Here is a 55701-nt window from a genome sequence, read left to right as displayed (position 1 = left end):
CTGGCGAAGGTCGAGATGTGCCCGCCGACGCCGATCTCCGGGCGCTGTGCCCGGTGCACCAGCATGGCGGCGTTCCACCGGACGTACGCCCGGATCCGCCTCTCGACGTGCTCGTCACCCGGGAACCACGGTTCGCGTTCGGACGGGATGGTGTTGATGTAGTCGGTGGTGGTCAGGGGCGGAACCCCGACCTGGCGCTCACGGGCCCGCTCCAGCAGGCGCAGCATGACGTAGCGGGCACGTTTGGCGCCGCGCTCGTCGATGACACCGTCAAGCGACTCGACCCATTCGCTTGTCTCTTCAGGGTCGATGTCCGGAAGCTGGCTCGGTAGGCCGTCGCTGATCACCGGGCGCTTGCGTTCCGTAGCCACAGGCGTTCCCTCGGTTGTGTGTGGGATAGGTCTCTAGCGCCATCCTGCCCCCTGGTGGCACCTGTCGTCACGCCTAGGTGCCCCCGACGCGACGCTGAACACAGGTACTCATCGGTAACTTAGCGCTACGGCCACCCAAACCGCCCGCTTGCCCGGGCTCGCTACCGTGCCGCACATGAACGGGTGGCGGGTGGCAACCGGCGTCGTGATCCTCTCGGGTGGCGTGCTCGGAGCGCTTCTCTCCGCGCCGGTGCTCCTGGCCGGCGACGTCGCCGTGTTACCGATCACGATCCTCGGCGTCGGAGCGATGGCGTTCGGCGCGGTCCTGGTCCGCGGCGGGCTGCGGGCACCCGCGCCCCGCCGCGCCCCTCGTCGGGTGCCCGGTCCGCGCCGGCGGCACGCCGACACCAGCATCCCCTCGACGTACTACGGCGACTCGAACGGCTGGGACTGGTCCCGCGGCGGGGACGGTGACTCCGGGGGCGGCGGTTACTCCGGAGGCGACTTCGGGGGCGGTGGCTCCTCCGGCGGTGGTGGGGACTCCGGAGGCGGCGGTGGCGGCGGTTCGTGACCGCGGGTTGCGGCAGAATGCGACGTATGCGCACTGACGTGATCACCGTCCAGACCGGGTCCCGCCCGGCCGTCCGCGACATCACCGCGGAGGCCCAGCAGTTCGTCTCCGGTGAGGGCGACGGACTCCTGCACGTCTTCGTGCCGCACGCCACCGCCGGCCTGGCGATCATCGAGACCGGTTCCGGGTCCGACGACGACCTGCTCAGCGCGTTGGACGACCTGCTACCGACCCAGGACCGCTGGCGGCACCGGCACGGCTCGCCCGGCCACGGCCGCGACCACGTGCTTCCGGCGTTCGTCCCGCCGTACGCCACGCTGCCGGTGCTGGCCGGTCGTCTGGCGCTCGGCACCTGGCAGTCGATCTGCCTCGTCGACACCAACGGCGACAACCCGACCCGACAGGTCCGCTTCTCCTTCCTCCCGGGCTGACCGCGCCGCCGCCCCGGAACGCACGCCCCGCCTCAAGATCCGCGCAACTTCCCCGAAACTGCTGCCTCAGCGCGTGGCGAGGCAGCAGTTTCCCTGATGTTGCGCGGATCTTGAGGCGTCGGGCGGGTTACGGGCGGGCGGTCTCCTGTTCGACGGTCTGCCGGCCGGGATCCACGGACGGTGGGGCGCCGCGGAGCGCCGACGGGAGCGGGTTGTCCGCCGTCTGGTGCAGGCCGGGCACGCGGTCCTCGATCACGAACGAGGCCCGGGTGTACGCGGGCGCGCCGGGCCCGTCCGGCCGGTGTGCCCGACGCCGATCGTCGAGCTGGACGACCGGCGCGCTGCGTACGATGTGGAAGTGCCGCAGGAGGTGGGTTCCGTAGCAGGTGGACCGGTGGATCGGGCCGGTCTCGCCGCCGATGTGCTGCGCCGGATGGCCCACGTCAGCGACGCCCAGCGACACCGGCAGGGCGCCGCGTTCGCCGAGTTGGGGCTCACCCCGGCGACGGCGCGGGCGTTGCACCAACTGGACCCGGACCGCCCGCTGCCGGCTCGTGATCTCGCCGGCCAACTGGGCTGCGACCGGTCCAACGTGACGGTTCTTGTCGACAAGCTGGAACAGGCCGGGTTGGTGGAACGACGCACCGACCCGGCGGACCGCCGGCAGAAGACGTTGGTGGTGACCGAGAAGGGCCGCGTCGAACGCGACCGGGTGACCATGGTGATGTCCGACTCCCGACTCCTGTCCGGGCTGACCGACGAAGAGCTGCGCACCCTTCGTGACCTGGTCTGGAAGGCGTCCGACGATGGGTGTTCGGAGCCCTGCGGTCCGGAGTGAGTCGGCCCGCGACGGCCGTGTCCCACTGGGCGAGGCGGCCTCCCGTCGGTAATGCTGTGCGACGTGACCACCCCGCAAGACCTCGACGACCGGTTCCGGGAGACGCTGGCCGCGCTGCCCGCCGCGGAGCGTCGGCGCGACCCCGCTGACCCGATCACCGACGATGCCCCGCTGACCGGCGCGCAGGTGCTCGACCTGTTCGACGCGCAGGTGACCAGCCGGCAGCTCGACCTGGCCGGGCGCTGGCTGCGCAGCTTCGGGGAGGGTTTCTACACCATCGGCTCCGCCGGACACGAGGGCAACGCCGCCGTTGCCGCCGCGCTGCGCCCCACCGATCCGGCGTTGCTGCACTACCGCTCCGGTGCCTTCTACTGCCTGCGCGCCGCCCAGGCCGCCGCCGCGTCACCGTCGGGCGAGCCGGACTCCGCCACCGATCCAGCGCCGACCGGCGACCCGGAGTCGACCGCCGATCCGACGGCGGGCAGCGACCGGCGGGCCGGCAGCGATCCAGCGTCGACCGACGCCGACTCGACCGCCGATCCTGATCCGGCCGGGCCCGAACCCGCCCCGGCGGGCGGGTTCGGCGCGTACGCGGACGCGGCCCGGGACGTGCTGCGCGGGATGGTCGCCTCCAGCGAGGAGCCGATCGCCGGTGGCCGGCACAAGGTGTTCGGCCGGGCCGACCTGGCCGTCGTGCCGACGACCTCCACCATCGCCTCGCACCTGCCTCGCGCGGTCGGGATGGGGCTGGCCGTGGAACGGCTGCGCCGGCTGGACAGCGCCGGGCGGCGTACCGGAGCCGGGGTGCGCGTCGGCAGCGGCGCGGGCGCCGCGCACGTCCCGTGGCCGCCGGACGCGATAGTCGTCTGCTCGTTCGGCGACGCCTCGGTCAACCACGCCAGCGCCACCGCCGCCTTCAACACCGCCGGGTGGTACGACCACGCCGGGCTGCGCATCCCGGTGCTCTTCGTCTGCGAGGACAACGGGCTCGGCATCAGCGTCCGGTCACCGGAGGGTTGGGTCGAGGCCACCCTGCGGGCCAAGCCCGGCATCCGCTACTTCAGCGCGGACGGGGCCGACCCGGTGCGGGCGTACGCGGTGGCGGCGGAGGCCGCCGCCTGGGTACGCCGGAACCGCCGCCCGGCGGTCCTGCACCTGCGCACCGTCCGGCTGATGGGGCACGCCGGGGCGGACGCGGAGTCGGCGTACCGCAGCCCGGCCGAGCTGGCCGAGGACCTGGACCGCGATCCGGTGGCGGCCACCGCGCGCCTGCTCGTCGACGCCGGGGTGGCGACCGGCGAGGAGCTGCTGGCCCGGTACGACGAGACCGGCTGGCAGGTACGCCGACTGGCCGAGGAGGTGCTGGGCGAGCCGAAGCTGGCGTCGGCGGCCGACGTGGTGTCGGCGCTCGCGCCCCGCCGCCCGGTGCGGGTGGCGCGGGCGGTGGCCGACGCCGCGGCGCGGGCCAGCGGTCCGGGCGCGGGCGCCCGGGCGGAGGCGTTCGGCGGCAAGCCGCCGGAGCTGACCGGCCCGATGACCCTGGCGCAGAGCATCAACGCGGCGCTCGCCGACGGGATGCTCGACCACCCGCAGATGGCGATCTTCGGTGAGGACGTGGCTGCCAAGGGTGGCGTGTACGGGGTGACGAAGGGGCTGCGGGACCGGTTCGGGCCGGCCCGGGTCTTCGACACCCTGCTGGACGAGACGTCGGTGCTCGGGTTGGGGCTGGGCGCGGGCCTGGCCGGGATGCTGCCGGTGCCGGAGATCCAGTACCTGGCGTACCTGCACAACGCCGAGGACCAGCTCCGCGGTGAGGCCGCCACCATGCGGTTCTTCTCGCAGGGGGCGTTCCGCAACCCGATGGTCGTGCGGGTGGCCGGGTTGGCCTACCAGGAGGGGTTCGGCGGGCACTTCCACAACGACAACTCGGTGGCCGTACTCCGGGATGTGCCCGGTCTGGTGGTCGCGGTGCCGGCGCGGCCGGACGACGCCGCGCCCATGCTGCGGACCTGCCTGGCCAGCGCGGCGGTGGACGGCAGTGTGTGCGTGTTCCTGGAGCCGATCGCGCTCTACCACACCCGCGACCTGTACGCCGACGGTGACGGGGAGTGGCTGGCCGGCTATCCGGAGCCGGGGGCGTGGGTCGCCGGGCACGTGCCGATCGGCCGGGCCCGGGTCTACCGGGTCGGCTCGGCGGACGACCTGACCATCATCACCTTCGGTAACGGCGTGCGGATGTCGCTGCGGGCCGCTGCCGTCCTCGCCGAGGAGGGGGTCGGCACCCGAGTCGTTGACCTGCGCTGGCTGGCCCCGCTGCCGGTGGCCGACATCATCCGCGAGTCCTCGGCGACGGGCCGGGTGCTGGTGGTGGACGAGACTCGCCGGTCCGGCGGGGTGGGCGAGGGGGTGATCGCCGCGCTGGTCGACGCCGGATATGTCGGTGCAGCGCGTCGAGTAGCCGGAGTTGACTCGTTTGTACCATTAGGTCCGGCAGCGCGTCACGTTCTGGTCTCCACGGACGCCATTACCGACGGTGCCCGTACGCTGCTGGCACGGTAAATTCCGTTCCACCCGGTGCGCCACTTGCGCGGGGAGGCACAACTGTGTGGACTTTGCCTGACGGCGTCGCACCGACGCCGCGAGCAGTACGAGATGAGGAGGCACGCGACAGTGAGCGCGACCGCTGGTCAGGCCGCCGACGGGGTACGCAGCCTGGCGGACCGGTTCGGGATCGAACCGGGGATGGTCGTCATGGAGATGGGGTACGACGACGACGTCGACCAGGATCTCCGAGACGCCCTGACCGACCGCTGTGGAGATCTGGTCGACGAGGACACCGACGAGGTGGTCGACGCGGTGCTGGTCTGGTACCGGGACGGCGACGGTGACCTCTTCGAGCTTCTCGTCGACGCCCTCGGCCCGCTGGCCGACAACGGCGTCGTGTGGCTTCTCACCCCGAAGGCGGGGCGTGACGGGCACGTCGAGCCGAGCGAGGTCGCGGAGTCCGCGCCCACCGCAGGCCTCCAGCAGACCTCGACCGTCAACGCCGGTCGGGACTGGAGCGGCGCCCGCCTGGTGCTGCGGCGGGGGGCCAAGGCCAAGAAGTAGCCCACCCCGCTTCGCGCGCCCGGCGGTCCGCACCGCCGGGCGGCAGGCTGGTGCCGTCTCCCCGACCGAGCCGAGGAGGGTTCGCATGCCCATCGAGGTTGGCGCCGAGGCGCCGGACTTCGTGCTGAAGGACCAGAACAACCAGGAGGTCCGGCTCTCCGACTTCCGCGGCAGGCGTGCCGTCCTGCTGGTCTTCTACCCGCTCGCGTTCACCGGCACCTGCCAGGGCGAGTTGCGGGAGGTGCAGGACAACCTCGACGAGTACGCGAACGACGACGTCCAGGTGCTGACCGTCAGCGTCGACTCGGTCTACAGCCACAAGATCTGGGCCGACCGCGAGGGCTACCAGTTCCCCATGCTGGCCGACTTCTGGCCGCACGGCGGCGTCGCCCAGGCGTACGGGGTCTTCAACGACGTCGCCGGCTTCGCCAACCGGGGCACCTTCGTCATCGACAAAACCGGCGTCGTCCGCTTCGCCGAGATGAACGGCCCGGGCGAGGCCCGCGACCAGCTCGCCTGGCGCAAGGCCATCGCCGAAGCGACAGCCTGACCCGGGGTACGCCGTGCGCCCGGGTCGGCAGCGGGCAGGGTAAGCTTGCCAGCCACCGGCCCGCCGCACGGGCGATCCGGGCGCGTAGCTCAGTGGGAGAGCACTCGCCTTACAAGCGAGGGGTCGCAGGTTCGAAACCTGCCGCGCCCACCCTTCATCAGCAGAAACCGCCCCAGGAAGATCACTCTCCGGGGCGGTGACAGCAACGAGGTCTACGAGAGCCGTCCGTCGAGTTTTCCGAGCGCTTGACGCATCGCGTCGAGGTTGGCATGCGAGTAGACCTTGAGAGTGAGCTTTACGTCGGCGTGCCGGGCGATGGCCTGGACCACGTGCGGCGGGACGCCCAACTCCATCAGCAGTGAGACGGCGGTGTGCCGCAGGTCGTGCAGCCGTACGTCCGGACAGCCGGCCTTCACCCGGAGCGCCGCGAAGTGGCGATTGAGGTTGCGCGGTTATCGGAGTGCCGACTTCGGAGGGGAAGACCAGGCCGTGATCCTGCCAGACCTCGGCAAGCCGCTCCCCACTCCCGCTGCTGACGCTCCTGGTGATCGAGCAACGCCAGCCAGGTCCAGTCCGGCAGCGGAAGCACGCTGTCCGAGTCCTCTGTCTTGGTGTCCTGTAGGCGCAGCTCTCCGCCGGCCCGTTGAACTGTCTGCCCGATGGTGGCCGTCCCGTTGTCCAGGTCGAGATTCGACCAGCGGAGCCCGAGCAGTTCGCCACGCCGGAGCCCGAGGGCCGCCGCCACGACGTAGAGCGCGTGCAGGCGGTGTCCATCCGTCGCAGCGATGAGCTTGCGTACCTGGACGACAGAGAGGCCCTTACCGACCTTTTAACGAGGCGAGGGGACATACACCAGTTTTGCGACGTTGCGGGACACCAACTCTTCGCGCATGGCGTGTTGGAGAGCGTTGCGCAGCACCGCGTGTACGTACTGGATCTGTCGCGAGCTGGGGTAGTGCTGGCAGCACTCGCCGGCCGAGCAGCACCGCGGTCAGGCCGACGGGTGGTATCGAGCCCAGCCGTACAACAAAGGCACTTGCGGCGGAACTCGTCCATGAACGCTTTGACGTGCTGGACCTGCAACCCGTCGAGACGCAAGCCGTCGCGGCTGTAACCTCCGCCCGTGCACCTCGATGAATCCCTCACCCTGGCCGAAGAACTGGTTCAGTGCACCTACCCACCGCAGCGGGTCGCACGGCATGTGGGGCAGGGCATGGATGTCAGCGGCCCCGGTTACCACATCGTGTCCGTGGCGGTCAGCGGCGTCTTTTGGGAAGAGCCGACCGAGCGCTGGGAAGAGGTCTGGGGCAGCTTTGAGGCGAAGCGCGCGCAGCTCGTGGCGGCGCTTACGGCCAACTGGGGCTTGCCCCGTCCGCGAACCTTTTGCGATGACCTCGATCGAGCGATCCGAGGCGAGCCGTTACCGCCGCTCGCTGATGCGCTAGTCGAGTTCGTCACGGACGCCGACACCTGGTACCGCCACGGTCGAAGCGTCTGCGTCGGTCTTGGCCAGTGGGACAAGGAGTTCCCGATCCAACTCGTCCTAGCCGTCGGCGAGCTCGGTGGGCCTGACTAGCCGCAGTGCGGGCTCCGGGCGGGTGGACGAGGTCCAGGCCGTCACCAGGCCGTCGGAGGGCGATCGTGAGCGACCAACGACGACTACTGGTGACGACGGCTGCCCAGGTGAAAGGCGTGGCCGGCCCGACGACCAGGCCGGCCGGAGCCGCCTTACCTGTAGTTGGTGAACTGGTGGGGCGCCTGCATAGCTTGCTGTGTCAACGGGGTTGCTGTCGACAGCAACTGGCCGGAACGAGAAGAGCCGGCGGTGTCCGTGCGCGGACAGTCGCCCGAGGCCGCGACCGGACGGACCCCGCCGGACGACGCGCCCAGAACTTACATGCGAGGGGTCGCAGGTTCGAAACCTGCCGCGCCCACCCTTCACTGCTCTGGAACCGTCCGGCTCCGTCGATGGTTCGACGGTTCGGACTCGGCAGTCCAGGGCCCCTGCTATTCGGCGACGAAAACTCCCACGCCGGGCAGGGTCTCAGTCATCCCTTTGATCCGTAGAACCTGCATGGCGCGGTCGATCACCGGCTCGGTGACACCGTAGTGCTCGATTAACTCTCGCCGGCTGGGCAGCTTGGAGCCAGGCTGAAACTCGCCTGACGCGATGCGTTCGGCGAGGTCGTCGGCAATCTGCTCATAGCGGTAACGCGGCGGCACGTGGTTCTCCTCGGTTGGCAACACGAGTAGACCACCTACGTCAGCCCTTGACTACCCAACGGTACCTATGGGAGGTTGCCGAGGAGGTCGATCCCCTCGGTTGGCGCTGTGGGCCGTCCTCGCCGGCGTGGATGTTCGGCGCGTCCCCCGCGCTCGGGCATCCACGCCCCCCAGATTGCTCCGGCACAAGGAGACGGCAGTGCTCCCATCGACATGGAAAGGGCTGGCCGTGACGCGGGCGGCCGAGGCGAGCCGGTGAAGCGGGTCTCGTACGACGAGTACGTGCTGGCAGTGGCACTGACTCTCGCTCGCCGTCACCGACCCGTCTGGTCCGGGCGACACTGGCGGCGCATCTGCCGCTGCGGAGGCGAACTGCCATGCCGAAGCCGCCACCGCATCCCGATCAGCCGCATTCACTGGCCCAGCCAGGACAGCCCGCAGTGACAACTCACCACCCGACCAAGCCAACCTGGACATGCGGCGGCTGCGCGGGGGAGTGGCCATGCCAGACCAGACGCCGAGAGCTTCAAGCCGAATACGACCAAGCCCCGGTGTCACTGGCCCTCTACCTGGCCGCCCAATTCGTCGACGCCGCCCACGACCTGACCCACGTCCCCGCCGGCCACCTGCACTCGCGATTCCTCGGTTGGACCCGTTGAGCATCCTGCGGCTGGGTGACGAGAAGTTCCACTACAGCGACGGCTCCCACAGGTGGATCCCGCCAGACCCGGACTACGACCAGGAGGTCTGGGACGAGCAGGTGCGCCAGCACAAGCATGGCCACCTGAGGAACGAGCACCCGAAGGTCCGCATCCAGCGGCTGATCTGACATCAGGCAGTAAGCAGCGAAACCAGGCTTGATGCCGCTAACCTCGACCCCCATGGCGGACTCGGACGAGCACGTTCACCCCGAACCACCGATCGCCGGCGACGAGACCGCAACCCTGTTGGGCTCCCTGGAGCGCCAGCGCGCGACTTTCGCGTGGAAGACCGGTGGGCTCGACGCCGACGGTCTGCGGGCGACGATCGGCCCGTCGTCGATCACTCTGGGCGGGCTGCTCAAGCACCTCGCCTTCGTGGAGGACTTCTACTTCTCGCTCAAGCTGGCCGGGCGCTCACCCGGCGCGCCGTGGGAGACCGTCGACTGGGACGCGAACCCCGGCTGGGACTGGCAGTCCGCCGCCGAGGACACCCCGGAGCAGCTCCACACGCTGTGGCGGGAGGCGGTGGCCCGCTCCCGCGCCACGGTGGCCGAGCTACTGGCCGACGCCGGGCCGGAGCAACCAGCCCGAGGTCCGTGGCCCGACGGCCAGGTGCCCAGCCTGCGACGGATCCTCGTCGACCTGATCGAGGAGTACGCCCGGCACGTCGGTCACGCGGACCTGATCCGCGAGTCGGTGGACGGGCTCACCGGGGAGGACCCGCCCGGCCCGGCCGCCCCGCTCACGCCATGATGGGCGGGTGCAGGACACCGTCGCCGTCGCGCTGATCACCTCACTGTCCACGTTGGCCGCCGCTGCCCTGACCGGGTTGGTCGGCGCGCTCAGCACCCGCCGGCAACTGGCCTACCAGCTCAGCGTCGCCCGGCAGGAGAGCGCCGAGCGCCGGGCGACACGCCGGGACGAGCTTCGTCGGGACGCGTACGTCGGATTTTTGAGCGCCTGCGACCAGGCGTACCGGCAGTTGGACCGGCGGTGGCTCGAAGCCGGCGGGAGTGAGCCGGTGACCGGCTACGACGAGGCGTACGCGGCGATGCGCGCCGTGGACGAGGCGTACAACCTGGTGTTGTTGGAGGGCCCGGCGGAGGTGGACTCGGTGGCCCGGTCGGTGTTGACCAGCCTCACCACTGAGTACGCCGACCAGCGCCGGCTCGGCGGCGAGCCGGGGGAGGCGACCGCCCCGCTGCGCGACCGGCACCGGGAGCACTGGCTGGCGGCCATCGAGGTACGCACCAAACGGCGCCTTGCGTTCGTCGACGCGGTACGCCCGGTGTTGACCCCCGACGCCTGACGCCCCTCACCCGCCGGCTCGACGTGCCCGCCTGACCCGCCGATCGTCGCGCCACAGCGCGATCCGCTGGCGATTCGCGTAGAGCGCCCACACCGTGACGAGCATGGTGAGGAGACCCGTCCAGAACCAGAACCGCCCGCCCACCCCGCCTGGTGGCTGCGCGTCGCGGACGCGTCCGTTGCGGATCACCTGGTCGGCGACGTCGACGGCGATCACCTGGTCCGGTGCGGTCAGCACGGTGCGCGGCGCGCTGGCGCCGGGCGTCAGCGCCAGCACCCGCACGGTGCGTACGCGTTGGTCGCTGGTGGGTGGGTTCGACTGCTCCTCCAGCGGCAGGTCGGGGGCGGCGGGGTCCGGCAGGTAGGCCGCGACCAGCGCCGACCCGTCCGGTGCCCAGCCGAGCAGCCGGATGGAGACGACCCCGGACACGGCCGGCAGCGCCAGCGGACCGACGTCCCGCCCGCTGGCGGGATCGACCTGGCGCAGGGTCCATCCGGCGTCCGCTCCACGGGTGGCCAGCGTCAGGTTCGTGCCGTCCGGACGCCACGCGCCCTTCCCGGCCAGCCACGTCTCGCCGGGCAGGGCGAACGAGGAGAGTTCGCGGCCGGCCAGGTCGGTCACGGCGACGGTGCGGCCGTACTGGTAGGCGATCCGACCCGGGGCGGCGGCGACGGTCGAACCGACGTGTGCCTCCTGCGCGCCGGCGGCCAACCTGGTCCACCGCTCATCCGCGACCGTCACCGCGCTCAGCACCGTGGTGTAGGTGGCCCCGTCGAACGCGACCGGCACCTCGTCGCTGACCACCAACGACCCGCCGTCGGCGGACCAGCCGACAGGTGTGCTCCAGACACTGCGGTCCACGGGCGACGAGAGCCGCTGGGTCCGCCCGGTGACCAGGTCGACGACCTCGACACCCGGGGGATCGTCCTGGACTCCGTCCGGCCGGGCCAGGTACCTGCCGTCGGGGGAGAGGTGCACCGTCGTGCCCGCCACGGACTCACCGCCGATCCGCATGATCCGGTAGCGGTCGGAGTCCGCGCCGACCACGCCGACGACGTTCACGTCGTTCCACCCGTGCAGACGCGGTGCGGGCCCGTCGAAGACGACCGATGCGGCACCGAGCCGAGGGCGGTCGGTGACGTGCAGCGTGCCGAGCGGCGGCAGGGCGATGTGGTCGGGCAGCGCGGCGTTCGCGGTGGCGGCCGGATCGAGGCCGGGGGTACGGGTCAGCGGCACCACGATGCCGGCCACCGCGAGCAGCACCAACGCCGCCGCACCGACGCCCACCCGGCGCAGGCGGTCGCGGCGGGCGGTGGCGAGAGCGCGCTCGTACACCGGGTAGGTGGGCACGTCCTCGGCGGCGGTACGCAGCGCGTCGCGGAGCCGGGCGGTCATCGGGTGCTCCTCTCCGAGGTGGCGTCGAGCAGGTCGGGAGCGACCGCTCGGAGTCGGCGCAGCGCGTCGTGGGCGTGGCGTTTGACGGTGCCGAGAGAGCAGCCGAGCAGGTCGGCGACCTGGGCTTCGGTGCGGTCCTCGTAGTAGCGCAGCACGATGACGGCCCGTTGGCGGGGCGTGAGGTGGCGCAGCGCGGCGGTGAGCGTGAGTCGCAGGGCGGTGGTGTCGGTGTGGTCGCCGCCAGCCCGTTCGGTGGGCTCGGCCTCTAGTCGTTCGGCGAGGCGGCGGCGTCGCCACCAGGAGACCTGCTGGTGGTACATGACCCGGCGGACGTACGCCTCCGGGTCGCCGTCGCGGATGCGTCGCCAGTGGCGGTAGGTGCGCGCCAGGGCGGTCTGCACGAGGTCTTCGGCGAGTTGGTGGTCGCCGGTGAGGAGATAGGCGGTCCGGGACAGGGCCGGCGAACGCTGCACCACGAACTCGTGGAACGTCTCGGTCATGCCCACCCCCTCGGTGAGAAGAACGCCGCCCGTACGGCGGATGGTTGAGGACCTATCCTCGCGGTGCGGGCAACAGGGGGAGCGTGAGCGTGGAACTGGCGGGCATTGGCGCGGTGCTGTTCGACATGGATGGCACAGTGGTCGACTCGGACGCGGCCGTCGAGCGGGCCTGGGAGCGGTGGGCGGCCGAGTATGCGGTCGACCCGGCGGCGGCGCTGGCCATCGCGCACGGCAGCCCCGCCGACCGGACCATCCGCCGGCTGTTGCCCGACCTCGACGACGACGCGGTCTCCACGGCGGCGGCACGGCAGCTCGCGTTGCAGTACGACGACCTGTCCGACGTGGTCGCCACCCCCGGAACGCACGACCTCCTCGACACCCTGGCCCGGTTGGGGCTGCCCTGGGCCGTGGTGACCAGCGCCGACACCCGGCTGGCCCAGGCGCGGCTCGGCGCGGCCGGGATCGTCGCCCCGGTGCTGGTCACTGTCGACGACGTGCGGGTCGGCAAACCGGACCCGGAGGGCTACCTGCGGGCCGCCGCCCTGCTGGACGTACCCGTGGCGCGGTGCCTGGTCGTCGAGGACGCCGAGGTCGGCCTGCGCGCCGGGCGGGCGGCCGGCGCGCTGACCGCCGCGTTGAAGGGGCTCGACGGCGACCTGCGCCTGCACGACCTGGCGCAGCTGGCGGGCCAGGTGGAGTCGGCGCTCGCGGCACCCTGACGGGCGGCAGCAACACCACCAGGTAGGCCAGGTTGACCTGCACGGTGAAAGAGAAGAGCAGCTCGACGGGCTCGTCACGGGCGGCGACCAGGGCGAGGACCAGCCCGCCGGCGACCACCGCCGCGCTGTGCCCACCCGCAGGCCCCGGTCGACGCCACGGGCGACGTCCCCGGTCACGGCGTCGCCTCCACCGAGCGGGGCGGGGGCAGTGCCTCGTACAGCCTGACCAGCTCGGCCAGGTAGCGTTCCCCGGACCAGGCCGCGACCGCCGTCCGGCCGTCCCGGATCACGTCCGCGCGCAGTTCCCGCTCGGTCAACAGACGGGTCAGCAGCGCGCCGTACGCCGCGGCGGTGGGCTCGGCGACCGGACGGGTGGTGCCGGTGCCCGGCCGCTGGGCCAGCGCGGTGTCCACCATTGCCACCGGCAGTCCGTACGCCTCGGCTTCGGAGAGCACCAGGCCCTGCGTGTCGGTGGTGGAGGTGAACGCGAGCACGTCCGCGGCCCGGTAGTGGGCGCCGACCCGGTCGTGCGGCACCGGGCGCAGCAGGCGCAACGCGCCGGCCACCCCGTACCGGTGGGCCGTCCGGCGGATCGCGAGCCGGTGCCGTCGGGCACCCAACAGCACCAGGCGGGCCTCCGGCAACGTCCGGCGGACCTGCGCGAACGCGGCGAGCAGCAGCTCCGGGTTCTTCTCCGGCGTGGCTCGGCCCACCGCGAGCAGGACCGGCGCGTCCGTCGGGATGCCCAGCCGGGCCCGCAACCGCCGCCGGTCGTCGGCGTCGACGCGCGGCGCGGCGGCCGGGGTCGGCAGGACCACGATCGGGGTACGCCCCGCCATCGCCGCCATCATCGACGCGGTCTTCGCCGACGGCGCGACCAGGACAGTGGTGTGCGCCAGCAGGCACCGCCCGAGTTCCGCCAGTCGGGTCTGCCGGTCGGGGCCGGGTCGGCCGAGCGCCCACAGGTCCCGCGCGTGCCAGCGCAGGCCCAGCCGGAGGCCCGCGTACGCGGCCCCGATCGGGATCTCCGGGTAGTGCGCCGCGTACGCGATCAGGTCGGTGTGCCAGGTCAGCACGGCTGGTACGCCCCGCGCGGCGGCCCACCGCAGGCCGGCGACGCCGAGCGGGCCGGTGGTGTGCACGTGCACCACGTCCGCCGCTGCATCCGGTGACCGGGGCACTGCCAGCCGGTAGGGGCGGGTCGGCACGGTCAGCGAGGGCACCTCACCCGGTCGTCGGCGACGCCGCAACAGGGGGCCCGGGCAGTGCAGGACGACCCGGTGCCCGGCTGCGCGCAGCAGCGCCACTGTGGTGCCGACCGAGGTCGCCACCCCCTCCGGGTTGGCGAGGTGGCTGTCGCTGACGTGGGCGATGCGCACGTCGCCATCATGGCCGGGCCGTGCACCACGGCCGTCCGGGCCGAACGGCGAGGGACCGGGTGGCGGGCCCGGGTCGGTTCTGCTGCACTGTCCGCTGGCGACGACGAAGGAGAGCCGCGGTGGAGTTGACGTTGACGCCGATGACGGCACCCGAGCTGGCCCGGTTGCTGGGGCCGCTGGAGCAGGGCTACGCCGACGACCTGGTGGCACACCGGGGGTTGAGCCCGGAGGCGGCCCTCGAGCGGTCGGTCGACCAGATTCGGGAGTCGCTGCCGGCCGGCGCGGCGACCGAGGGGGTGCTGCTGCGGGTGGGGCGGGTCGACGACACCGAGGTCGGCTGGATCTGGGTGACCCTGCCGGCGGCAACCGGCTCCCGTCAGGCCTGGATCCACAACATCGAGGTGCACCCGGAGCACCAGGGACACGGCTACGCGCGGCGGATGATCCAGCTCATCGAGGTCGAACTCGCCCACCTCGGCGTACCCGAGCTGGGGTTGAACGTGTTCGGGACGAACACCGTGGCGATCGGGCTCTACCGCAGTCTGGGCTTCGAGGTCACCTCGCAGCAGATGGCGAAGCGGATCGCCCCGACGAGCTGAGCCGGCGGCGACCTCGGGACGGGTCCCCCCGGCAGGACTGTTCACCTGCCCAGCGGGAAACCGGCGCGGACCGCACCTGGGGAGGAGCGACGGATGACGCACGGCGGCGGACTGACCATCGGTGTGCTGGGCTCGTACGGCGGGCGAAACCTCGGCGACGAGGCGATCCTCACCGGCCTGCTCACCGACCTTCGCACGCAGGAACCGAACGCCCGGATCATCGTCTTCTCCCGTAACCCGGAGCACACCCGGGCGGCCCACCCGGACGTCGAGGCGGTGCCCTGGGAGGGCGTCAGCCGTACCGACTCGGCGCTGGTGCTGGCCCAGCTCGACCTGCTCATCCTGGGCGGGGGAGGCATCCTCTACGACCGGGAGGCGCGCCGCTACCTGCGGGTCGTCCGGGTCGCACAGGAGCGTGGCCTGCCGCTGATCACGTACGCGGTGGGGGTCGGGCCGCTCGGTGAGGCGGTGGACACCGGCATGGTCCGGGAGACACTCTCCAGCGCGGTCCAGGTGACAGTGCGGGACCAGGAGTCCCGGATGGTGCTGGAGGAGGCCGGTCTGCTGAACCCGATCACGGTCACCGCCGACCCGGCGTTCCTCCTGCAACCGGAGGAGTTCCCGGCCCACCTGCTGGCCGAGGAGGGAGTGCCGGTGGGTCAGCGGCTGGTGGGGATCAGTGTGCGGGAGCCGGGGCGGGCCGCCGAACGGCTGGACGTGGACGGTTACCACCGCTTGCTGGCCCAGATCGGTGACTTCCTGGTGCACCGGATCGACGCGTGCGTGCTGTTCGTGCCCATGGAACGCGACGACATCCGGCACGCCCACGGGGTGCTGTCCCACATGGTCGCGGCCGATCGGGGTCGAATCCTGCACGGCACCTACTCGCCGCAGCAGGTCCTCGGGCTGATGCGCCACTTCGACCTGGCCGTCGGCATGCGCCTGCACTTCCTGATCTTCGCGGCGATGGTCGGCACACCGTTCCTGCCCCTGCCGTACGCCGGCAAGGTCTTCGACCTGGCCCAACGGCTCGGCGTGCCGGCCCTGCGCGGCGTGGAACGCGAGGTCGAGGGGCCGCTGCTGGCCGAGGTCGACCGGTTGTGGGACGAGCGCGAGCAACGCGCCGAGGGCACCGCGCGACGGGTCGCCGAGGTGTGCGATCAGGCGCGGGGCACCTCGGAGGTCACCCGGGGCGTGTTGGAGAGCCTGCGCAGCCAGACCCTCACCCGGGTCTGAGCCGGGGCTGTCACACCGCCGGGCCGGTCCACCGGTAGCGCCACTCGCGGGCCTCCTCGCGGGCGGTCTCCAACTCGTAGATCTGCGCCTCGGCCAGCCCACCCGGGCCGACGTGGTGATGGGTCAGCGGCGGCCGGCCGTTGCTGTCCAGCTCGACGGTGATGGTCTGCCCGTCCGCCGTGCCGCCGACGAGAAGGATCTGCACGGATGAAGCCATGCGCCCATCCTGCCCGTCGTACCGCCGGTCCGCAGCGGATAGCGGGGCAGCGGGGGGCCCGCTTCGTGGCTAGGGTCGGCGGATGGAGCAGACGATCGATCCATCGCTCGGTCCGGTGCTCGCCCGCACCGGCGACGAGCGTGCCGTGCTGAACTCATTCCTCGACTTCCACCGTGGGGTGCTGCTGCGCAAGCTGCGCGGTCTCTCCGACGCCGACGCCGGCCGCCGGCTGGTGCCCTCGGCCACCACGCTCGCCGGGCTGGTCAAGCACCTGACACTGGTCGAGCGGAACTGGTTCCCGACCCTGCTGGCGCCCGAGCCCGGCGACGTCTACCTGACCTCGGAAGAGGACGCGGTGGCGAGCTTCACCCTCGGCGAGCAGGAGACCGTCGCCGAGCTCGTCGCCGCGTACGAGCAGGCGTGCGCCCGGTCCCGGGCGGTTGCCGCGAGCCTCGACCTCGACCACGTGGTGCCGCACCCGCAGCTCGGCGAGGTGTCGCTGCGCTGGATCCTGGTGCACATGATCGAGGAGACGGCCCGCCACGCGGGTCACGCCGACATCCTGCGCGAGCTGACCGACGGCGAGTGCGGCGCGATCTGACCCCGGCCCCGCGCGCCGTCGCGGCCCTTCGCGCGCCGGCCCGGTCCATGATCAACACGGGTTCGCCGAAGTCGGGGTGTCCGACCGACTCGGATACCGCGACTTCAGCGATGCCGTGTCGATCATGCCCGCGAGTCCGCGACGATGCCGGTGCGCGCCGTGTGGTGCGTCCATTCGGCGGTGGCTGCGGTCGCCGGCTCCGGCGGGCCGCCTATTCTGGGGCGCGGGCGGCGACGAGGGGGAGTAGGTGCTGGTCATCCACGGGCTGTGGTCACCCGGCGACGGCCCGATCGGCGGCCTCGCCGTCTGGGCCGAGGACAGCTCCGCGCCACCCGCGCCGACCCGGTCCGGCCGGCCGCCCCGGGAACGCCCACACCCCTTCGCCGCCGGGCACGCCGACCTGGTCGCCGTTCTCGCCGACTCCGCCGAGCCGGCCCACCCCGGCACCGCGCTGCTCACCCTGCCCACCCGGGCAGGCGTGCCGACCGACTCGCCCGAGCTGATCCGGACCGACGTCGCACCCCCGGCCCGCGGCCGACTCACGCTGGCCGGGTGGCGCGTTCCCGTCCTGGTGTACGCCCCGGACGACGCGCTGTCGCTGCTCCGCACGCTGGACGACCTCCCGGCGGTGCCCGGAGCCACAGTGCGTCACCTTGCCGACCTGGCCGACTTCGCCGCCGACCTGGTGACCCGCGGCCGCCTCCTGCCCGGCGTCGCCGCCACGTCGGCGGGCGTCACCGCCTCGGCTGCCACGTCGGCGGGGGTCGGCGCCTCGGCTGGCACGGCGGCGGGCGTCGCCGCCACGTCGGCGGGGGTCGGCGTCTCGGCCGCTACGTCGGCGAGGAGGACGGCGCCCAGTGCCACGGTCCCAGGGGCTTCCGCGGGCGGTGTTGCCGAAGTGTCGGCGCGGGCGGTCTGGCGGCCGCTGCTGACCGGCACCGACGCGGCCTGGGCACGCTCGCTGGCGCTGGCCCTGCCACCCGCCGCCCGAGCCGCCGTCGACTCCGTCGCTCTCGCACCTGGTGCCGGCGGGGGCGAGTTGACCGCCGCCGAGGTGGTGGCGGACGCGCTGGACGCGCTGACCGACGCCGCCGCGCGGGCCGCTCTGGCGACCACCACCCTGGCCCGAGGGTTACGGCCGGGTGGCCCGGCACCGGCCTGGTTGGCGGCGCTCGCCGGCCCGCAGCGGGACTTCACAGTCGATCCCACGGCGTTGGCCACCCTGCGCGACGAGCTGGACATCTGGCAGCGGGATGCCGCCGGCGGGCCGGTCCGGGCCAGTTTCCGGTTGGTGGAGCCGGCCCCGGACGAGGTCACCGAGCCGATCCTGGCCACCCGCCCGGCACCGGACGACATCGTGCCGGCGTCGGTCGAGTCGTCCGGCGGCGGGCGTTGGCGGTTGGAGTTCGGGTTGCAGGCGGCCGACGAGCCCGGCCTGCACGTCGACGCCGGGCAGGTGTGGCGGGCACCGCAGACGCTCGGTGGCCTGACCGGGCGTACGGGCAGCCCGCAGGAGACACTGCTCGCCGAGTTGGGGCGGGCCAGTCGGCTCTGGCCGGACCTGGATGCCGCACTGCGTACCGCCGCTCCGGAGGTGATGGAGCTCGATGTCGAGGGGGCACACCGGTTCCTCAGCGAGGGCGCTCCGGTGCTGCACGCGGCCGGGTTCGGGGTGCTGCTGCCCTCCTGGTGGCAGCGTCCGTCGGCCCGGCTCGGCGCCCGGCTACGCGCCCGCAGCCGCACCGCGCCCGGCACGGTCGGTGGCGCCGAGGCTGGTGTCGGTCTGGACGCCCTGGTGGACTACCGCTGGGAAGTCGCACTGGGCGACCAGCCGCTGTCCGCCGAGGAGTTGGCGGCGCTGGCCGAGATGAAGACCCCGCTGGTGCGGCTGCGTGGCCGGTGGGTGGAGCTGGACCCGGCACGGCTCGCCGCCGGTCTGCGTCTGCTCCGCTCCACCGGTGAGTTGAGCGTCGCCGACCTGCTCCGCCTCGGCTTGGAGGACGGTGCGGCCACCGGTGCGCTACCGGTGTTGGAGGTGACCGCCGACGGGGCGCTGGGCGACCTGCTCGCCGGTGCTGTCGAGCATCGGCTCACCCCGTTGGAGCCGCCGCCGAGTTTCCAGGGGACGCTGCGGCCGTACCAGCAGCGGGGGTTGGCGTGGTTGGCGTTCCTGCGTTCGCTCGGGCTGGGTGGTGTGCTCGCCGACGACATGGGTCTGGGCAAGACTGTGCAACTGCTCGCGTTGCTCGCCGGGGACCCACCGGAGGCCGGCCCCACCCTCCTGGTCTGTCCGATGTCGCTGGTCGGCAACTGGCAGCGGGAGGCGGCGCGGTTCACGCCGACGTTGCGGGTGCACGTACACCATGGGGCGGAGCGGGCGCGGGGGGCGGAGTTCACCGCGGCCGCGCACGGCGCGGACCTGGTCCTCACCACCTACTCGGTGGCCGCCCGTGACGCCGTCGACCTGGCCGGCATCGACTGGCACCGGGTGGTGGTGGACGAGGCGCAGGCGATCAAGAACGCGTCGACCCGGCAGGCCGAGGCGGTCCGCGCGTTGCCGGCCCGGCAGCGGGTGGCGGTGACCGGCACGCCGGTGGAGAACCGGCTCGCGGACCTCTGGTCGATCATGCAGTTCGCCAACCCGGGCCTGCTCGGGCCGGCGACGACGTTCCGCAAGAGGTTCGCCGAGCCGATCGAGCGCAACGGTGACGCCGAGGCCGCCGAGCGGCTGCGCCGGATCACCGGCCCGTTCGTGTTGCGCCGGCTCAAGACCGACTCGTCGATCATCTCGGACCTCCCGGAGAAGTTGGAGATGGAGGTGCTCTGCAACCTCACCGCCGAGCAGGCGGCGCTCTACCGGGTGGTGGTCGACGACATGCTCGCCCGGATCGAGACCAGCGACGGCATCGAGCGGCGCGGCCTGGTGCTGGCGACCATGACCCGACTCAAGCAGGTCTGCAACCACCCCGCCCAGTTGTTGCGCGACGGGTCGGCGTTGGAGGGTCGCTCCGGCAAGCTGGCCCGGCTGACCGAGATCCTGGAGGAGGTGCTGGCGGCGGGGGAGCGGGCACTGCTGTTCACGCAGTACGCCGAGTTCGGCGCGATGTTGCGTGGTCACCTGTCGGCGCGGTTCGGCCGGGAGGTGCTGTTCCTGCACGGAGGGCTCGGGAAGGCCGAGCGGGACGCCATGGTGCAGCGTTTCCAGTCGGCGGACGGCCCGCCGCTGTTCGTCCTCTCCCTGAAGGCCGGCGGCACCGGCCTCACCCTGACCGCGGCGAACCACGTGGTGCACGTGGACCGGTGGTGGAACCCGGCGGTGGAGGACCAGGCCACCGATCGGGCGTTCCGGATCGGGCAGCGCCGTCGGGTGCAGGTCCGCAAGTTCGTCTGCGCCGGCACCGTGGAGGAGAAGGTCGCCGCGATGATCAACGACAAGCGCGCCCTCGCCGAGCGGGTCGTCGGCACGGGCGAGCAGTGGATCACCGAGCTGTCCACCGGCCAGTTGCGCGAGCTGTTCGCCCTGGAGGCCGGGGCGGTGGTGGAGTGAGGGAGAACGCCGGCGTGAGCACCGACCGGTTCGCCGACTACGGGCGCCCCCGCCGGGTCGACGGGGGTCTGCGGGCGCGCAGCGCCCGGGGCGCCATCGGGCGTTCCTGGTGGTCCCGGCGGTTCCTCGAGGTGCTGGAGTCGTTCGCGCTGGGCACCCGGCTGACCCGGGGCCGGTCGTACGCACGCGCCGGCCAGGTGTTGACGCTCGACATCGCACCCGGGCGGGTCAGCGCCGTGGTGCAGGGCTCCCGCCCGCAGCCGTACCAGGTGTCCATCGCGCTGCGACAGTTCCCGGACGCGCTCTGGTCCCGGATCGAGGAGGAGCTGGCCGGGCAGGCGTTCTTCAGCGCCCGGCTGCTCGCCGGGGACCTCCCCGACGAACTGGAGGAGCTGTTCGTCGCCGCCGGCGCGCCCCTGTTCCCGGCCGGTGTGGACGAGCTGACCCAGCGGTGCAACTGCCCCGACTTCGCGGTCCCGTGCAAGCACCTCGCGGCGACGTTCTACCTGCTGGCCGAGGCGTTCGACGCGGACCCGTTCGAGTTGCTGCACTGGCGTGGCCGGTCCCGGGCGGAGTTGCTGGACGAGCTGCGCGCCCGGCGGGTGGAGGCCACCGGTGCGGTTGCGCTGCCCGAGACGGTCGACCCACCGTCCGAACCGGACGGTGGCCGGTCGACAGCGGCGCCGGTCGGCGCGGCCCGCGCGCTCGTCGGGCTGTCGACGACCCCGTTGTCGGAGGCGGCAGACCGGTTCTGGCTGCCGCCGGTGCCGTTGCCGGACCGGCCTCCTCGACTGGTGACCGGTCCCGACCTGCTGCTCCGCCAGCTCGGAGCGCCGGCACCCGCCATCGGTGGCCCCGGAATGCTCGAACGGTTGCGCCGCGCGTACCGGGCGTTCAGCCCGGACGACCGGTGAGCCGTCACGTCCAGCGGCGGCGGAACCGCCACATGATGGCGGCGTTGGCCACCAGCACCACCGCGCAGATCGCACCGGTCAGGCGACCGGCGAACACGGCTATCGCCGGCAGCGACGCCCACAGCACGATGGTCAACAACATCAGGTAGCGGCCCCTGCGGGCACGGACCCGGTGGTCCAGGCGCTTGAAGAACGCCGGGTCGCTCTCCCGGAGCTGACGGGTGATCTGGTCGAACCTGCGCTGATCCTCTTTGCTGAGCATGGCGCTGCCTTCCCCTCACGCGTTCAGCGGTTCGGCGGCATACCCGCTGCGGTGGTGGCTCACGCTCGCCTGCTCCCGCTACTTTTCCTTCTCACGGGGCCCGGTGACATCGGGCGCGGTGACCGTCGTGAGGCCACCTCATGTCCGGCTTACCTGAACCTTAAGTTTGCCTGTGGTGGTGAACGGCGCGGAAAGTGTCGCGTACGGCGGGGAGGTCCGATCCGTACCCGGCTGCCGCGCGTACGCCCTGCTGAGAAGGTCTGCGCTCGGCACCGACCCGACGACTGCCGCGGACGCCGCACTGAGCGCTGTCTTAAGTGCCCTCACGAGGGTGTTCGGCCCACCTTGAAGGCCCCGGAGGGCTTGGTTACTTTGCCGTAGCAACTCCCCTCAGGCAACAGTCGCCGCACCTGCCGCACCTGCCCGGTCGCAGCTTCCGGCGCTCATCAGAAATCGGGATTGGTACATGGCCGACCAGAATGTGCCACCACGTCGACCGCGGGACGACCGCGGTTGGGACGGACGCCAGCACCACAACGCGGACGGCTACGGCGACCCCAACGCGTCCGCGCCCTACGGGTACGACTCGCCCAACCCCTACCAGGGCGGCTACCCGGCGCAGGCCGACCCTCGCGAGCAGTACGGCGAGGGCTACGCGCACGCCGGACAGCCCGCTCCCGGCCCGCGCGGGCCGCAGTGGGTCGGCCCGGAAGGGCTCGGTCGCCCGATCCCGGCGCGGCCCGGCACCGGACTGCCCACTCTGGACGACGACGAGTCCCGTCCCAAGGTCGGACGACGCAAGGCGATGGTGGCCCTCGGTGGCACCGCCGCCGTCGTCGCCGGTGGCGCGGCGCTCGCCATGACCCCGCAGCTGCGCGGCATCTTCGGTGACGAGGTGGCCGGTGACGCCACCGGCAGCACGGTCACCGACGGCACCGCCGCACGGCCCAGTGGCCAGCAGCCCAGCACGGTGCGCACCTACACCGAGCAGAACGAGAGCTACATGGGCTCCCGGGCCGGCGAGGCGCTGAAGAAGAACGCGCCGGCCGGTGGACGGACCCTCTCCGGCCCGGCCGCCGCCGCCGCGGCGACCGAGGTGACCGTGAAGACGGTGCTCTCCAAGGACCCGATCCTGCACCTGGCCCGCCGGGCCACCTTCGGGCCCACCCCCGAGGTGGTCGCCGACATCAAGAAGCAGGGCATCGACGCCTGGATCCGCGCCCAGTTGGACCCGGACAAGATCGCGCCGAGCAAGGCCGAGCTGAAGCTCGCCGAACTGCCCACGCAGAAGCTGAGCGTGCAGCAGTTGCGCACCCAGCGGGACCAGCTCAACGAGCAGGGCGCCCAGCCGGAGCGGGAGATGATCGACGCCACCATCGCCCGGCAGATCTGGTCGAAGCGCCAGCTCTTCGAGGTGATGGTCGACTTCTGGAACGACTTCCTGCACGTCGCGGCGGAGTTCGACGGTGGCGAGGTCTACCGCAACTCGTTCGACCAGGACGTCGTACGCAAGCACGCGCTGGGCAGCTACCCGGAGATGCTGATCGCCGCGAACAAGCACCCCGCGCTGCTGATCTACCTGAACCAGAAGGACTCCCGCAAGGACGCGATCAACGAGAACCTCGCCCGGGAGAACCTCGAGCTCTACTCGGTCGGCGTCGACGGCGGCTACAAGGAGCCGGACGTCCGTCAGGCCGCCATGTTGCAGACCGGCCGTGGCATCGACAAGGACGGCAAGTACGTCTTCAAGCCGGAGCAGCACTACGTCGGCAAGGTGAAGATCCTCGGCTTCAGCCACGCGAACGACTCGTCGGACCCGAAGAAGGCCGACGCGGCGATCGACGCGTACATCACCTACATCGCGCTGCACCCGTCGACCGCGAAGTACGTGGCGCAGAGCCTGGCGACCCGGTTCGTCTCGGACACCCCGCCGAAGTCCCTGGTGGACCGGCTGGCGAAGATCTACACCACCAACAACGGCCTGATCAAGCCGGTGCTGATGGCGATGTTCTGCTCCACCGAGTTCTGGGCCGCCGTGGGTCAGAAGGTGCGCCGCCCGATGGAGTACCTGGCTGCCACGTACCGCACGCTGGGCGTCTCGCCGGAGGCGTCGCCGAAGCACAACAACGGTGACAACAAGCGCACCCCGTACGCGCGGGGCCTGCGGCAGATCCAGGACAAGCTGCGCGAGCTGGGCCAGTACCCCATGGGTCAGCCCACCCCGGACGGCTACCCGGACGTCTACGTCGCCTGGACGTCGGCCGGCACCATGGTCAACGGCTGGAACGAGGCGGGCGAGATCCTCGCCGGCTACCGCACCGCCTTCACGTACACGGCACCGGAGAAGCTGGTCGCCAAGCCGCCGGCGACCGCCGGGGCGTACGTGGACGCGCTCTCCCAGCGGCTGGTGGGTCAGAAGCTGAGCACGCGGGAGAAGAACCTCATCCTCGGTGTGGCCGGCGTCGCGGCCACCGCCAAGGTCGACGCCACGTTCAACGGGGCCATCACCGCCGTCGCGCGGGCGATCCTCGCTTCCCCCCAGCACCACCTCCGGTGAGGCACCCGATGGAGAAGACTGTGTACAACTCTTTCCCCCTGCACCCCGAATGCCCCGACGTGCGGCGGCTGGCCGACAACCCGGCCGAGGCCCTGCTGCGCGCCGAGGCGGACATCGTGGCCGCCGAGAACGCCGCCGAGCTGGACCGCTACCGCACTCTGGAGAACCTGGAGGAGGCCCAGCAGGACGGTCGCGGCGTCACTCGCCGTACGTTCGTCGCGGGTGCTGCGGCCACCGCCACGGCCCTGGCCACGGCCCAGTTCGTCACCACGTCGGCGTCGTTCGCGGCGACCAAGACCGGCACCCTGATCCACGTCTTCCTCTACGGCGGGCTGGACGGGCTGAGCCTGGTCGCGCCGAACAACGACGCGGTGCTCAGCAAGGCCCGCCCCGACCTGCTGCTCGGCAACGACTCGCTCGCCCTGGACCGCGGCTTCAAGCTGACCAGCGCGTTCAAGCCGCTGGAGAAGTGGCTCAATGCCGGCCAGCTCGGCTTCATCCCGGGCGTCTCGGACGAGCGGCTGTCGCGCAGCCACTTCCAGGCCGCGGACGCCTGCAACCTGGGCGGTCTGCCGAACGAGACCGGCGGCCGGGGCTGGCTGGACGGTCTGGTCGACCACCTGGGCAAGGGCACCGCGTTCCGCAGCGTCGGCATCGGCAGCACGCTGCCCCGCTCGCTGGTCGGCAACAACGGCGCGTTGTCGCTGAACAACGTCGGCTCGTTGCGGCTCAACGGCGACGAGAAGTACCGGGCGGCCACCGAGAAGGCCATCAAGGGGCTCTTCACCGGGATCAACCACCCGGTCGAGGAGGCCGTGCAGGAGGGCATGGGTGCGCTGGCCACCGCCCAGCAGCTCGCCGCCAAGCCGTACCAGCCCGTCGAGGGCGTCAAGTACGAGGGTGTCGGCAACGCGTTCAAGCAGCTCGCCCAGCTGATCAAGGGCGGCGCCAACGTCCGGGTCGCCACCGTCGGCATGGGTGGTTACGACACCCACGAGAACCAGGGCACCGCCGCGGGCGGTCAGCTGCACCGCCGGTTGAACGAGTTGGCCAGCGCGATGGCGGCCTTCTTCACCGATCTCGGTCCGCAGGCCGCCGACGTGACGATCATGGTGTCCAGCGAGTTCGGTCGCCGGGTCGGCTCCAACACCGGCGGCACCGACCACGGGCACGGTGGTGTGGTCACCGTGCTCTCCGGCAAGAAGCTGGCCGGCTCCCTGCTCGGCACCTGGAACGGTCTGGACAAGCTGGACTCCGGTGACGTGCCGGAGTACAACAACATGTTCAACGTGTACGGCGCGGTGGCGCAGGGCCGGTTCGGGCTCACCAACGCGGAGGTCCAGAAGGTCTTCCCCCGCCAGAAGTACGCCCCGATGAAGCTGTACGCGTGACGTACCCGCACACCCACGCCGCCGGCCGTCGTACCGGGACCTCGTCCCGGCACGACGGCCGGCCGGCTGCGCCCGTACCCCCGCAGATCCCGGACCGGCGCGGTCCCGGCGGCCGGCGGCTGCTGGGCGTGCTGCTCCTGGTCGGCCTGGTCGCCAGCGTGCTGCCGTGGTGGCTGGGCACCCCCACCGGTTCGTTGCGGAGCACCGCCGCCACCGTCACGGCGGCCGGTCGGATCACCGGTCTGATCGCCGGCTACCTGCTGCTGGTGCAGGTGCTGATGATGAGCCGGCTGCCGGTGCTGGAACGGTGGATCGGCGGCGAGCAGATGGCCCGCTGGCACCGCGACGTCGGGGCAACCCTGCTGGTCGCCGTGCTGGCGCACATGTCGCTGATCCTCGTCGGCTACGCCGACCTGCGGAACCAGTCGATCCTCGCCGAGGTCGGCACGCTGCTCGGCGACTACGAGGACATGGTCTCGGCGTTCGTCGCCACCGGCATCATGATGCTGGTCGGCTTCAGCAGCATCCGGATGATCCGCCGCGCGTTGCCCTACGAGATGTGGCACGCACTGCACCTGTCCAGCTACCTGGTCCTGCTGCTCGGCTTCGGCCACCAGTTCACCCACGGCGCGCAGTTGTACAAGCCCGGTCCGGTTCGCACCGGCTGGATCGCGCTCTACCTGCTGGTGGTCGCCGCCCTGCTCTGGGGTCGGGTGATCGCGCCGCTGGCGTTCAACCTGCGGTACAAGCTGCGGGTCGCCGACGTCGTCGCGGAGAGCCCGGACACCATCTCCATCTACCTCACCGGTGAGCGCCTGGGTCGGCTGACGATGCTCGGCGGCCAGTACTTCCGCTGGCGCTTCCTCACCCGGGGTTGCTGGTGGCAGTCGCACCCGTTCTCCGTCTCTGCCGCCGCGAACGGTCGCTGGCTGCGGCTCACCGTCAAGGTCGTCGGGAAGCACACAGCGGACCTGCGCGACCTTGAGCAGGGCACCCGGGTCTGGGCGCAGGGCCCGTCGGGCACCTTCACCGCCGCGCACCGGGTCCGGGAGCGGGCGCTGCTCATCGCTGGCGGCAGTGGCATCACGCCGATTCGGGCGATGTTGGAGGAGCTGCCCCCGGGCGCCGCCCTGATCTACCGGGCCCGCACGCCCGCCGACGTGCTGCTCAGCCGTGAGCTGGACTGGCTGGCCCAGGAGCGGGACACCTCCGTCTGGTACGTCATCGGCTCCCGCGACGACCCCGGCCCGCGTCAACTGATGAGCCCGGACGGGTTGCGTCAGTTGGTGCCCGACGTGGCCCGGCGCGACGTCTACCTGTGCGGGCCGTCCGGGTTGGTGGAACAGTCGGTGCGTGCGCTGCGCCGCGCCGGCGTGCCGCGACGGCAGATCCACCTCGCCACGTTCGAGCTGTAGGAAGGGCAACCTCCATGCGTCGCGCGTTCCTCGCGATCACCGGCCTCGCCGCCAGCACCACCGCTCTGGTGGTCTTCAAGGGTTCCCCGGCCACCAACCAGGTCGCCCAGAACCTGCCGACCGCTCAACCGGTGGACCCCACCGGGCAGGGCGTCGACCCGAGCGCCGACCCGGCCGCGCCGGACGCCGATCCGGCCGAGGGCGGGCCCACCCCGTCGAAGAGCGCCGACACGTCGGTGTCACCCAAACCCGGCAAGACCACCGCCCGCCCGTCGGCCACCAAGACCACCAAGGCGCCCAGCGCGCCGCGCACCAGCAAGCCACCCCAGTCGACCAACCGCCGGGTCACCGGCGCCGGCTTCGACAACGAGTACGGGTACGTGCAGGTGCAGATCGTCGTCTCCGGCAACCGGATCGTCGACGCCGTCGCGTTGTCGCTGCCCAGCGGGGGTGAATCCGACATCCACAGCGGCGACGTCAGCAGCGCGTACGACGGCAGCGGCGGCGAGGTGGTGCGCAAGCAGAACGCCAACCTCAACACCGTCTCCGGTGCCACCGAGACCAGCAACTCCTACAAGCAGTCGCTGCGGTCCGCCATCGAGCAGGCGTTCTGACGTGCCGGCCGCGCTGACCCGACCGGGGCTCTGCCGGGTCGAGCAGATCATGGGTACGGCGATCACACTGGACCTCGCCGACGACCTGCCGCCCGCGCGGGCGCGCGAGCTGGCGGACGACGTCTTCGCCTGGATGCGCGAGGTGGACACCCGGTTCAGCACGTACAAGCCGGACAGCGAGGTGTGTCGCTTCGACCGGGGTGAGGTGCTGCTCTCCGAGGCGTCGGCGGACCTGCGGTTCGTGCTGGAGGCCTGCGCCGACCTGTGGGGCGCCACCGACGGGTTCTTCGACGCGTACGCCACCGGGCGGCTCGACCCGTCCGGTTTCGTGAAGGGATGGGCGGCGCAGGTCGCCTCGGATCGGCTGCTCGCCGCCGGTGCCCCGAACCACTGCGTGAACGCCGGTGGCGACGTGCGCGTACGCGGTGTGTCGCCGTCGGGTGAGCCGTGGCGGATCGGCATCCGGCACCCGTGGGACGCGATGGCGACGTGCCTGGTGCTCAGCGGGACCGACCTGGCCGTGGCCACCTCGGGGGTCTACGAGCGGGGTCGGCACGTGCTGGACCCGCGCCGTGGGGCGCCGGCCGGTGGACTGCGCTCGGTGACGGTGGTCGGCACCGACCTCGGGGTGGCCGACGCGTACGCCACCGCCGCCCTGGCCATGGGGGCAGCGGGTCGCGGCTGGCTGGACCGCCTGGACGACCACACCCACGCCGTCGTCACCGACGACGGCCGTCAGTACTACTCCGCCGGCATCCCGCTGACCGACTAGGGCCTGTGTCAAAGCCCCTGGCCGGCCTGCGGCGGGCCCGGACGACGACCGGCCGCGTTGGATGTTCGCCCGGATACAACACCGGTATCCGAACGAACATCCGCCTTGCCGGACCGCCGCCCGGACTCCGCCTCGGCTCGACCGAGGACTTTGACACAGGCCCTAGCGGATCGGGCGGTGGGTGCCGGCGGGGCGGGACCCGGTGGGGCGCGGACGGCCGGGGCGCGAGCCGGACGGTCGGGTGCCGGCCCAGCGGTGTCGTCGGTGGCCGCGCCGGGGTGGTTCGGTCCCGCCGGGATGGGACGCTCTGTCGTGCGTGGACATCTTTCCCCCGATCGTGGCGCGCATTCGCGCCGTCCTCCTGTCAACGAGGACCGGTGCCCCGGCGACGCTGTCGGGCACCGGATGGAATCGTCGGACAGGGCCCTTTTTCACATTCCTCGCCGGGGCAGCGGCAGGTGACCGGGTATCAGGTCGGGAGCGAGCGTCACCCCGGTGGCGCGCAGCGCCCCGATCAACGTGTTCTGCACGAGGTACGAGTCCGGGAGTTGCCAGCGGGCCTGCTCGGGCGCGACCGCCCAGCGGACCGTGCCCTCGGGCAGCCGGGTGGGCGGCGCGGGGATCCACGAGCCCGGCCCGTGCCGGACCACGTGGAAGCAGTGCTCCAGCTCCGGCCGCAGCGGGTCGCCGGGGCGGACCAGGAACATCCAGCGCCCGGTGGGCGTGGCCAGCACCGGCCCTCGTACGCCGGTGCCGGCCGGGTGGATCTGCACCGCGTCGAGGACGAGCCGGCCCAGGTGGGCGGGCACCTCCAACACGTCGAAGGCCCGGCCGGTGGGCAGCAGCACCCCGTGCGGACGGTTCCGCCACCAGGTCGCCACCCGGGCCGGGTCGGCGCTGGCGGCCAGTTCCCAGTTCTCCAGGGCGGGGTGGCAGCCCACCGTGGGACAGCCGGCACGCCCGCAGACGAAGCGGCTGCGGGCCAGACAGGCACCCGGGGTGACCTGCCAGCCGTGTGCGGCGTACCGCATGGCGACCCGGCGCAGCCGGACCCGTTCCAGCGGCGACAGTTCGGCGACGCGCGGTCCGACATTCCCCCACATGTGTGCCATCTCCCCTCGTCGGGCCCGGCGTTCGCCAGGTCCCATGTCGAGCACCGTCACTGCCGTAACCCACGATCGTTGAGGTTGACGAACGGCTCGTGCAACTTGCACGAAAAGTACGAGGACTGGCTGTCCGGCTGACGTACATCCTGTGCGACCAGCGGAAACGTGAAAGTGAACGAAGGCCGCCGCGCCCGTGTACATAGCTTCGGCTCGATCGGTCGTCGCGCAGGGGAGGATGGGGAGATGGACGAGCTACCCATTGGACGGCGGGTCGCCTACTGGCGCGGGCGGCGGAAGATGTCGCAGCAGGTCTTCGCGGACCGACTGGGCAAGTCGAAGAGCTGGGTGGACAAGGTCGAACGCGGCGTCCGCCGGTTGGACAAGTTCTCCGTCCTGTACGAGATCGCCGACATCCTCCAGGTGGACGTCCAACTCCTCATGGGCAAGGACCCGGAGCGCCGCACCGACGCGCTGAACTGCATCGACCAGATCGAGGTGCAGGAGATCCGGGCGGCGTTGGAGCGCTACGACTCGATGAGCGCGTACTTCGACGCGGCGCCCTCCCCGCCGCCGCTGGACGACATGCGCAAGGCCGTCAACCACGCCTGGCTCACCTATCAGTACGGCCGCTACGGGATGCTCACCCGGGCGCTGCCCAAGCTGCTGCGCGACGCGCAGGCGGCCGACGCCGCGTACGGCGGTGACCGGGCGATCGAGGCGGCCCACCTGCTCGGGCAGGTCTACCAGATCGCCTCGTCGGTGCTGCGCAAACTCGGTGAGTGCGAGCTCGCCTGGCTGGCCGCCGACCGGTCGATGGCGGTGGCCCAGCGGGCCGACGACCCGCTGCTGGCCGGGATCGCCACCACCCGGGTCTGCAACGCCCTGGTCGCGATGGGCCGGGCCCGGCCGGCGCTGGAGCTGAACGTCCAGATCGCCAACCGGTTGGCCCCGGGCGGCGGCAACGAGGTGTCCCCGGCCCGGCTCTCCGTCTACGGGATGCTGCTGCTCCAGGGGGCGATGGCCGCGTCGCGGATCGGCGACACGGCGAGCGTCGACGACCTGATCAACTGCGCTCAGGAGGCCGCCACCCTGCTCGGTGGCGACTACAACCACTACTGGACGTCGTTCGGCCCGACGAACGTCGAGTTGCACCGGGCCGCCGCCGCCGTCGAGCTGGGCGACGGTGGTCGGGCCGTGGAGGTGCACCAGTTGCGCATCGCGGAACCCTCCTTCAACGCGTTGCTGCCCGAACGCCGCGCCCACCACCTGCTCGACATCGCCCGCGGGTACGCCCAGATGGGCGACGTGGCGAACGCCGGCGAGATGCTGCTGCTCGGCGATCGGCTCGCCCCGTCGGAGATCCGTTGCCGGCCGATCGCGCACGAGGTGATGTCGGACGTCCTTCGTCGCACACGTGGTGCGCCGCCTTCTCCGGTAGCGGAGTTGGCTGAGCACATGGGAGTAGGGGTATGAGCGCGGAGCCGGTTTGATGGCCGGCTCACCGCGTACCAGCGGGCACCGCGAGGTGCTCTACGTCATCGCCTGCGGCTCGCCGCTGGCACGGCACGTCGGCCTTCTGGTCGACCTCGCCCAACAGGATGGTTGGGACGTCTGCGTGGTCACCACGCCGGACGGCGCGAAGTTCGTCGACCAGTCGGCACTCGTTCGGCAGACCGGACATCCGGTGCGGACGCACTACAAGAACCCCGGTGACCCGGACGTGCTGCCGCCCGCCGACGCCATGATCGTCTGCCCGGCCACCGTCAACACCGTCAACAAGTGGGCGGCCGGGATCGCCGACACCCTCGCGCTCGGCCTGCTGGTCGAGGCGCAGGGCAAGGGCATCCCGATCGTGGCCGTGCCGTACACCAATGTGGCGATGGCCGCCCACCCGGCGTTCCGCGCCGGGGTGGCCCGACTGGCCGAGTGGGGTGTCACTGTGCTCTTCGGTGATCATGTGGTCGCGTTGCACCCGCCGGGAACGGGGGAGCAGCACCTGTCCGCGTTCCCGTGGGCGAAGCCTCTGGCCGCGCTGCACACCGTCGCCGCGAACGCCGCCTAGGGTCCGACGGCGGGGGCCTTGCCACGCCGCCAAGGGTTCGACGGCAGGGCTTCCGGTCGACGTGGCCGGGCGGGCGTCACCGCCCGGCGGTCCTCGCGCCGGTAAGCTGGCCCGCCGTGAGCACAAGCGGATCCGCGCCGACGGTGACCGACGTGGTGGCCGAGCTGGAACGGCGTTTCCCGCCTGCCTGGGCCGAGGAGTGGGACCGGGTGGGCCTGGTGCTCGGTGAGCCGTCCGCGCCGGTGCGCCGGGTGCTCTGTGTGGTCGACGTGGTGCCCGAGACGGTCGCCGAGGCGCTGGCCGCCGACGCCGACATGATCGTCTCGCATCACCCTCTGCTGCTGCGCGGCGTCTCCTCGGTCGCTCCGACGACCTTCAAGGGGCGGATCATCCACGACCTGATCCGCGCCGGGGTGGCGCTCTACGCGGCGCACACCAACGCCGACGTGGCCGCCCCCGGCGTCTCCGACGCCCTCGCCGCCCGGTTCGGGCTGACCGGGCTGCGGCCACTGCTGCGACCCGCGCCCGGCTCGCCCGCCCACGGCGACGACCGGGGCTTCGGTCGGATCGGCGAGCTGCCCCGGCCGATGACCCTCGCCGAGCTGACCCGGCACGCCGCCGCCGTGCTTCCCGTCACGTCCTGGGGAGTTCGCGCTGCGGGCGATCCCCGGCGTATGGTTCGTACCCTCGCCGTCAGCGGCGGGTCGGGGGACAGTTTCCTCGGCGCCGCGACCGCCGCCGGGGTGGACGCATTCCTCACCGCCGACCTGCGGCACCACCCGGCCGGCGAGCACCTCGCCGCCGATGGTCCCGCCCTGATCGACGCCGCCCACTGGGCGACCGAACGACCGTGGCTGGACGACCTGGCCGACCTCCTCCGGGAGGCGTTGGGCGTCGAGACGCTGGTGTCCGACCTGGATACCGACCCGTGGACAGTGCACGCCGCCGCACCCGTTGTGGACGACAAGGAGCCCCGACCGTGAAGGCTGACCCTCAGGTGCAGCGCCGCCTGCTCGACCTCCAGGCGATCGACACCAACCTCGCCCAGCTCGCCCACCGTCGGCGGTCGCTGCCCGAGCGGGCCGAGCTGGAGGCGTTGGCCCGGGAGTTGTCGGCGTTGGAGGACGAGCGGGTCCGCGCCCAGGTGGCGGTCGACGACCTGGACCGGGACATCGCCCGGATGGAGAAGGACGTCGAGCAGGTCCGGGCCCGCAAGGAGAAGGACGAGAACCGGCTCGCCGCCGGCACCGGCCCCGCCCGCGAGTTGGAGGCGCTCCAGCACGAGCTGGTCTCGCTCAACCGCCGTCAGGGCGACCTGGAGGACGCCGAGCTGGAGCTGATGGAGCAGCGGGAGACCGCGCAGGGCGTCCTCGACGGGGTGGAGCAGCGGTTGGCCGACGCCCGCGACAAGCGGGCCGCTACCGAGCAGCGCCGCGACGAGGCGATGGCCGAGATCGCCAAGGAGGAGGAGTTCAAGCGGGGGGCCCGTCAGCCGCTCGCCTCCGACCTCCCGGCCGACCTGGTCAAGCTCTACGACAAGATCCGCGAGGACACCGGGCTGGGCGCCGCGCTGCTCACCGCCGGCCGCTGCGGCGGGTGCCGGTTGGAGCTGTCCGGCGCCGACCTGGCCCGGATCCGCGGAGCCGCCCCCGACGACGTGGTCCGCTGCGAGGACTGCCGACGGATCATGGTCCGCACCAACGAGTCGGGTCTGTAGGTCGTGGCGCCGCGCGTGGTCACCGTCGAAGCCGACGGCGGGTCCCGGGGCAATCCCGGCCCCGCCGGCTACGGTGCCGTGGTCCGTGACTCGGAGACCGGTGAGGTGCTGGCCGAGCGCTCCGAGTCGCTGGGCACGGCGACCAACAACGTCGCCGAGTACCAGGGCCTGATCGCCGGGCTGACCGCCGCCGCCGAGCTGGGTGCCGCCGAGGTGGACGTCCGGATGGACTCCAAGCTGGTCGTCGAGCAGATGTGCGGCCGGTGGCAGATCAAGCACCCCGGTCTGCGACCCCTGGCCGCCCAGGCGGCCGGGCTGGTGGGCCGCTTCGCCGCGGTCCGGTTCGCCTGGATCCCCCGCGACCAGAACCGGCACGCCGACGCGCTCGCCAACGCCGCCATGGACACCGCCGCCGGCCGACCCCCGTCGACGGGCGCCGCCGCCCCGGCCGTCGGCAGTGACAAGGCGACGGCCCCGGCGGTCGGCAGTGACCCGGCGACCGCCCCGGCGTCGTGGGAGCCCCGCCCGACCTTCACCGCCACCCGGCTGATCCTGGTTCGGCACGGCGAGACCGAGTACACCGAGCAGGGCCGCTACTCCGGTCGCGGCGACGTGCCCCTCTCCGCGAAGGGCCGCGCCCAGGTCCGCGAGACCGCCACCCGGGTGGCCGCGCTGGCCCCGACCGTCGCGGCCGTGCTCAGCTCACCACTGTCCCGGTGTACGGCCACCGCGGCGGCCATCGCCGGCGCGCTGGGTGACGTGCCGGTGCGCACCGAGGACGACCTGATCGAGTGCGACTTCGGCCAGTGGGAGGGGCGCACCTTCGCCGAGGTGCGCGAGGGCTGGCCGGGGGAGATGGACGCCTGGCTCGCCTCACCCCGGGTCGCCCCGCCGGGCGGGGAGTCGTTCACCCACGTCGCCGAACGCGCCCACCGTGTCGTGGCGGGGCTGCTCACCGCGTACCCCGGGGAGACGGTGGTGCTCGTCTCGCACGTCTCGCCGATCAAGCTGATGCTGCGCGACGCCCTCGCCGCCGGCGACGGGTTCCTGCACCGGCTCTTCCTGGACGCGGCCGGGATCTCGGTGCTCGACATGTGGCCCGACGGTGGCGTCGCCGTCCGCACCGTCAACGACACCTCCCACCTCGCCGCTCTCTGAGCGGTTCACCAATCGGCCGGTCGGTCGCGCCGTTCGGCGCAGCCGGCCGGCCGTTCGGCGCAGCACCCTCCGAACGGGTCGCGTGACGGCCGTCACAAAGTCGTAGCCTCCGGCCGTTACATCGAGAGCCTCGACTCCCCGGAGGTGTGTCAGATGGCTGCACCGGAACCGGAGGCGCCCACTACGGCGCCGACCAGGGCGAAGGACCACAGCCCCTGGAACTGGTTGCTCTTCATCCCCATCGTGGTGCCGCTGGTCCCGGCCTTCTTCAACGGCGACTCGCCCCGGGTCTTCGGGTTCCCCCGCTTCTACTGGCTGCAACTGGCGTTCATCCTGCTCGGCGTCGGCACCACGACGCTCGTGTACCAGATGACCAAGAAGCGAGGTGACTCCTGATGTGGCGCGACCATCTCACCGAGATCATCGTCTTCACGCTGCTGTTCCTCCTGGTCAGCGCGATGGGCTTCGTCGCCGCCCGCTGGCGCGCCCCGAAGGACATGGCGCACCTGGACGAGTGGGGCCTGGGCGGGCGCAGCTTCGGCGGCTGGATCACCTGGTTCCTGGTCGGTGGCGACCTCTACACGGCGTACACCTTCGTGGCGGTGCCGGCGCTGATGTTCGGGGCGGGGGCGGCCGGGTTCTTCGCCGTGCCGTACACCATCGTGATCTATCCGTTGGTGTTCCTGGTGCTGGTCCGGCTCTGGTCGGTGTCGCACCGGCACGGGTTCGTCACGCCTGCCGACTTCGTCCGTAAGCGCTTCGACTCGCCGGTGCTGGCCCTGCTGATCGCGATCACCGGCATCGTGGCCACCATGCCGTACATCGCGTTGCAGTTGGTCGGCATCGAGGCGGTGCTCAAGACGATGGGGGTCACCGGCGACAACGCGCTGGCCCGGCACCTGCCGATCATCATCGCGTTCGCCATCCTGGCCGCGTACACGTACCAGTCCGGGCTGCGCGCGCCGGCGCTGATCGCGTTCGTCAAGGACAGCCTGATCTACATCGTCATCCTGGTGGCGGTCATCTACCTGCCGTACAAGCTGGGCGGTTGGGGTGACATCTTCGCCGCGGCGGACGCGAAGTTCGACGCCTCGCCCAACCCGAACGACGGCATCCTGCTCAACGGCAACAACCAGCTCCAGTACGTGACGCTGGCGTTCGGTTCGGCGTTGGCGCTCTTCCTCTACCCGCACAGCATCACCGGTGTGCTGGCCAGCCGGAACCGCGACGTGATCAAGCGGAACATGTCGGCGCTGCCCGCGTACAGCCTGCTGCTCGGGTTGATCGCCCTGCTCGGCTACATGGCCATCGCGGCCGGCGTGAAGCCGCTGCCGGGGGCTTCCGCAGGGTCGGTGGACAACAACACCGTCGTGCCGCTGCTGTTCGACCAGCAGTTCCCGGACTGGTTCGCCGGTGTCGCGTACGCGGCGATCGGCATCGGCGCGCTGGTGCCGGCGGCGATCATGTCGATCGCGGCGGCGAACCTGTTCACCCGCAACATCTACAAGGAGTACCTGAAGCGGGACGCCTCACCGGCCCAGGAGGCCAACGTCTCGAAGATCACCTCGCTGGTGGTGAAGGTCGGCGCGGTGGCCTGCATCGTCTTCCTCGACCCGCAGTTCTCCATCGACCTCCAGCTGATCGGCGGCGTGATCATCCTCCAGACGCTGCCGGCGGTGGCGTTGGGCCTCTACACCCGATGGTTCCACCGCGCCGGCCTGATCGCCGGCTGGGCGGTCGGGATGGGGTTGGGCATGTGGATGCTCTACCAGGTGGCCAGCCCGACGAAGAAGCACTTCGGTGGTTCGGCGTTCCCGCTGTCCGAGTTCGGGTTCGACACCACCAAGACGATCTACGTCGGCATCGTGGCGGTGGCGGTCAACCTGGCCGTCGCTGCGCTGGTGACGCTGGCACTGCGGGCCGCGAAGGCGGACGAAGGAGTCGACGGCACAGAGCCGGACGACTACTTCGCCGACGAGGGCGACCCCCGGATCACCCCCGGCCCCGACCGAAACGCCGACTCAGCCCGCGAACCAGTCGCCTAACCCCCGCGTCCCCGCCCCGCCCCCCGTCCCCGTCTCCGTCCCCGCCCCCCACCCCGTCGATCATGGAGTTGTGGTGCCGGGTTGATGGCTTTTCACCGCCATCGTCCCCACCACAACTCCATGATCGACGAAGCCTGGCCTCACGAGCCCTTGTGGACCGATCAGCGTCGGTTTGCAGGGGCGGCGGCTAGGGGCCGATTCCCTTCAGGGCGAGGGTCAGTAGTTGTTCCGCCTTGGCCGCGCCCATCGGTTGCGCGGCGAGTGAGATGCCGTTGGCGAGGATCATCAGGTCGCCCATGGTGATGTCGGGCCGTACGGAGCCCTCGTCGACGGCTCGGCGCAGCAGTGGTTCGCCGGCGGCGACGAGCGTCCCACCGCAGGTGTCGCTCTCCTTGGCGGGCTCGTTCAGGAGCGAGTCCGCGAGGCCGCGGGTCGTGGTGGCGTACGCGGTGACCTCGTGCAGCCAGGTCGTCAGCGCGTCGAGGGCGTCCGGAGCGCTGTGCAGGTCTCCGGCGCGCGCTGCCAGGTTGCGGACACAGTCGCGGAAGATCGCCTGGAGCAGCGACCACCGGGTGGGGAAGTGCCGGTGCAGGGTCGCCGATCCCACCCCGGCGGAGCGGGCGATCTCTTCCAGCGAGGCGTACGCGCCGTCGCGGGCGATCGCCTGGGAGGCCGCCGTGACGATGAGGTCGTAGTTGCGCTGCGCGTCCGCTCTCATGGCCCGCCTTGCGGAAGTGGGGTGGTCCCCCATATCGTAGCCGACGAGAAGTGGGGGCCCACCCCACTTAATTCTCGGGAGGCATCATGGCTGTTCTCGTCATCGGCGCGACGGGCAAGCAGGGCGGGGCCACCGCCCGAGCATTGCTCGACCGTGGCGTCCCGGTCCGCGCCCTGGTCCGCGATCCCGGCACCGACAACGCCCAGGCTCTGCGAGCTCGGGGCGCCGAACTGGTCACCGGCGACCTGGACGACGCCAACTCGCTGCTCGCCGCGGCCGACGGGATGGACGGCCTCTTCTCCATCCCGTACCCGGACGTGACCGACATGCAGGGCGACGCCGAGGTGACCCGCGGCCGCAACGTGATCGAGGCGGCGCGCCGGGCCGGCGTGTCGCACGTCGTGCACAGCAGCGTCTCGGGTGCCGGGGACTTCCACCGCAACCAGCCCGGATGGGCGGAGGGTCGGTGGGACAGGCACTACTGGGAGAGCAAGGCCGCCATCGACGAGATGGTGCGCTCGGGCGGGTTCGCGCACTGGACCGTCCTGAAGCCCTCGACCTTCATGGAAAACCTCGTCGGCTGGTCGTACCTCTTCGGCGACTGGTCCACCGGCACCATCATCACCGGCTTCGCCGCGGACACGCGACTCCCGTGGATCGCCGTCGACGACATCGGCGAAGCCGCGGCGATCGCTTTCACCAACCCGGGAAAGCTGGACGGCCAGGACGTCGAACTGGCCGGCGACCTGCTCACCATGACCGAGGTCGCGGCCATCCTGAGCGACGTCACCGGCCGGGCGATCACCGCTCCCGTGCTCACCCCGCAGGAGGCCGTCGAGCGTGGCCTGCTGCCCGCCATGGTCAACGCCGTCGAGCGGATCAACGAGATCGGCAGCCCCGCCCGTCCGGAGATGACCCGTGCCCTCGACCTGCCCACCACCGACTTCCGCACCTGGGCGCGGCGAACGTTCTCCTGACACCCGGCCGGGCGGGCACGGGTAGGGGTCAGCGGCGGCGGTTGCGGTTCACCAGGGCCTGGTTGAGGCGGCCCAGGAGAGTGGCCAGCGTGGCCCGGTCCTCGTCGCTCCAGTCGGCCAGCATGTCGCCGTAGAGCCGGGTCCGTGCGGACCGCACCGCCGCCATCCGTTGCAGGCCGGCGGTGGTGGCGGAGATGACGGTGCCTCGGCCGTCGGACGGGTCCGGGGTACGCGTGATCAGGCCGTCGCGCTGGAGCGCGGACACCTGCCGGGTCACAGTCGAGCCGTCGAGGTTGAGTTGGGCGGCGAGCGCGGAGACGTTCTGCGGGCCGGTGTTGTCCAGGTGCCGCAGGATCACGTACGCCGCCCGGTCGAGCACCCGGTGCTCGGCGGTGCCGGTGGCCCGCCGGGTCGCCTCGCCGAAGCGCATCAGCAGGGCCACCTCGGTCTCGATGCGGCCCAGGGTGATCTCGTCGTCGTCGCTCATAGCTGTATGATACAGAATAAGTACCTGTACGATACAGCTAATTGGGGAGTCGGAGTGGATCGGCGTTCCGAACCGAACCGCAGTGCCATCTACGCCACCACACTGGTGGCCTTCCTCGCCATCGCCGGCATCGCCGTCGTCGACCCGATCCTGCCCGCCATCGGCGACGCGATCGGCGTCACCGCGTGGCAGGTCGAGTTGCTGTTCACCGCGTACATCGCGGTCATGGCCGTCGGCATGATCCCGGCGACGCTGGCCAGCGGCCGGTTCGGCTTCAAGCCGGTGCTCATCACCGGTGTCTCGGTGGTCGGCGTCGCCGCGATCCTCGCCTCGTTCAGCGACACCATCGTGCAGCTCTCCGTGCTGCGCGGCGTCTGGGGGCTGGGCAACGCGATGTTCTTCGCCACCGCCATGGTGGTGCTGGTCAACCTGGCCGTCGACCGGGAGTGGGTGGTCGGCCTCTTCGAGACCGCCCTCGGTCTCGGCTTCGCCGTCGGGCCACTCATCGGCGGCCTGCTCGGCGAGGTCAGCTGGCGGCTGCCCTTCTTCGTCTGCGGCGTCTTCATGGTCCTCGCCCTCGGCGTGGCCTCCCGCAAGCTCCGCGAACCCGCCAACCGCCAACCCCCGGTACGCGTCGGCCAGATCTTCGCCACGTTCCGCCGCCCGGCGTTCATCGCCCTCTGCGCGGTGACCGCCGCGTACAACTTCGTGTTCTTCGTGGTCCTCGGCTACACGCCGCTCTTCCTCAAGCTGGACATCATCCCGCTGGGGCTGGCGTTCACCGGCTGGGGTCTCGGCCTGGCCGCCGGCATCCTGGTGATCGGCCACCGCCTGGCCCACCGCATCGGCGCCGTGCAGACCGTCGGCGTGGCCATCGCCGGGCTGCTCGTCTGCATGGTCCTCTTCGCCACCTCCACCGGCACCGCCGAGTCGCTCGTCGTGCTGGTGCTCGCCGGACTCTGCATGGGGATGGCCAACGCCAACCTCACCGACCTGGCCCTCGGCCTCGGATCCAGCGACCGGCGGGTCGCCACCGGCGCGTTCAACCTGGTCCGCTGGGGCGCCGCCGCACCGGCGCCGATCATCTCCGGCAAGCTCGCCGAACACTCGCTGGCCCTGCCGTTCTGGGTCGGCTTCGCTGTGCTCGCCGTCGGCGTCCTCGTCTACCTGGCCTTCGCGCACGTGATGGCCGCCGGCTACGGCGAACGGGTCCTCTGGTCCCGCTGGAACCGCGCCGCCGCCGACAACGAGAAGGCCGTCGAGGAGCCGGTAGGCGAGGCCTACTGAGTGCCGCGTGCTCGCGCCGTCCGCCCGCCCGCCCCGCCCGCCCCGCTCGCGCCGCCCGCCCGCCCCGCCCCGCGCGCCCCGAGCACCCGCCCCAAGATCCGCGCACTTTCGGGGATGTTGCTGCCTCCGGGTCCGCTGAGGCAGCAACATCCCGGATGTTGTGCGGATCTAGGCAGCGACGCCGGGGCGGGTGCGCTCAGGTCAGGGCGCGGTAGAGCAGGTAGAGGCCGATCGTCGTACCGAACACCACGATCAGCCCCTTGAGCAGCACCGGCGGCAGCCGACGGACGAGCCGCGCGCCCGCGTACCCCCCGATGAGGGTGGCCGGCGCGACCACCGCGACGGCCGCCCAGTTCACCGGGCCGAACAGGGCGAACACCACGAGCGTCGTCAACCCCACCACGGCGGACAGCAGATTCTTGATCGCGCTCACCCGCGCCAGGGTCGCGTCCAGCACCAGGGCCAGCCCGGCGACCAGCATCACCCCGAGGGCAGCACCGAAGTACCCGCCGTACACCGCGCCGAGCGCGACCATCGTCTGCACCGCGACCGTCCGCTGGCGTGGCGACAGGTCCCGGGGGTGACCGACCAGCCGGCGCAGCGGGTCCTGGAAGGCCAGGACCGCTGTCGCGCCGAGAACCAGAAAGGGTACGACCAGCTCGAACGCGCGGGCCGGCGTGGCCAGCAACAGCAACGCCCCGAGGATCGTGCCGACAATGGTGGTGGGCACCAGCGTCGCAAGGGCGCGGGGGCGCGGCAGGTCCTGGCGGCTGCCCGCCACGCTGGCCACGTACCCGGGGAAGACGGCGACCGAATTGCTGACGTTCGCCGGCACCGGGGGCAACCCGACCGCGATCATCGCCGGAAAGGTGATCAGCGAGCCACCACCGGCCACCGCGTTGACAGTGCCAGCGGCGAGACCGGCGGCGAGCAGCAGCGCGGCGTGGGAGAGATCCATAGCCCCACGAGGCTAGCTGTCGCCTTCCGAGGCAGCTCCGCCGGACCGCCCGTGAGCTGCGCGATCTTGCTCAGGCGGGGCGGCAATACCGGCAACACGCTCGTCGTTAGGATGGGAGAGCGACGGACGAGTCGACCGGGCGGTCGCGTCGGCGGGCTTCGGCCCGCCGCCGAGGAACGTCCGGACTCCACAGGGCAGGGTGGTTGTTAACGGCAACCCGGGGCGACCCGCGGGACAGTGCCACAGAAAACAGACCGCCGACCCCAACGGGGACGGTAAGGGTGAAACGGTGGGGTAAGAGCCCACCAGCACCCCGGGTGACCGGGGTGGCTCGGTAAACCCCACCCGGAGCAAGGCCAAGCAAGGGCCGTCACCGCAAGATGACGACCCGGCGCAGACGCTTGAGGGCTGCCCGCCCGATGTCTGCGGGTAGGCCGCTAGAGCCTGTCGGCAACGGCAGGCCGAGATGGATGGCCGCCGCCGGCGCAAACCCCTTTGGGGTACGCGTCGCGCACAGAATCCGGCGTACAGGTCGACTCGTCCGTCGCCCATCAGGTCAACCACACTTACAGGGTGGATGAACTGCCGGTCGTCCTCGGTCATCTTCGGTCGGCTCTGGCGGCCCAACGGCGGCCCAGACGGCCCGGAGACGGCCCAGGTTGGCCCCCGCTTGTCTGGTGACGGCTCGGACCTGGTCCTCGTCGACTTGCCCGGAGCCGAAGCGTCCCGGCCGTCTGTGGCTCCTCACGGCGTTCAGCCATCTGGCACCATCCTCTCGTGAGCACGCAGCGCCCAACCCTCATTGCTGCCGTAGCGGGTGCCCTAGCCGGCGCTGCTACGTCGCAAGCGCTCCGCAGGGCTGGTTCCCCGTCACCCCTTCGCGTGGATGTAGGGGAGCCTGTGTCAGAACACAAGGTGTGGGCAGACGACCTAGACAAGGAGTTGATCGACCAGCTCCACGCAGCAACTCTCAAAGCTTCTGACTCGTGCTTTGAAATCAAGAAACTGTGCGCGACCGTCCTCGTTCCGACCGGCACGCTGGTCGCCCTATTTTCTGGCCGACGTCTCACTGCGGCAGTATTTGTTTCAGCTCTCCTCGTTATCTGCTTCTTTTGGCTAGCAGACGCGGTCGGCTATTACTACCAGCGGCGACTCAGAGCCGCCATGGACGTAATCTGGCGGCGCAGGGCAGAGCGGTGCGAGGAAGAGTGGACGCCACCGAAGACGTCAGCAGCGCCACCGCTCAAAGCGGCATTCAACGGCTCAATGACCTTCTACGCGCTGCTCGCAGCGCCAGTTCTGCTGGCACTAATTTTGTTCGCCTCCAACATCATCGATTCACCAGCAACGGTGTCGCCATGAACGTCTTCGTTAGCTACAGCAGGCGCGATAACCCATTCTTTCGACTTGCCGAAATTGAGGCTCGCCTAAGCCACGTTGGCGAGGTATACATCGATGACCTACATCATCCATCGGACGTCGACCGGCATGTCGCCGTAATCGCTGCCCTCGGCGCTGCGGAAATATTTGTTGCTGTATCGTCTCCACAGTATCCGCACACGCCTTGGACAAGACACGAGGTTAAGGAAGCCGCACGCAGAGGAATTCCGCTGCTACTCCTTACCGAGACAGGTGCAGTTCGGAGGGCTCGCTATGACGAGCTGCTGCCAGTGCTAAATCCGACTCCTTGACCCCCAGGCAACCAACACGGCTCATGGACCTGGGTCGCCAAGTGCAGCCAGCTGTCTAGCTAGTCCGCAATGGTCCGTGGACGTTCGCTGGCGCTCGTGCTGATCGTCACCCAGTTATTCACTCGCGGCCGCGAGGCGGCTGGGTTTCAGCCATCACGTACAGCCGCCATCATGACGCATAGCTTCTCCTGCGAGCTTCCACGAGTAAATCAACCCCTTGAGAGGCGAGCCGCCACCACGTGGCTGGTCTGTCGCTTCTTCTCGTGCTGCTGCACGTCGTCGGCAAATATTGGTCGACCTTCGGCGGCCAGGTTACGGCCCAGACGGCCCAGTGAGGGCTCGAAGCGGCCTCGCCGGCACGTCGCACGGTCACCTTGACTCGAAGAGCTCGGCATACTCATCGAGATCTAGGGCGTGGACGATAACAGCCACAGCGAGGATCGCGGCTGTCACATTCACGACTGACAGCGCCAGACTCTAGCTTCCGAGGCGAAGAGGCAGTAGGCAGTGTTTGTGCGATCTTCCTCGAAGTTTCCCGAACAGGGCCAATCGCAATCACCAGACCTTATTGATCATGATGAGGATCTTGGAGCGTCACCCCCCATCATCAACGACCGCAGCATAGCCTTCAGGGTGGGTCGCATACTTGGCGTGCTTGCAGCATTAATTCGCCGAGAAGTCGAGGCGCTCATCGCACGCTGCAGACAGACAAGTCGCCAAGTCAGAGACAATCGCCGCAATGACCTTCTAGTGGAGTCGGTGCAGGCCATACTGCGACGTTCAGAGTTCTCCCACTCCGTCAAAGTGCACGAATCGCAAAGTCACGTCTTATATTACATTCAGGAGAATGAAGAAGAATTCTACACCGAGCACTGGAATGCATATAATGATTTGCTGAAGCAGGCACTAAAAGCGGTCGGACTCACTGTCCTTTCCCTCTTCGCTGTCGCCATACTTGCTCAGGCGGCATTCGACGATTGGCGAATAAATGATGAGGCCGGGAAGAAGGACTTCCCTTCCACGGCGTGGTTGAGTGCAATTCACGGCTCATTGGGCAGTTCGGGCTTCTGGGCAATCGGCCTAGCGTCCGGAATGCTTTTATTGTTTTGCATCATGGTCGCTTGGGCGGAGATTAGCAGTCGTCTAACCAAGGCGATTCGCGCACGCTATGGAATTCAAGAACAACTAATACCGCATGTGCGAGTTGCGATTAACGATTGGACCGATGAAGTTTCGCCAACGAAGCTTCGTTTCGAAGAGGCGCCAGGGCTCGGTTCAGTCGCAGATGCAAGATATCTAGTTGAACGAGGCGAGGCTAGACGAATTAGAACCCTAATTCGCGAGCTTGGCGCTTCTGCGGTCGCAATCAGTGGGCCAAGAGGGGCAGGCAAGAGCACGTTGTTACGAAGCCTTGCCCAAAACCACAGCTCATCACAAGACCTGTATATAGGCTTGGAAGCTCCCTCCTCATATCAACCGAGGGAGTTCGTGTTGACGCTCTATCAGAGTCTCTGCGACTGCATCGCTGAAAATGCGTTGGAACTAGTCGACTCATCCGCACGGCGCATCACAAACAGACTGATCACTGTCGCACGCTTAGCGGCTCTCCTTTTGGCGATGCTGGCGGTAGCATCTCAGTTGCCAACAATAAACGAATTGGTTTCTGTTAAGCTGCCGGACAGTGTTTTGCCGTCGAACTGGTGGCAGGTTGCCGCCTATTCAACATTTCTGCTTTTATTAAGAGAATTCCTGGAAATCGTGCGGCCTCGCAGGGGGTGGACTGGAGCGGCAGAGCTGGTCAACAGAGCCCAGATCGAAGCGCAACGATTGCGATTCCTGCAAAATGTCTCCGTCGAAAGCAGTGGCACGATCAAGGCTTCCTTTGGCTTTGATCTGGGAAGAAAGCGCACAAGGCAGTTGCTTGAGCAGGCAGCATCAATGCCTGAACTCGTACGCAGCTATCGGTCTTTGGCTTCTGATACTATTTTGTGGTGGCGACGCCACGAGGGGCATGGGGCGGGCAGTTTAATTGTAGTTATCGATGAATTAGACAGGGTGACCGATGTTGATGGAGCTGAGCGGTTTATAAACGACGTCAAGGGAATCTTCGGGATTGAACATTGCACTTACCTCGTGACCGTGTCGGAAGATGCGCTGGCGCAATTCGAACGACGCATGGTCGGGATTCGACCAGTACTTGACAGTACATTCGACGAGGTGATCCGCCTTTCAATCTTGGACATCACGCAATCTCGCGAGATTCTTGCCCGTCGTCTTGTTGGGTTTCCGCAGGTGTTTATAGCGCTCTGCCACGCCCTGAGCGGCGGCATCCCGCGAGACCTTATACGGACTGCGCGCAGTCTCATTGATGCACGACAGACTATCGGGAATGACGATTTGGTCCCCCTGGCCCACGAGGTGATCCACCAGGAGATAGCTCGTTTCAAGTCTGGCATGATTGGTCGAATAAATTCAGCCAATGCGGAGACCGGATCTCTGGCTCTGTTACGGCTCTTGGCGGACCCCGAATGGCCGGAACGAGACGTGGGTGGCCTCCTGCGCGCCGCTACCGATCTACTGCCAGAGAAGGAAGACACTGGACCCCCAAACCTCATTTCTATGCAGCTCGGCGTAGCACTGTACTACTACGCGACGACCATAGAAACTTTCGAGGCTTTCGGGTACCGAATTTCAGACGATGCTAGCTACGCGGCCGAGAAACTCGCGCTGACGCGCAGCGTGATGCCGACCAGCGTTGATCTCGCTTACGTCCATCTGCAACGGTTGCGTGTGCAAGTTGGCTTCGACGAAGACGTATACGGCGAGCTTGAATAGCAGATGCTTTTGCCATCGATCAGGGCTGTGCCCACCTCGACAGCGAAAAGCGCTGCAAGCTCTGCGTCAGCGGCGACTTGGCGCTGTTGCGTTTCCGTCCCGGAACCGTGCCTGACGGCGTAGCGGCCGAGGACGGAACGGCCCTCTTCCTCGTGTCCCCGGACCTCTCAGGCCCGACGGCGGCAGGATAGTGGCGATGCGATTCCGCCGGCTCGCGTCCGAGCGGTTGCCACCGTCGAGGCTTCCTTGACTTCTCCAGACGCCCTGGCGACGTCCTGAGCAGGCGTCAGGCGAACGGACCGCCTGCTCAGGGCGTGTTTCACCTTCATAATCCGGCGAGGCCGACTCGTCCGCCGCCCACCAGCTCAGAGCCGTGATCACGGCTCTGAGCTGGACCGAGTGCGACGAGCTGGAGTACGCCGCCAACTAGGCCGACGCCAACTCAACCAGTTCCTGCACTCGCGAGGCATCCAGCAGTCGGTGTCTACTACCCGGCCGACCGGTTCTGGACGTTCCAGCTCATTGAGGTGACCGTGTTCGTCGCCGTCGCGGCAGTCCTGATCGGTGTGGTGTGTGGCGGGTACGACGCCGTCTGATCTAGTGCCCCCGACCACTAGTCCATCTTCACGATGTAACCCTCATCCGCGCACGCCGTCTGCAACCCGGACACATGCGTGCCCATCGGCCCCAGCAACGCCAACGCCCCACCGGTCTCACCGTCCGGCATCTGATCCACCTGCCAGGCGATGTCCATCAACGCCGTCCCATGTTCGCGGATCTTGTCGTGCCGGGAGTCCTCGAAAATCTTGCGGGCTTCCCGGTACTCGGCCTCGGTCAGCTTGTCGTCTTCGCCGGACGTCTTGGCGGTGCCGTCGATGTTCTTGTCCTCAGCCATCGCCCTGCACGCGGCGATTCCCGAGTCCTCTTTGATGAACCGGTCGTACACGGCCCACCCGCCTACACCGAGGACGAGCACGGCGACGACCGCGGCACCGGCGACGATCAGAAATGTGTGGCTTGACCTGGCCGGCGGCGGCGTCTCCTGCCCGTGGTGCCCGTGCGTGTCGACGGGCGGGTTGGGCCACTGCTGCGGCGCCGGTTGGGCGGGCGAAGCCTGCGCGTACGGCTGGGCAGGTTGCTGCTGCGGGTATTGGTCGGTCAAGGTGTGCTCCCCACGTTGCGATCGACCGTTGATGCTGGTGGGCGCGGGCGCAGTGGGACCACGGTCTGTCGGGTTGGTGACTGCGGGTGTGGCCGGTCAGGGGATACGACGGTGACCCTTCTCCGTCGCCGGGTCGTACTTCCCTTCCCCGAACATGATCAAAGCGCTGAGTGGGCGTGGAGGAGGCGGTTGCCAGTCGGTTGCTCAAGCGGTTTGCTGCGTCCGGTCTCCGGGCAAAGCTGGCCTATGTCTATCTGGAGCCGGTTCACGAAGAGGCGTAGGGAGAAGATCGAACAGCAGCGCTCCGAAGCCGTGGCCAGGGCCATGGCTCGTGGTGCCACCCCGGAGGAGGCAGCGGCCGCCGGCGAACGCGCAGCGCGCGGCAACACTGCTAGCGCCGTGATGGGCGCCATCAACACCTGATCCGTCGGTGTGGCCGGGACGATGCCGTCCCGGCCGCACCCGGACGCCCCAACGAGGGCCGCCAGATTCTGACGGAGGCGCGGCGAAACTTCGCCCTGGTCCGAGGCGGCCACCGCGAGTTATGACAACCAGCGGACGCCGGATGGGATCGGGTGGGCTGCGGCGGTTACGGCCGCTCGGAGACCTGGGCGACGAATGCCTGCCAAGCCGCAGGACCGAAGGACAGGGCCGGGCCGCTGGGGTTCTTGCTGTCCCGGACAGCCACCACACCGGGCAGGTTGCTTGCCACCTCGACGCAGTTCCCGCCGCTCGCGCCGCTGCGGGTGGACTTGCGCCACCGGGCGTTACTGAGGTCCATGATGGCTCCCAACTTCCTTCAGCAGGTCGATGGACTGCCGGCGAGGTAGCGCCTCGTTCCGGACGCTCTCCCACCTTGCCTGAAGCGTAGCCACATCATCGTCCTTGTCGATGACGTCCCCGCCAAGCTGGTTTTCGAGGTGGCCAACCCACACGCCCTCGCTGGACCGTGCCAGCGCGAACGGCCCGGACAGCCCGATGTGCAGGCCACTCGCGATCGGGATGACGTGGACGTGAACGTGCGGAAGTTCGGCCATCGTGACCAGGTGGGCGACCTGCTGTGCCATGATCCCGCCCAGCCCATCACCCGTGCGCCGTATCGCGGCTTCGTCCAACACGGCGACGAACTGTGGCCGGCGCTCGCCGGTCAGGATCGCTTGCCTGCTCATACGCCCCTGCACACGCTGCTCAACCTCGTCATCGGTGAGGCTTTCGACTGTACGCAGGACAGTGCGGGCGTAGTGCTCCACCTGTAGCAGCCCGGGAATCAGGTTCGGCTCGAAGTAGCGAAGCTGTGTCGCCTCGCGCTCAGCGTCCAGCCACGGCAGGAACCACGACGGCGCGCCGAACTTCGTCGCCAGGCGCTCGAAGAGTCCGCCGTTCTTCAACGCCCGGTCAGCGCCCTTGATGAAGTCCATCGTCAGTGCTCGGGTGCCGCTCTCCACGGCGCTGACGTGGGAGGCGCTGAAGCCCGCTGCTCGCCCGAACGACTCCTGCGTCATCCCGGACGCTCCACGGGCGCGGCGGATCTCGCTCACGATGAAGTTCGCGAGCGGGCTCGGCACGTCAGCCATTCAGTGCTCCTCACGTCGGAGATCGACTACCCGGGGTGCCACACGCCTGGAGCCTGTCCCGCCAGCTCCGGCCCGACCACCTGCGATGCCTTCCGAGCGTAGTGGCCTCCACAGCAGAGTGTCACCAGGCGGCGCGGCTGGTAGGGACCACGAAACCTGGTGGTCGCGTTCGCAGCGGGGCCGCTCCTGTCGGGCGAGCACTCACGGGAGCGGCCCTTTCCCAACGCCACCGAAGGGGAGAACGTGCCCGACGACAAGCCCGAGAAGCCCGAGCCGCATCCAACGAGCCGGCCGCATGCGAGCCGCCCTTTCGCGTACCCCTGGGGGTTGTGATGGTCGGGACGATGGCGGCCGGCGATGTGGTCTGCCTGACCACCGCGGCGAGCGTGCAGTTTTTGCGCCCGATCGTCGTGCGCGTCATCCGTGAGTTGCCCGAGCGGCACACGTACCACGGTTGGGTCTGGATTGAGGGTTACCAGCTGAACGCGGCGGGCGACGCCGTCGCGCGGCGCGAGTTGTTCGTGATGCGCGCGGGCGTGCGGATGCAGACCCTGCCGGCCACACGCCGCCGACGTCCGGTGCCTGTCGGATGACAGCGCACCTGCCGATGCGCCCGGCGTGGTTGTGCCGCAACTGCGCCGCGCCCTGGCCGTGCGGTCCGGCCCAACTGGCGCTCGTGACCGAGTTCTACGGTCATTCGATCGCGCTGGCGTTCTACCTGGCCGCGTCGATGCAGGAGGCGATGGACGACGTGTACGGCCTGGGTCTACGCCCGGATCTGCCCGCGCTGCACGCCCGGTTCCTCGGCTGGCTGTCGCTGGCCCGCCGGCCACATCGATAGCCAGGAAAGGAACCGGCCGGGTGGGTGGCCCCCACCCGGCCGGCAACCGGATCCCTAAGACGTCAGTGCTTCTTGAACACCGGCATGGTGTCGAGCGTGGTGGTGATGGTCTGCGTGGTGCCGCCCCGGTACGTCTTCCCGGTGAAGATGTCGGTCCAGCTGCTGCCCGGCGGGAACCACACCGACGTCGTGGCGGTGTCGCCCGGCGTCGTCACCGGTGCCACCAGGTAGTCCGGGCCGTAGAGGTACTGGGATCCGGCGGTGGCGTACGCGGCCTGCTCGTTGGGGTACGCGAGGTACATCGAGCGGACGATGGGCGTACCCGTGCGGGTGGCCTCCTTGGCGGCGGCGTAGGTGTATGGCTGGAGTTCCTTGCGCAGGTTGAGGAACTTCTTGGCCGACGCGTTGGCCGCCGGGCCGTACTGCCAGGGCAGTCGGTCGCTGTGGTTGGAGTGCAGCCGGTCGATCGGCTGGAACGTGCCGAACTGGACCCACCGGGCGTAGAGGTCGTCGGGGAGCTTGGTGCTGCCCGGTTCGGTGCCCGGCTCCTGGAGGCCGCCGGTGTGCCCGCCGATGTCGTGGCTGACCGCGGCCAGTCCGGTCGCGGCGGACTCGCCCGGCGTGTAGCCGACCTCCATCTGGAGGGTCGACCAGTCACTGGTGGTGTCGCCGGTGAAGTGCAGCGTGGTGCGCTTGTCGGCCCACGGCCCGGTCGACACCGGGGTCGGGCTGCTGTAGCCGCCGGCCTGCAACGACCCGTACGCCCGGGAGAAGGCGAAGCCGGTCTTGTCGGCGTACTGCTGGTTGATCCACGCGTCACCGGTCACCCCGGCGAGCGAGGACTTCGTGTTGTCGCAGCACCAGTCCAGCCACCACAGGTCCGGGCCCTTGCTGCCCTTCGGGATCATCCCGTCGTGGAGCTGCATATACGCCTTGAGCTGGTCAGGGTCGCCGAAGTCGAACGTATAGCAGTCGGGGCCGCCGTTGCAGCCGACGCGTTGCAGCTTGCCCTTCGCGGTGGCCTGCGCCTGCGCGAACTTCGGGTCCGAGCCGAGGATGCTCGGGTGGATGTTGATGCCGGTGTGCAGGCCCTGCTTCTTCGCCCAGGCGAAGAACGCCTTCGGGTCGGGGATCCGGGTGGTGTCGATGCTCCAACCGTTCCACTTGTCCGGCGCCTTGACGTCGGTGTCGAGAACAAGAACATCAAGGGGTACGCCTTCGGCCTTCGCCCGGGCCACCAGGTCCTGGAACTCGGTGGCGGTGCGGTCGTAGTACTCGGAGTACCACACCCCGTACGCCCACTGGGGCAGCAGCTTCGTGGGACCGGTCAGCGTCGACAGGTCCTTGAGGCCACGGGTGAAGTCCTGCCCGTACGCGAAGACGTAGCCGTCCTGCTCCGGGTGGGGCCGGGGCTTGGTGGTGCGCAGGGCCGAGGCCGAGTCGTCGAGCAGGTACCAGCCGTCCTGGTAGAGCAGGCCCGGGGCGGTGAGCGCGGAACCGGTCACGCCGTCCAGGCCGCGGCGGTAGCCGCCGAGCGGCGCGTGCGGGGCGAGCAGCGGGGAGTCAGTGCTCGTGACGGCGACCGTGTCCACGTTGACGTTGCAGCTGGCGTCGGTGGGGCAGCCCAACGTCACGGTGTTGGTGCCGCGGTCGAGGTGGACCGGAACGGAGACGGTGTTCCAGTAGTCCCATCCGCTGGTCGGCGGAAGGGTTGCCGTGACCGGGGTCGCCGTACCGGTCGTGACCGACATGGTGCGCGTCTGGCTCGGCTGGGCGCCGGCCTGGCCGTTGGCGTACCGGATCTGCACCCGGTAGTCGCCCGTTGACGGAACATCGGTCACGGTGAGCGCCACGGTGGCGGTGGTGCTTTCCAGACCGGCCAGGAATCCCGTACCGGAAGCGCCGTTGTGGTCGTTCGCGGGCCGTGCGCCGCCGGTCAGCGCGCCGGTCTCGGCCTCTCCCAGCGTGCCGAACCGCAGCGGCTGCGGCTGGGGCGGGGTCGGCGCTGGGAACTCATCGCCCGGGTTGACCACCGCGAGGCTGTCGATGTTCACGTTGCCGGAGTCGCTGGGACCCCGCACGACGCTGATCTCGTGCCGGCCCGCGGTGAGATCGACTGGCACGCTGGCCAGGCCCCAGGTGTCCCAGTTCGCGGTGGGCGGCAGCGTCAGCGTGCGGCCGGCGTCGCCGTCTACCCGTACCGTCAGGGTGCGGGCCACGTTCTGGCCGTCGCCGCCGGTGCTGTTGGCATAGCGGACGGTCAGCTGCTTCGTGCCGGCTTCCGGCGCGTCGAGCGCGAAGGTGACCGAGTCGCCGGACGAGGCGAAGCCGGCCGCGAAGCCGCGTCCGGTGTGTCCCTGGTGGTCGGTGGCCACGCCGGGGCCGTTCAGCTGAAGCGACTCTGCCTCGCACAGCGCGCCGAACACGCAGGTCGGAGCGGTGTGCCCGGCCCACGGCCGGCCCTGCACGGTCTGCTTGCCGGCCTTGAGCTGCACGGTGAGGTTGTCGGCGGTGAACGCGCCCGAGCCGACCTGGTAGCGCAACGTCATCGCGCCGGTGTCCATGGTGAGCCAGCCGTGATCGACGTGCTTGGTGAAACGAGTACGGGGAAAGTCGTCGCGCCCGATCGCGTTGAACGTGGCGGCGTCGGTGAACCTGCCGTCCTTCTGGTACTCGGTGCGGATCAGGGTCGGGGACAGCACCTCGAAACGTGCGTCACCCGACCGGACCGCTCCGTCCTGCGCCTTGTGACGACTGGCCTGCGCCGGCGCGGACGGAGCGAGCGCCAGCCCGGTGATGAGGATGCCGGCTGCGGCGGCTGCCGTCGCGCGACGACGCGGTGAGTTCCGATAGAGCAAGATGCGCTCCTCGTCTCATATGGAGGAAATGAGTCGATGACAACGCTGTCACTCGCGCGAAACGCATGTCAACTGCCCTCCGAGGGTGTCCCTTCTCTCTTTCGCCGGCGTTCCGCGCTCGTCCGGCAGGACCCCCGTCGCATGACGGCGGAGTACTACTGTCACTCGATCGCGTTCACTGTCACTCGATCGCGTTCGCAGCGCGAGCAGGTGATACCACCGGAGGGGTCGAATGGAGACATGGCGTGTGGTGGGGGCTGCCGTCACGGCCCTGGCAGTGAGCCTTGTCGGAATCGCCCTGGCCACCAACTTTCGCGGCGTCGCGGAGTGGCACATGCGGCGGTCGATGGCTGCCGCGAGCGTGCTGCGGCGAGTGCCGCCGTGGCGCTTCCTGCACTATGCCGCGCAGGAGGAGCGTCTGGCGCGCTGGATCCTGCTGGACCGGCTGTTCGGCGCAGCTATCGCCGTGGTCGGCATCATGATGCTGGTGAATCTCGGCTACAGCTTGATCACCGGCCAGGAGATAGACACGGTGAAGTAGGCCGAACCAGGTTTACCGTCGGACTATGAGTGACCACCACATCGCCACGGACGGCGCGTGGGTGCCGGATGCCTGCACCCTGCCGACGGCGGAACGACCGCTGCGGCTCGCCCAGTTCGACCAGTTCTTCGCCGACGCCGTGCGGGGCCTCGAACGGCTGTCGGCGCAGCATCTGCGGTTACAGCTCGACACCGCTACGCGGGTCGAAGAGGCGGCGCGGGACCTGACGGCCCGGGAGTCGTCCTGCTGCTCGTTCTTCACCTTCGACCTCTCCCGGCCGGACGCGGATTCGCTGTCGCTGGACGTGCGAGTGCCAGCGGCCCATGTCGACGTACTCGACGCCCTCGCCGAGCGGGCCAAGTCCGTCCGAACCGTTCAGTGACCACCCCACCCCACCCACCAGCTCGGTGATCAAGAGGTTTGCGTCAGAAAAAGGCCGGCGGGTTCGACCGGTCCGTGCAAGTGATCGTTGATCACGGTACGGACCGGTCGAAGGAGTTTGGGTGGCGCGAGCGCATGTGTTGACTGCGGGTCATCGGCAGGTGATCGAGCATCTGTGGGGTCAGGGGTCGACGTTGACGCAGATCGCAGCGGCGATCGGGGTGGGACTGTCGTCGGTGTGGCGGGAGGTGCAGCGGGGGAACTCGTCGCGGCATGGGGTGAAGAACCCGCTCGGTGCGGTGCGTGGTGGCTTGTATCGGTGGGGGTATCAGGCTGACTGGGCGCAGCGTAAGGCCGATGCGCGGCGGCGCCGGCCGAAGCCGCGGGTGTTGAGTCAGCCTGGGCCGTTGCGCTCGACGGTGGTGCAATGGCTGGGTGAGCGCTGGTCGCCGCGGCAGATTGTCGCGCGGTTGCGGCGTGAGTTCCCGGACCAGCCGGAGATGAGGGTGTCCCACGAGACGATCTATCAGTCGATCTACCTGCGGGCGCGGGGCAGCCTGCGGGAACTGGTCGATGACGCGTTGCGCAGCCGACGGCAGCAACGTCGTTCACAGTCGCGCGCGGCGCAGGCCGCCCGCCGGGCGATCCGGGGGCGGCCGTGGGTCACCGAGGACGTTCACATCAGTGCCCGGCCTGCCGAGGTGCAGGACCGGGCGGTGCCGGGCCATTGGGAGGGCGACCTGCTGATCGGCCGTAACGGCACCTCAGCGATCGTCACTCTGGTCGAACGCACGACCCGTTACGCGCTGCTCGGTGCCCTGCCCGTGGACCGGACCAGCCCTGAAGTACTGGCCGTGGTCCGCGCCCAGCTCGCCCAGCTGCCCCGACACCTGGCCCGCTCGCTGACCTGGGACCAGGGCGCCGAACTGGCCGAGCACACCACCTTCACGCTGGCCACCGGCTGCGCCGTCTACCTGTGCGATCCGCACAGCCCGTGGCAACGGGGCAGCAACGAGAACACCAACGGCCTGCTCCGTCAATACTTCCCCAAAGGCAAGACCGATTTCCGCACCATCAGCCAGAGCGACCTCGACACCGTCGCAATCCAACTCAACCGCCGCCCCCGCCAGACCCTGGGATGGGACACTCCCGCAGAAGCCCTTGATCGGCTACTGCTTGCACCGACCCCCTGAACCCGCCGCCGCCTCGTGACGCAAACCTCTTGATCACCGGGGAGATCGTGGTGCGGTCCGCGGTGGGGGCGCAGCGGTGCGGTGCCGTCAGCAGCGGGGGCCGGGGAGCGGGGCGGCGCCGGCGATGGCTTCGACTGTCGCCGTCGGGGTGGTCGACTCCGTCGGGGTCGCCGAGGGCGGGGGAGCGCTCGGCGAGGCCGGGGTCGAGGGTGAGCTGCTGGGCGTGGCGGGGCTGATCAGGGAGACCGTGGTGCGCTGCACCTGCTTGGTGACCATCCGGATGCCGGTGGCGGTCGCCTGGTGCCCGTACACGTCGGTGACCCTGATGGTGTACGGCCCGGGGCCCAGCCCGCCCTCGATGGTCCAGTAGTTGTCGGTCTGGCGGGCCGCCTTGCGGAAGCCGCCGCTGGTCCCCTTCGCCTCGACGGAGCGCACCGGGTTGCCGTGGTTGCCGACCTGCACGGCGAACCAGTACTGCGAGGCGCCGCCCTTGATCCGGAAGGTGAGGCCTCCGTCGAGCGGCGGGTTGAGTGCCGCCCGGTACGTCACTGACGCGATGCCCTGCGACCGGTCGGCGATCCGGGTGAACGCCTCGGTGGAGAGGTCGATCTTCGTCGGCCCGCAGCCGCCGCACTGGTCCATGACCATGACCCGGACCGTGCCCTTGGGGCCCGTCACGTCCAGGTAGCTGCCGCAGGCCGCTCCTTTCGAGTACTGCGACGAGCCGAGGGCCACGTAGAGCCGATCCGCCGGAGGGCCGGGAAAGGAACAGTTGCCGCCCGAGCGGCCCGCGTCGTAGAAGCTTGCAGTTCCCTTGTGGACGGTGTTTCCCGACGGCGGCGCGGCGCAGGCCGGGGTGGCGCCGCCGCGTACGGCGAGGGTGATGCCGAGGGTGGCGGCCACTGCGGTGAGGCCGGCGCCGACCAGCCAGTGCCGGACCCGTCGACTGATCCGGGGTGTGCTGGCCGGGGTGTCGTTTACGGGTTCCGTGCCTGGTGCCGTCACGGCGCCTGATGTTGCCGCACCAGGCTGCGGCAACGCAAAGGCGGTCACTCGCTGGGTCTGCGGGGTCGCAGCCCGTTGGAGGAGCGGTGAAAACGGGTGGTCGGCCCCTTCTAGAGTTCCGGCCATGAACAGTCGACGGCCGAGCCGTACCTTGCTGCGGGTGTTCTCGGCGTTCTGTCTCGTCTTCGTGATCACGCTGACGGCGGCCGCCACCTGGTCGCTCGTCGACGACGGCCGAGGGTCGGAGGCCGAGGCTACGGTGCTCGATGTCGAGCAGCGAGGTGCGCGAACGTTCGTGACGGTGCAGTTCAGCACGAGCGGTGGCGAGGTCTGCGAGGCGGACTTTCGTGTGGCCGTCGACGCGAACCGGTCCGTGACCACCGGCGATCGCATGCGCGTCCATCATTCGAAGAGCGAGCCCTGTCTCAGCGTGCGGGAGGTCGGCGATCACTCCAGGTGGTACATGATCCTCATCGCGCCGGTGCTACTGACTGTCTTCGGCACTCTGGCCTATGTCTCGTGGCGTCGACCGCGACCGCCGCTTCCCCTTCGCTACGCGGGCATGCCGTGAGGCGTTGTACGGCCGGAGTCGAGCCCCGCACTCGTTGGTCCACGTCGTCGGCTTACCAGATACTGAGCGGATGATCAGCTTGCCGCACACCCTGTCGGGACTGTCCAAGGCGACCTGGACCGACGCCGATTTTGCGAGTATGGGCTGGCACGACTGCCGCATCCATGCTCTGAGCATTGGTGACGGCGCGGACAACGAGCTTCCACCCGCAAGGCTGCTGCTCGACCTCGACTACATCGTGCGGTGGGTGCAACCGTCAGGAGAGGATCAACCCTTCACGTTCTGGATCGCGCCGGCGACGCTCGTGTTCGACG

At 70.0% G+C, this 55701-nt stretch carries 59 protein-coding genes, 1 tRNA gene and 1 other RNA gene (2 of these 61 running past the window's edge); 42 read left to right on the top strand and 19 right to left on the bottom strand.

Annotation, left to right across the window (positions count from 1 at the left end; all coding sequences use genetic code 11):
• A protein-coding gene (gene aceE / locus O7631_RS30445) for a pyruvate dehydrogenase (acetyl-transferring), homodimeric type (protein ID WP_347403529.1) crosses the window boundary here: on the bottom strand, positions 1 to 371 show its 5' end (the start). Its footprint begins 2368 nt before the window's first position; 371 of the gene's 2739 nt are visible here — the first part of the coding sequence; the start codon lies at positions 369 to 371; its stop codon lies beyond the left edge, outside the window.
• A 175-nt stretch (positions 372 to 546) separates the two neighbouring features.
• Here aceE and O7631_RS30440 point away from each other — a divergent pair, with 175 nt between their 5' ends.
• On the top strand, positions 547 to 942 hold the full coding sequence (locus tag O7631_RS30440) for a hypothetical protein (RefSeq protein WP_278147406.1): 396 nt from the start codon (positions 547 to 549) through the stop codon (positions 940 to 942).
• Positions 943 to 968: 26 nt separating this feature from the next.
• Complete coding sequence (locus O7631_RS30435) at positions 969 to 1373, top strand: YjbQ family protein (protein WP_278147405.1); 405 nt, start codon at positions 969 to 971, stop codon at positions 1371 to 1373.
• 127 nt (positions 1374 to 1500) lie between these two features.
• Here the strand turns inward: O7631_RS30435 and O7631_RS30430 are convergent, their stop codons facing one another.
• Positions 1501 to 1815: a hypothetical protein gene (locus O7631_RS30430; protein ID WP_278147404.1), complete on the bottom strand. Its 315-nt coding sequence runs from the start codon at positions 1813 to 1815 to the stop codon at positions 1501 to 1503.
• Here O7631_RS30430 and O7631_RS30425 point away from each other — a divergent pair.
• From O7631_RS30425 to O7631_RS30405, 5 genes are all read left to right on the top strand, one after another.
• Positions 1807 to 2211, top strand: a complete 405-nt coding sequence (locus O7631_RS30425; protein ID WP_278147403.1) for a MarR family transcriptional regulator — start codon at positions 1807 to 1809, stop codon at positions 2209 to 2211. The genes O7631_RS30430 and O7631_RS30425 overlap by 9 nt on opposite strands.
• A 51-nt stretch (positions 2212 to 2262) precedes the next feature.
• Positions 2263 to 4770: a thiamine pyrophosphate-dependent enzyme gene (locus O7631_RS30420; protein ID WP_278147402.1), complete on the top strand. Its 2508-nt coding sequence runs from the start codon at positions 2263 to 2265 to the stop codon at positions 4768 to 4770.
• A 111-nt stretch (positions 4771 to 4881) separates the two neighbouring features.
• On the top strand, positions 4882 to 5319 hold the full coding sequence (locus tag O7631_RS30415) for a DUF3052 domain-containing protein (RefSeq protein WP_007463483.1): 438 nt from the start codon (positions 4882 to 4884) through the stop codon (positions 5317 to 5319).
• 85 nt (positions 5320 to 5404) lie between these two features.
• Positions 5405 to 5869, top strand: coding sequence for a peroxiredoxin (locus O7631_RS30410; protein WP_278147401.1), 465 nt, complete (start codon positions 5405 to 5407; stop codon positions 5867 to 5869).
• Positions 5870 to 5947: 78 nt separating this feature from the next.
• Positions 5948 to 6019 (top strand) — tRNA-Val (locus O7631_RS30405).
• 62 nt (positions 6020 to 6081) lie between these two features.
• Here O7631_RS30405 and O7631_RS30400 read toward each other — a convergent pair.
• Both O7631_RS30400 and O7631_RS30395 read right to left on the bottom strand, forming a co-directional pair.
• A complete protein-coding gene (locus O7631_RS30400; protein WP_278147400.1) occupies positions 6082 to 6285 on the bottom strand; it encodes a tyrosine-type recombinase/integrase in 204 nt (67 codons plus the stop codon).
• Positions 6282 to 6614 (bottom strand): hypothetical protein, encoded by a 333-nt coding sequence (locus tag O7631_RS30395; RefSeq protein WP_278147399.1) that lies wholly within the window; start codon positions 6612 to 6614, stop codon positions 6282 to 6284. Before O7631_RS30395 ends, O7631_RS30400 begins: the two co-directional genes overlap by 4 nt.
• Before the next feature lie 378 nt (positions 6615 to 6992).
• Between O7631_RS30395 and O7631_RS30390 the strand changes: the two genes are divergently transcribed.
• A complete protein-coding gene (locus O7631_RS30390) occupies positions 6993 to 7445 on the top strand; it encodes a hypothetical protein (protein WP_278147398.1) in 453 nt (150 codons plus the stop codon).
• A gap of 431 nt (positions 7446 to 7876) precedes the next feature.
• Here O7631_RS30390 and O7631_RS30385 read toward each other — a convergent pair whose 3' ends face one another.
• Positions 7877 to 8116, bottom strand: coding sequence for a GntR family transcriptional regulator (locus tag O7631_RS30385; RefSeq protein ID WP_088948848.1), 240 nt, complete (start codon positions 8114 to 8116; stop codon positions 7877 to 7879).
• 416 nt (positions 8117 to 8532) lie between these two features.
• Here O7631_RS30385 and O7631_RS30380 point away from each other — a divergent pair, with 416 nt between their 5' ends.
• From O7631_RS30380 to O7631_RS30365, 4 genes are read left to right on the top strand one after another with little or no spacing between them, the layout of a single operon-like run.
• Entirely contained in the window at positions 8533 to 8751 is a 219-nt protein-coding gene (locus O7631_RS30380) for a flavin reductase (RefSeq protein ID WP_278147397.1), read from the top strand.
• Positions 8748 to 8921: a hypothetical protein gene (locus tag O7631_RS30375; RefSeq protein ID WP_269682919.1), complete on the top strand. Its 174-nt coding sequence runs from the start codon at positions 8748 to 8750 to the stop codon at positions 8919 to 8921. Before O7631_RS30380 ends, O7631_RS30375 begins: the two co-directional genes overlap by 4 nt.
• 52 nt (positions 8922 to 8973) lie before the next feature.
• Positions 8974 to 9546 carry a DinB family protein gene (locus O7631_RS30370; RefSeq protein ID WP_278147395.1) on the top strand — a complete coding sequence of 191 codons (573 nt, stop codon included), beginning with the start codon at positions 8974 to 8976 and terminating at the stop codon, positions 9544 to 9546.
• A gap of 7 nt (positions 9547 to 9553) precedes the next feature.
• Positions 9554 to 10102, top strand: coding sequence for a hypothetical protein (locus O7631_RS30365; RefSeq protein WP_278147394.1), 549 nt, complete (start codon positions 9554 to 9556; stop codon positions 10100 to 10102).
• Positions 10103 to 10108: 6 nt separating this feature from the next.
• Here the strand turns inward: O7631_RS30365 and O7631_RS30360 are convergent, their stop codons facing one another.
• Together O7631_RS30360 and O7631_RS30355 are read right to left on the bottom strand one after the other, a co-directional pair.
• A complete protein-coding gene (locus O7631_RS30360; RefSeq protein WP_278147393.1) occupies positions 10109 to 11497 on the bottom strand; it encodes a hypothetical protein in 1389 nt (462 codons plus the stop codon).
• Positions 11494 to 11997 (bottom strand): SigE family RNA polymerase sigma factor, encoded by a 504-nt coding sequence (locus O7631_RS30355; protein WP_278147392.1) that lies wholly within the window; start codon positions 11995 to 11997, stop codon positions 11494 to 11496. Before O7631_RS30355 ends, O7631_RS30360 begins: the two co-directional genes overlap by 4 nt.
• Before the next feature lie 83 nt (positions 11998 to 12080).
• Between O7631_RS30355 and O7631_RS30350 the strand changes: the two genes are divergently transcribed.
• Entirely contained in the window at positions 12081 to 12716 is a 636-nt protein-coding gene (locus tag O7631_RS30350) for an HAD-IA family hydrolase (RefSeq protein ID WP_278147391.1), read from the top strand.
• 173 nt (positions 12717 to 12889) lie between these two features.
• On the opposite strand, the gene O7631_RS30345 is transcribed toward O7631_RS30350, so the two are convergent.
• Positions 12890 to 14095 carry a glycosyltransferase gene (locus O7631_RS30345; RefSeq protein WP_278147390.1) on the bottom strand — a complete coding sequence of 402 codons (1206 nt, stop codon included), beginning with the start codon at positions 14093 to 14095 and terminating at the stop codon, positions 12890 to 12892.
• A gap of 119 nt (positions 14096 to 14214) precedes the next feature.
• Between O7631_RS30345 and O7631_RS30340 the strand changes: the two genes are divergently transcribed.
• Both O7631_RS30340 and O7631_RS30335 read left to right on the top strand, forming a co-directional pair.
• Complete coding sequence (locus O7631_RS30340) at positions 14215 to 14694, top strand: GNAT family N-acetyltransferase (protein ID WP_278147389.1); 480 nt, start codon at positions 14215 to 14217, stop codon at positions 14692 to 14694.
• A 93-nt stretch (positions 14695 to 14787) separates the two neighbouring features.
• A complete protein-coding gene (locus O7631_RS30335) occupies positions 14788 to 15930 on the top strand; it encodes a polysaccharide pyruvyl transferase family protein (RefSeq protein ID WP_278147388.1) in 1143 nt (380 codons plus the stop codon).
• 10 nt (positions 15931 to 15940) lie between these two features.
• Here O7631_RS30335 and O7631_RS30330 read toward each other — a convergent pair whose 3' ends face one another.
• Entirely contained in the window at positions 15941 to 16147 is a 207-nt protein-coding gene (locus tag O7631_RS30330; RefSeq protein WP_088988245.1) for a hypothetical protein, read from the bottom strand.
• A gap of 82 nt (positions 16148 to 16229) precedes the next feature.
• On the opposite strand from O7631_RS30330, the gene O7631_RS30325 reads away from it, so the two are divergent.
• The 3 genes from O7631_RS30325 (at position 16230) to O7631_RS30315 (ending at position 21209) form a co-directional block, all read left to right on the top strand.
• Positions 16230 to 16748: a DinB family protein gene (locus O7631_RS30325; RefSeq protein WP_278147387.1), complete on the top strand. Its 519-nt coding sequence runs from the start codon at positions 16230 to 16232 to the stop codon at positions 16746 to 16748.
• A 247-nt stretch (positions 16749 to 16995) separates the two neighbouring features.
• Positions 16996 to 20295 carry a DEAD/DEAH box helicase gene (locus O7631_RS30320; RefSeq protein ID WP_278147386.1) on the top strand — a complete coding sequence of 1100 codons (3300 nt, stop codon included), beginning with the start codon at positions 16996 to 16998 and terminating at the stop codon, positions 20293 to 20295.
• A gap of 14 nt (positions 20296 to 20309) precedes the next feature.
• The gene (locus O7631_RS30315) at positions 20310 to 21209 is read left to right on the top strand and encodes an SWIM zinc finger family protein (RefSeq protein WP_278147385.1); all 900 of its coding nucleotides are present in this window, start codon (positions 20310 to 20312) and stop codon (positions 21207 to 21209) included.
• A gap of 4 nt (positions 21210 to 21213) precedes the next feature.
• Here O7631_RS30315 and O7631_RS30310 read toward each other — a convergent pair whose 3' ends face one another.
• Positions 21214 to 21471 (bottom strand): DUF3040 domain-containing protein, encoded by a 258-nt coding sequence (locus O7631_RS30310; RefSeq protein WP_088988248.1) that lies wholly within the window; start codon positions 21469 to 21471, stop codon positions 21214 to 21216.
• 466 nt (positions 21472 to 21937) lie between these two features.
• On the opposite strand from O7631_RS30310, the gene O7631_RS30305 reads away from it, so the two are divergent.
• Genes O7631_RS30305 through O7631_RS30285 form a run of 5 tightly spaced genes read left to right on the top strand, consistent with a single transcriptional unit; the run spans position 21938 to position 28220 of the window.
• On the top strand, positions 21938 to 24028 hold the full coding sequence (locus O7631_RS30305; RefSeq protein WP_278147384.1) for a DUF1800 domain-containing protein: 2091 nt from the start codon (positions 21938 to 21940) through the stop codon (positions 24026 to 24028).
• Between the two features lie 8 nt (positions 24029 to 24036).
• Positions 24037 to 25419 (top strand): DUF1501 domain-containing protein, encoded by a 1383-nt coding sequence (locus tag O7631_RS30300; protein WP_278147383.1) that lies wholly within the window; start codon positions 24037 to 24039, stop codon positions 25417 to 25419.
• Positions 25416 to 26834, top strand: a complete 1419-nt coding sequence (locus O7631_RS30295; RefSeq protein WP_278147382.1) for a ferredoxin reductase family protein — start codon at positions 25416 to 25418, stop codon at positions 26832 to 26834. The genes O7631_RS30300 and O7631_RS30295 overlap by 4 nt, the downstream gene beginning before the upstream one ends.
• A gap of 14 nt (positions 26835 to 26848) precedes the next feature.
• Positions 26849 to 27448 carry an FMN-binding protein gene (locus O7631_RS30290; protein ID WP_278147381.1) on the top strand — a complete coding sequence of 200 codons (600 nt, stop codon included), beginning with the start codon at positions 26849 to 26851 and terminating at the stop codon, positions 27446 to 27448.
• 49 nt (positions 27449 to 27497) lie between these two features.
• Positions 27498 to 28220 (top strand): FAD:protein FMN transferase, encoded by a 723-nt coding sequence (locus O7631_RS30285; protein ID WP_278148067.1) that lies wholly within the window; start codon positions 27498 to 27500, stop codon positions 28218 to 28220.
• 431 nt (positions 28221 to 28651) lie between these two features.
• On the opposite strand, the gene O7631_RS30280 is transcribed toward O7631_RS30285, so the two are convergent.
• Complete coding sequence (locus O7631_RS30280; RefSeq protein WP_145785505.1) at positions 28652 to 29323, bottom strand: bifunctional DNA primase/polymerase; 672 nt, start codon at positions 29321 to 29323, stop codon at positions 28652 to 28654.
• Between the two features lie 246 nt (positions 29324 to 29569).
• Between O7631_RS30280 and O7631_RS30275 the strand changes: the two genes are divergently transcribed.
• The 7 genes from O7631_RS30275 (at position 29570) to O7631_RS30245 (ending at position 36308) form a co-directional block, all read left to right on the top strand.
• On the top strand, positions 29570 to 30799 hold the full coding sequence (locus tag O7631_RS30275) for a helix-turn-helix domain-containing protein (protein WP_278147380.1): 1230 nt from the start codon (positions 29570 to 29572) through the stop codon (positions 30797 to 30799).
• A 16-nt stretch (positions 30800 to 30815) separates the two neighbouring features.
• The gene (locus O7631_RS30270; protein WP_088988255.1) at positions 30816 to 31388 is read left to right on the top strand and encodes a flavoprotein; all 573 of its coding nucleotides are present in this window, start codon (positions 30816 to 30818) and stop codon (positions 31386 to 31388) included.
• 152 nt (positions 31389 to 31540) lie between these two features.
• Entirely contained in the window at positions 31541 to 32371 is an 831-nt protein-coding gene (locus tag O7631_RS30265) for a Nif3-like dinuclear metal center hexameric protein (RefSeq protein ID WP_278148066.1), read from the top strand.
• The gene (locus tag O7631_RS30260) at positions 32368 to 33105 is read left to right on the top strand and encodes a C4-type zinc ribbon domain-containing protein (RefSeq protein ID WP_269682937.1); all 738 of its coding nucleotides are present in this window, start codon (positions 32368 to 32370) and stop codon (positions 33103 to 33105) included. Before O7631_RS30265 ends, O7631_RS30260 begins: the two co-directional genes overlap by 4 nt.
• Before the next feature lie 3 nt (positions 33106 to 33108).
• Positions 33109 to 34263 (top strand): bifunctional RNase H/acid phosphatase, encoded by a 1155-nt coding sequence (locus O7631_RS30255; RefSeq protein WP_278147379.1) that lies wholly within the window; start codon positions 33109 to 33111, stop codon positions 34261 to 34263.
• Positions 34264 to 34416: 153 nt separating this feature from the next.
• The gene (locus O7631_RS30250; RefSeq protein ID WP_278147378.1) at positions 34417 to 34659 is read left to right on the top strand and encodes a DUF3311 domain-containing protein; all 243 of its coding nucleotides are present in this window, start codon (positions 34417 to 34419) and stop codon (positions 34657 to 34659) included.
• Positions 34659 to 36308, top strand: coding sequence for a sodium:solute symporter (locus O7631_RS30245; protein WP_278147377.1), 1650 nt, complete (start codon positions 34659 to 34661; stop codon positions 36306 to 36308). The genes O7631_RS30250 and O7631_RS30245 overlap by 1 nt, the downstream gene beginning before the upstream one ends.
• 187 nt (positions 36309 to 36495) lie before the next feature.
• Here the strand turns inward: O7631_RS30245 and O7631_RS30240 are convergent, their stop codons facing one another.
• A complete protein-coding gene (locus O7631_RS30240; RefSeq protein ID WP_278147376.1) occupies positions 36496 to 37026 on the bottom strand; it encodes a helix-turn-helix domain-containing protein in 531 nt (176 codons plus the stop codon).
• An 86-nt stretch (positions 37027 to 37112) separates the two neighbouring features.
• Here O7631_RS30240 and O7631_RS30235 point away from each other — a divergent pair, with 86 nt between their 5' ends.
• Positions 37113 to 38003: an NmrA/HSCARG family protein gene (locus tag O7631_RS30235; protein ID WP_278147375.1), complete on the top strand. Its 891-nt coding sequence runs from the start codon at positions 37113 to 37115 to the stop codon at positions 38001 to 38003.
• A 28-nt stretch (positions 38004 to 38031) separates the two neighbouring features.
• Here the strand turns inward: O7631_RS30235 and O7631_RS30230 are convergent, their stop codons facing one another.
• Entirely contained in the window at positions 38032 to 38490 is a 459-nt protein-coding gene (locus O7631_RS30230) for a MarR family transcriptional regulator (protein ID WP_278147374.1), read from the bottom strand.
• Positions 38491 to 38544: 54 nt separating this feature from the next.
• Here O7631_RS30230 and O7631_RS30225 point away from each other — a divergent pair, with 54 nt between their 5' ends.
• Entirely contained in the window at positions 38545 to 39777 is a 1233-nt protein-coding gene (locus tag O7631_RS30225) for an MFS transporter (protein ID WP_278147373.1), read from the top strand.
• 196 nt (positions 39778 to 39973) lie between these two features.
• Here O7631_RS30225 and O7631_RS30220 read toward each other — a convergent pair whose 3' ends face one another.
• Complete coding sequence (locus O7631_RS30220; protein WP_278147372.1) at positions 39974 to 40735, bottom strand: sulfite exporter TauE/SafE family protein; 762 nt, start codon at positions 40733 to 40735, stop codon at positions 39974 to 39976.
• 127 nt (positions 40736 to 40862) lie between these two features.
• Here O7631_RS30220 and rnpB point away from each other — a divergent pair.
• The 3 genes from rnpB to O7631_RS30205 all read left to right on the top strand — a co-directional run bounded on the left by rnpB (position 40863) and on the right by O7631_RS30205 (position 45261).
• Positions 40863 to 41279, top strand: an RNA gene (rnpB, locus tag O7631_RS30215) — RNase P RNA component class A.
• A gap of 356 nt (positions 41280 to 41635) precedes the next feature.
• Positions 41636 to 42097 carry a hypothetical protein gene (locus O7631_RS30210; RefSeq protein WP_278147371.1) on the top strand — a complete coding sequence of 154 codons (462 nt, stop codon included), beginning with the start codon at positions 41636 to 41638 and terminating at the stop codon, positions 42095 to 42097.
• Between the two features lie 842 nt (positions 42098 to 42939).
• A complete protein-coding gene (locus O7631_RS30205; protein ID WP_278147370.1) occupies positions 42940 to 45261 on the top strand; it encodes a hypothetical protein in 2322 nt (773 codons plus the stop codon).
• A 613-nt stretch (positions 45262 to 45874) separates the two neighbouring features.
• Here O7631_RS30205 and O7631_RS30200 read toward each other — a convergent pair.
• The 3 genes from O7631_RS30200 to O7631_RS30190 all read right to left on the bottom strand — a co-directional run bounded on the left by O7631_RS30200 (position 45875) and on the right by O7631_RS30190 (position 47997).
• Positions 45875 to 46423: a hypothetical protein gene (locus O7631_RS30200; RefSeq protein WP_278147369.1), complete on the bottom strand. Its 549-nt coding sequence runs from the start codon at positions 46421 to 46423 to the stop codon at positions 45875 to 45877.
• A 589-nt stretch (positions 46424 to 47012) separates the two neighbouring features.
• Positions 47013 to 47204: a DUF397 domain-containing protein gene (locus tag O7631_RS30195; RefSeq protein ID WP_278147368.1), complete on the bottom strand. Its 192-nt coding sequence runs from the start codon at positions 47202 to 47204 to the stop codon at positions 47013 to 47015.
• Positions 47191 to 47997, bottom strand: coding sequence for a helix-turn-helix transcriptional regulator (locus tag O7631_RS30190; protein WP_278147367.1), 807 nt, complete (start codon positions 47995 to 47997; stop codon positions 47191 to 47193). The genes O7631_RS30195 and O7631_RS30190 overlap by 14 nt, the downstream gene beginning before the upstream one ends.
• Positions 47998 to 48341: 344 nt before the next feature.
• On the opposite strand from O7631_RS30190, the gene O7631_RS30185 reads away from it, so the two are divergent.
• Together O7631_RS30185 and O7631_RS30180 are read left to right on the top strand one after the other, a co-directional pair.
• Positions 48342 to 48590: a hypothetical protein gene (locus O7631_RS30185; protein ID WP_278147366.1), complete on the top strand. Its 249-nt coding sequence runs from the start codon at positions 48342 to 48344 to the stop codon at positions 48588 to 48590.
• On the top strand, positions 48587 to 48838 hold the full coding sequence (locus O7631_RS30180; RefSeq protein WP_278147365.1) for a hypothetical protein: 252 nt from the start codon (positions 48587 to 48589) through the stop codon (positions 48836 to 48838). The genes O7631_RS30185 and O7631_RS30180 overlap by 4 nt, the downstream gene beginning before the upstream one ends.
• A 62-nt stretch (positions 48839 to 48900) precedes the next feature.
• On the opposite strand, the gene O7631_RS30175 is transcribed toward O7631_RS30180, so the two are convergent.
• On the bottom strand, positions 48901 to 51696 hold the full coding sequence (locus O7631_RS30175) for a TIM-barrel domain-containing protein (RefSeq protein WP_278147364.1): 2796 nt from the start codon (positions 51694 to 51696) through the stop codon (positions 48901 to 48903).
• Between the two features lie 232 nt (positions 51697 to 51928).
• Between O7631_RS30175 and O7631_RS30170 the strand changes: the two genes are divergently transcribed.
• From O7631_RS30170 to O7631_RS30160, 3 genes are all read left to right on the top strand, one after another.
• On the top strand, positions 51929 to 52237 hold the full coding sequence (locus O7631_RS30170; RefSeq protein WP_278147363.1) for a hypothetical protein: 309 nt from the start codon (positions 51929 to 51931) through the stop codon (positions 52235 to 52237).
• A 25-nt stretch (positions 52238 to 52262) separates the two neighbouring features.
• On the top strand, positions 52263 to 52619 hold the full coding sequence (locus O7631_RS30165; protein WP_278147362.1) for a hypothetical protein: 357 nt from the start codon (positions 52263 to 52265) through the stop codon (positions 52617 to 52619).
• A 121-nt stretch (positions 52620 to 52740) separates the two neighbouring features.
• Entirely contained in the window at positions 52741 to 53811 is a 1071-nt protein-coding gene (locus tag O7631_RS30160; RefSeq protein ID WP_347403504.1) for an IS30 family transposase, read from the top strand.
• A gap of 87 nt (positions 53812 to 53898) precedes the next feature.
• On the opposite strand, the gene O7631_RS30155 is transcribed toward O7631_RS30160, so the two are convergent.
• Complete coding sequence (locus O7631_RS30155; RefSeq protein ID WP_278147361.1) at positions 53899 to 54816, bottom strand: expansin EXLX1 family cellulose-binding protein; 918 nt, start codon at positions 54814 to 54816, stop codon at positions 53899 to 53901.
• 160 nt (positions 54817 to 54976) lie between these two features.
• Here O7631_RS30155 and O7631_RS30150 point away from each other — a divergent pair, with 160 nt between their 5' ends.
• Both O7631_RS30150 and O7631_RS30145 read left to right on the top strand, forming a co-directional pair.
• The gene (locus tag O7631_RS30150) at positions 54977 to 55387 is read left to right on the top strand and encodes a hypothetical protein (RefSeq protein WP_278147360.1); all 411 of its coding nucleotides are present in this window, start codon (positions 54977 to 54979) and stop codon (positions 55385 to 55387) included.
• A gap of 70 nt (positions 55388 to 55457) precedes the next feature.
• Positions 55458 to 55701, top strand: partial view of a hypothetical protein gene (locus tag O7631_RS30145; protein WP_278147359.1) — the start only. It continues 251 nt past the right edge of the window; the window shows 244 of its 495 coding nt (coding positions 1-244); its start codon is at positions 55458 to 55460; its stop codon lies off the right edge, out of view.

Source organism: Micromonospora sp. WMMD967 (genome assembly GCF_029626165.1).
Classification (GTDB): domain Bacteria; phylum Actinomycetota; class Actinomycetes; order Mycobacteriales; family Micromonosporaceae; genus Micromonospora; species Micromonospora taraxaci.
Note: the sequence above shows the minus strand (reverse complement) of the source record. Positions and strands in the feature narration are given on the sequence as shown.

Coding starts and splice junctions, on each gene's coding strand:
- O7631_RS30310 (WP_088988248.1), bottom strand. CDS start 21,471: ATGCTCAGCAAAGAGGATCAGCGCAGGTTCGACCAGATCACCCGTCAG.
- O7631_RS30360 (WP_278147393.1), bottom strand. CDS start 11,497: ATGACCGCCCGGCTCCGCGACGCGCTGCGTACCGCCGCCGAGGACGTG.
- O7631_RS30335 (WP_278147388.1), top strand. CDS start 14,788: ATGACGCACGGCGGCGGACTGACCATCGGTGTGCTGGGCTCGTACGGC.
- O7631_RS30240 (WP_278147376.1), bottom strand. CDS start 37,026: ATGAGAGCGGACGCGCAGCGCAACTACGACCTCATCGTCACGGCGGCC.
- O7631_RS30245 (WP_278147377.1), top strand. CDS start 34,659: ATGTGGCGCGACCATCTCACCGAGATCATCGTCTTCACGCTGCTGTTC.
- O7631_RS30305 (WP_278147384.1), top strand. CDS start 21,938: ATGGCCGACCAGAATGTGCCACCACGTCGACCGCGGGACGACCGCGGT.
- O7631_RS30235 (WP_278147375.1), top strand. CDS start 37,113: ATGGCTGTTCTCGTCATCGGCGCGACGGGCAAGCAGGGCGGGGCCACC.
- O7631_RS30270 (WP_088988255.1), top strand. CDS start 30,816: ATGGCCGGCTCACCGCGTACCAGCGGGCACCGCGAGGTGCTCTACGTC.
- O7631_RS30275 (WP_278147380.1), top strand. CDS start 29,570: ATGGACGAGCTACCCATTGGACGGCGGGTCGCCTACTGGCGCGGGCGG.
- O7631_RS30440 (WP_278147406.1), top strand. CDS start 547: ATGAACGGGTGGCGGGTGGCAACCGGCGTCGTGATCCTCTCGGGTGGC.
- O7631_RS30230 (WP_278147374.1), bottom strand. CDS start 38,490: ATGAGCGACGACGACGAGATCACCCTGGGCCGCATCGAGACCGAGGTG.
- O7631_RS30250 (WP_278147378.1), top strand. CDS start 34,417: ATGGCTGCACCGGAACCGGAGGCGCCCACTACGGCGCCGACCAGGGCG.
- O7631_RS30195 (WP_278147368.1), bottom strand. CDS start 47,204: ATGGACCTCAGTAACGCCCGGTGGCGCAAGTCCACCCGCAGCGGCGCG.
- O7631_RS30190 (WP_278147367.1), bottom strand. CDS start 47,997: ATGGCTGACGTGCCGAGCCCGCTCGCGAACTTCATCGTGAGCGAGATC.
- O7631_RS30165 (WP_278147362.1), top strand. CDS start 52,263: ATGAGTGACCACCACATCGCCACGGACGGCGCGTGGGTGCCGGATGCC.
- O7631_RS30410 (WP_278147401.1), top strand. CDS start 5,405: ATGCCCATCGAGGTTGGCGCCGAGGCGCCGGACTTCGTGCTGAAGGAC.
- O7631_RS30325 (WP_278147387.1), top strand. CDS start 16,230: ATGGAGCAGACGATCGATCCATCGCTCGGTCCGGTGCTCGCCCGCACC.
- O7631_RS30370 (WP_278147395.1), top strand. CDS start 8,974: ATGGCGGACTCGGACGAGCACGTTCACCCCGAACCACCGATCGCCGGC.
- O7631_RS30285 (WP_278148067.1), top strand. CDS start 27,498: ATGGGTACGGCGATCACACTGGACCTCGCCGACGACCTGCCGCCCGCG.
- O7631_RS30330 (WP_088988245.1), bottom strand. CDS start 16,147: ATGGCTTCATCCGTGCAGATCCTTCTCGTCGGCGGCACGGCGGACGGG.
- O7631_RS30425 (WP_278147403.1), top strand. CDS start 1,807: ATGGCCCACGTCAGCGACGCCCAGCGACACCGGCAGGGCGCCGCGTTC.
- O7631_RS30280 (WP_145785505.1), bottom strand. CDS start 29,323: ATGTGGGGGAATGTCGGACCGCGCGTCGCCGAACTGTCGCCGCTGGAA.
- O7631_RS30300 (WP_278147383.1), top strand. CDS start 24,037: ATGGAGAAGACTGTGTACAACTCTTTCCCCCTGCACCCCGAATGCCCC.
- O7631_RS30180 (WP_278147365.1), top strand. CDS start 48,587: ATGACAGCGCACCTGCCGATGCGCCCGGCGTGGTTGTGCCGCAACTGC.
- O7631_RS30435 (WP_278147405.1), top strand. CDS start 969: ATGCGCACTGACGTGATCACCGTCCAGACCGGGTCCCGCCCGGCCGTC.
- O7631_RS30355 (WP_278147392.1), bottom strand. CDS start 11,997: ATGACCGAGACGTTCCACGAGTTCGTGGTGCAGCGTTCGCCGGCCCTG.
- O7631_RS30185 (WP_278147366.1), top strand. CDS start 48,342: ATGGCGGCCGGCGATGTGGTCTGCCTGACCACCGCGGCGAGCGTGCAG.
- O7631_RS30420 (WP_278147402.1), top strand. CDS start 2,263: ATGCTGTGCGACGTGACCACCCCGCAAGACCTCGACGACCGGTTCCGG.
- O7631_RS30170 (WP_278147363.1), top strand. CDS start 51,929: ATGGAGACATGGCGTGTGGTGGGGGCTGCCGTCACGGCCCTGGCAGTG.
- O7631_RS30220 (WP_278147372.1), bottom strand. CDS start 40,735: ATGGATCTCTCCCACGCCGCGCTGCTGCTCGCCGCCGGTCTCGCCGCT.
- O7631_RS30290 (WP_278147381.1), top strand. CDS start 26,849: ATGCGTCGCGCGTTCCTCGCGATCACCGGCCTCGCCGCCAGCACCACC.